This window comes from Flavobacterium sp. KBS0721 (genome assembly GCF_002007065.3).
Lineage (GTDB): Bacteria > Bacteroidota > Bacteroidia > Flavobacteriales > Flavobacteriaceae > Flavobacterium > Flavobacterium piscis.
Window position 1 is genome coordinate 4,671,235 of record NZ_CP042170.1, and the last position, 57,671, is coordinate 4,728,905.

The 57,671-nt window shown below is 36.4% G+C and carries 38 protein-coding genes (1 of these 38 running past the window's edge); 9 read left to right on the plus strand and 29 right to left on the minus strand.

Annotation, left to right across the window (positions count from 1 at the left end; genetic code table 11):
* The first annotated feature begins 15 nt into the window (after positions 1 to 15).
* From B0M43_RS19725 to B0M43_RS19745, 5 genes are all read left to right on the plus strand, one after another.
* Positions 16 to 1,194 (plus strand): glycoside hydrolase family 88 protein, encoded by a 1,179-nt coding sequence (locus B0M43_RS19725; protein ID WP_078007869.1) that lies wholly within the window; start codon positions 16 to 18, stop codon positions 1,192 to 1,194.
* Positions 1,195 to 1,361: 167 nt separating this feature from the next.
* Complete coding sequence (locus B0M43_RS19730) at positions 1,362 to 3,779, plus strand: glycoside hydrolase family 2 TIM barrel-domain containing protein (RefSeq protein WP_078007870.1); 2,418 nt, start codon at positions 1,362 to 1,364, stop codon at positions 3,777 to 3,779.
* Positions 3,780 to 4,181: 402 nt separating this feature from the next.
* On the plus strand, positions 4,182 to 5,039 hold the full coding sequence (locus tag B0M43_RS19735; protein WP_078007871.1) for a heparin lyase I family protein: 858 nt from the start codon (positions 4,182 to 4,184) through the stop codon (positions 5,037 to 5,039).
* A 35-nt stretch (positions 5,040 to 5,074) separates the two neighbouring features.
* A complete protein-coding gene (locus tag B0M43_RS19740; RefSeq protein WP_078008027.1) occupies positions 5,075 to 6,883 on the plus strand; it encodes a glycoside hydrolase family 2 protein in 1,809 nt (602 codons plus the stop codon).
* A gap of 106 nt (positions 6,884 to 6,989) precedes the next feature.
* Positions 6,990 to 7,553, plus strand: coding sequence for a DUF2911 domain-containing protein (locus tag B0M43_RS19745; RefSeq protein WP_078007872.1), 564 nt, complete (start codon positions 6,990 to 6,992; stop codon positions 7,551 to 7,553).
* A 500-nt stretch (positions 7,554 to 8,053) separates the two neighbouring features.
* On the opposite strand, the gene B0M43_RS19750 is transcribed toward B0M43_RS19745, so the two are convergent.
* The 3 genes from B0M43_RS19750 to B0M43_RS19760 are packed head-to-tail and all read right to left on the minus strand — an operon-like array spanning position 8,054 to position 11,879.
* The gene (locus tag B0M43_RS19750; RefSeq protein WP_078007873.1) at positions 8,054 to 10,252 is read right to left on the minus strand and encodes a xanthine dehydrogenase family protein molybdopterin-binding subunit; all 2,199 of its coding nucleotides are present in this window, start codon (positions 10,250 to 10,252) and stop codon (positions 8,054 to 8,056) included.
* A gap of 8 nt (positions 10,253 to 10,260) precedes the next feature.
* Entirely contained in the window at positions 10,261 to 11,241 is a 981-nt protein-coding gene (locus B0M43_RS19755; RefSeq protein WP_078007874.1) for a xanthine dehydrogenase family protein subunit M, read from the minus strand.
* Entirely contained in the window at positions 11,238 to 11,879 is a 642-nt protein-coding gene (locus B0M43_RS19760) for a (2Fe-2S)-binding protein (RefSeq protein WP_078007875.1), read from the minus strand. Before B0M43_RS19760 ends, B0M43_RS19755 begins: the two co-directional genes overlap by 4 nt.
* 174 nt (positions 11,880 to 12,053) lie before the next feature.
* Here B0M43_RS19760 and B0M43_RS19765 point away from each other — a divergent pair, with 174 nt between their 5' ends.
* Positions 12,054 to 13,184 (plus strand): cysteine desulfurase family protein, encoded by a 1,131-nt coding sequence (locus tag B0M43_RS19765; RefSeq protein WP_078007876.1) that lies wholly within the window; start codon positions 12,054 to 12,056, stop codon positions 13,182 to 13,184.
* A 350-nt stretch (positions 13,185 to 13,534) separates the two neighbouring features.
* Here the strand turns inward: B0M43_RS19765 and B0M43_RS19770 are convergent, their stop codons facing one another.
* From B0M43_RS19770 to B0M43_RS19790, 5 genes are all read right to left on the minus strand, one after another.
* Complete coding sequence (locus B0M43_RS19770) at positions 13,535 to 13,810, minus strand: type II toxin-antitoxin system RelE/ParE family toxin (protein WP_078007877.1); 276 nt, start codon at positions 13,808 to 13,810, stop codon at positions 13,535 to 13,537.
* Positions 13,803 to 14,048 (minus strand): CopG family transcriptional regulator, encoded by a 246-nt coding sequence (locus B0M43_RS19775; RefSeq protein WP_078007878.1) that lies wholly within the window; start codon positions 14,046 to 14,048, stop codon positions 13,803 to 13,805. Before B0M43_RS19775 ends, B0M43_RS19770 begins: the two co-directional genes overlap by 8 nt.
* 126 nt (positions 14,049 to 14,174) lie before the next feature.
* Positions 14,175 to 14,765: an NTP transferase domain-containing protein gene (locus tag B0M43_RS19780; protein ID WP_078007879.1), complete on the minus strand. Its 591-nt coding sequence runs from the start codon at positions 14,763 to 14,765 to the stop codon at positions 14,175 to 14,177.
* A gap of 1 nt (position 14,766) precedes the next feature.
* Positions 14,767 to 15,894, minus strand: coding sequence for an XdhC family protein (locus tag B0M43_RS19785; protein WP_078007880.1), 1,128 nt, complete (start codon positions 15,892 to 15,894; stop codon positions 14,767 to 14,769).
* A gap of 101 nt (positions 15,895 to 15,995) precedes the next feature.
* The gene (locus tag B0M43_RS19790) at positions 15,996 to 16,769 is read right to left on the minus strand and encodes a response regulator transcription factor (RefSeq protein WP_078007881.1); all 774 of its coding nucleotides are present in this window, start codon (positions 16,767 to 16,769) and stop codon (positions 15,996 to 15,998) included.
* Between the two features lie 102 nt (positions 16,770 to 16,871).
* Between B0M43_RS19790 and B0M43_RS19795 the strand changes: the two genes are divergently transcribed.
* Positions 16,872 to 17,627: a DUF1349 domain-containing protein gene (locus tag B0M43_RS19795; RefSeq protein ID WP_078008028.1), complete on the plus strand. Its 756-nt coding sequence runs from the start codon at positions 16,872 to 16,874 to the stop codon at positions 17,625 to 17,627.
* A gap of 163 nt (positions 17,628 to 17,790) precedes the next feature.
* On the plus strand, positions 17,791 to 18,123 hold the full coding sequence (locus tag B0M43_RS19800) for a YegP family protein (protein WP_078007882.1): 333 nt from the start codon (positions 17,791 to 17,793) through the stop codon (positions 18,121 to 18,123).
* Positions 18,124 to 18,737: 614 nt separating this feature from the next.
* Here the strand turns inward: B0M43_RS19800 and B0M43_RS19810 are convergent.
* The 15 genes from B0M43_RS19810 to B0M43_RS24810 form a co-directional block, all read right to left on the minus strand.
* Positions 18,738 to 19,124, minus strand: a complete 387-nt coding sequence (locus tag B0M43_RS19810) for a helix-turn-helix transcriptional regulator (RefSeq protein ID WP_065448967.1) — start codon at positions 19,122 to 19,124, stop codon at positions 18,738 to 18,740.
* Positions 19,125 to 19,348: 224 nt separating this feature from the next.
* Positions 19,349 to 19,762 (minus strand): hypothetical protein, encoded by a 414-nt coding sequence (locus tag B0M43_RS19815; RefSeq protein ID WP_065448968.1) that lies wholly within the window; start codon positions 19,760 to 19,762, stop codon positions 19,349 to 19,351.
* A 344-nt stretch (positions 19,763 to 20,106) separates the two neighbouring features.
* A complete protein-coding gene (locus tag B0M43_RS19820; protein WP_078007884.1) occupies positions 20,107 to 22,041 on the minus strand; it encodes a family 43 glycosylhydrolase in 1,935 nt (644 codons plus the stop codon).
* A gap of 59 nt (positions 22,042 to 22,100) precedes the next feature.
* A complete protein-coding gene (locus tag B0M43_RS19825; RefSeq protein WP_078007885.1) occupies positions 22,101 to 24,647 on the minus strand; it encodes an alpha-L-arabinofuranosidase C-terminal domain-containing protein in 2,547 nt (848 codons plus the stop codon).
* Positions 24,647 to 26,017 carry a glycoside hydrolase family 27 protein gene (locus B0M43_RS19830; RefSeq protein WP_078007886.1) on the minus strand — a complete coding sequence of 457 codons (1,371 nt, stop codon included), beginning with the start codon at positions 26,015 to 26,017 and terminating at the stop codon, positions 24,647 to 24,649. Before B0M43_RS19830 ends, B0M43_RS19825 begins: the two co-directional genes overlap by 1 nt.
* A 219-nt stretch (positions 26,018 to 26,236) precedes the next feature.
* Entirely contained in the window at positions 26,237 to 28,657 is a 2,421-nt protein-coding gene (locus B0M43_RS19835; protein ID WP_078007887.1) for a glycoside hydrolase family 2, read from the minus strand.
* A gap of 184 nt (positions 28,658 to 28,841) precedes the next feature.
* A complete protein-coding gene (locus tag B0M43_RS19840; protein WP_078007888.1) occupies positions 28,842 to 30,428 on the minus strand; it encodes a glycoside hydrolase in 1,587 nt (528 codons plus the stop codon).
* A 352-nt stretch (positions 30,429 to 30,780) separates the two neighbouring features.
* Positions 30,781 to 32,418 (minus strand): glycoside hydrolase, encoded by a 1,638-nt coding sequence (locus tag B0M43_RS19845; protein ID WP_078007889.1) that lies wholly within the window; start codon positions 32,416 to 32,418, stop codon positions 30,781 to 30,783.
* 1 nt (position 32,419) lies between these two features.
* Complete coding sequence (locus B0M43_RS19850; RefSeq protein WP_078007890.1) at positions 32,420 to 34,021, minus strand: RagB/SusD family nutrient uptake outer membrane protein; 1,602 nt, start codon at positions 34,019 to 34,021, stop codon at positions 32,420 to 32,422.
* 11 nt (positions 34,022 to 34,032) lie between these two features.
* Positions 34,033 to 37,065: a TonB-dependent receptor gene (locus tag B0M43_RS19855; RefSeq protein WP_078007891.1), complete on the minus strand. Its 3,033-nt coding sequence runs from the start codon at positions 37,063 to 37,065 to the stop codon at positions 34,033 to 34,035.
* A gap of 45 nt (positions 37,066 to 37,110) precedes the next feature.
* The gene (locus tag B0M43_RS19860; RefSeq protein ID WP_065448976.1) at positions 37,111 to 38,508 is read right to left on the minus strand and encodes a hypothetical protein; all 1,398 of its coding nucleotides are present in this window, start codon (positions 38,506 to 38,508) and stop codon (positions 37,111 to 37,113) included.
* A gap of 821 nt (positions 38,509 to 39,329) precedes the next feature.
* Positions 39,330 to 43,370, minus strand: a complete 4,041-nt coding sequence (locus B0M43_RS19865; RefSeq protein ID WP_078008029.1) for a hybrid sensor histidine kinase/response regulator transcription factor — start codon at positions 43,368 to 43,370, stop codon at positions 39,330 to 39,332.
* A 395-nt stretch (positions 43,371 to 43,765) separates the two neighbouring features.
* Positions 43,766 to 46,321, minus strand: a complete 2,556-nt coding sequence (locus B0M43_RS19870) for an adenosylcobalamin-dependent ribonucleoside-diphosphate reductase (RefSeq protein WP_078007893.1) — start codon at positions 46,319 to 46,321, stop codon at positions 43,766 to 43,768.
* Positions 46,322 to 46,723: 402 nt separating this feature from the next.
* Complete coding sequence (locus tag B0M43_RS19875) at positions 46,724 to 47,911, minus strand: MFS transporter (protein ID WP_078007894.1); 1,188 nt, start codon at positions 47,909 to 47,911, stop codon at positions 46,724 to 46,726.
* Positions 47,898 to 48,020 carry a hypothetical protein gene (locus tag B0M43_RS24810; protein WP_256370408.1) on the minus strand — a complete coding sequence of 41 codons (123 nt, stop codon included), beginning with the start codon at positions 48,018 to 48,020 and terminating at the stop codon, positions 47,898 to 47,900. The genes B0M43_RS19875 and B0M43_RS24810 overlap by 14 nt, the downstream gene beginning before the upstream one ends.
* A 92-nt stretch (positions 48,021 to 48,112) precedes the next feature.
* Between B0M43_RS24810 and B0M43_RS19880 the strand changes: the two genes are divergently transcribed.
* Entirely contained in the window at positions 48,113 to 48,511 is a 399-nt protein-coding gene (locus B0M43_RS19880; protein ID WP_065448979.1) for a helix-turn-helix domain-containing protein, read from the plus strand.
* Positions 48,512 to 48,604: 93 nt separating this feature from the next.
* Here the strand turns inward: B0M43_RS19880 and B0M43_RS19885 are convergent, their stop codons facing one another.
* The 6 genes in view from B0M43_RS19885 to B0M43_RS19910 are tightly spaced (at most 23 nt apart) and all read right to left on the minus strand, a layout consistent with a single transcriptional unit that may run on beyond the window.
* The gene (locus B0M43_RS19885) at positions 48,605 to 49,507 is read right to left on the minus strand and encodes a carbohydrate kinase family protein (protein WP_078007895.1); all 903 of its coding nucleotides are present in this window, start codon (positions 49,505 to 49,507) and stop codon (positions 48,605 to 48,607) included.
* Positions 49,508 to 49,530: 23 nt separating this feature from the next.
* Positions 49,531 to 51,084 (minus strand): glycoside hydrolase family 32 protein, encoded by a 1,554-nt coding sequence (locus tag B0M43_RS19890; protein ID WP_078007896.1) that lies wholly within the window; start codon positions 51,082 to 51,084, stop codon positions 49,531 to 49,533.
* Positions 51,085 to 51,104: 20 nt separating this feature from the next.
* Positions 51,105 to 52,502: a DUF4960 domain-containing protein gene (locus tag B0M43_RS19895; RefSeq protein ID WP_078007897.1), complete on the minus strand. Its 1,398-nt coding sequence runs from the start codon at positions 52,500 to 52,502 to the stop codon at positions 51,105 to 51,107.
* 19 nt (positions 52,503 to 52,521) lie between these two features.
* Complete coding sequence (locus B0M43_RS19900) at positions 52,522 to 54,213, minus strand: RagB/SusD family nutrient uptake outer membrane protein (protein WP_078007898.1); 1,692 nt, start codon at positions 54,211 to 54,213, stop codon at positions 52,522 to 52,524.
* A gap of 20 nt (positions 54,214 to 54,233) precedes the next feature.
* Positions 54,234 to 57,338, minus strand: coding sequence for a TonB-dependent receptor (locus B0M43_RS19905; RefSeq protein ID WP_078007899.1), 3,105 nt, complete (start codon positions 57,336 to 57,338; stop codon positions 54,234 to 54,236).
* Positions 57,339 to 57,361: 23 nt separating this feature from the next.
* Positions 57,362 to 57,671, minus strand: the 3' end of a protein-coding gene (locus B0M43_RS19910; protein WP_078007900.1) for a glycoside hydrolase family 32 protein. The gene runs 1,298 nt beyond the window's last position; only the last 310 of its 1,608 coding nucleotides appear in the window; its start codon lies beyond the right edge, outside the window; the stop codon is at positions 57,362 to 57,364.

Consider the following 57,671-nt stretch of genomic DNA (forward strand, 5'->3'; position numbering starts at 1 on the left):
TAAACAATAATAAGTATGAGTAAAGTTAGTAATTTTGCTTTAATCCTGGGGTTTGCATTGCTGGTAACAGCGTGCAAATCAGGGATTAATTCTACAACAAAAAACACTTCTGCAGCAGCAGATAATCTTCTGGAAACCCGATACAAAATGTTACTCGCTTATCCGGTTGATTCGATGTCGATGCCAAGAAGTATGAACATCAAAACCAATGCGATTAAAAAAGTTCCCTCAAGAGACTGGACAAGCGGATTCTTTGCCGGAAATCTTTGGCAATTGTACCGATTGACAGGCAACTCTGAATATAAAAAACAAGCCGAAAAATGGACGCCTTTCAGCAAAAAAGAAAACGTAAACAGAAATTCTCATGACGTAGGTTTCAAAGTATATTGTGCTTACGGAGAAGCTTTAAAAGTAGAAAACAAACAAGAATACAAAGACGTCATTATCAAAGGAGCAGAAACTTTATGTACTCGTTTTGACGCAAAAGTTGGTGCCATCCGTTCTTGGGATTTCAATAAGGAAATTTGGGATTATCCTGTAATTATCGATAACATGATGAATCTCGAATTGCTTTTTGAAGCCACAAAACTATCCGGTAATAAAAAGTATCAGGATATTGCGATTCAGCATGCCAATACAACACTCAAAAATCAATTTAGAGAAGATAACAGCTGCTACCATGTTATTGATTACAATCCAACCACAGGAGCTGTTAGAAAGAAAACTACGCTTCAGGGATATAATGACGATTCGGTTTGGGCACGCGGGCAAGGCTGGGCAGTTTACGGATTTACCATGTCGTACCGATATACCAAAGATCCTGCATACCTAAAACAAGCCGAAGCAACAGCACAATTTTTTATGAACGATAAAAATCTACCCGACGACGGAATTCCGTATTGGGATTTCAGAGATCCTGCTATTCCAAATTCAGCGCGTGATGTTTCTGCTGCAACTGTTATGGCTTCTGCTTTGTATGAGTTATACGACTATACTAAAAATAAAAGTTATTTGGCTTTCGCCGATAAAATAATCGCGAGTTTACATTCGGATAAATACATTTTAGATCCAAAGATAAACGCGCCTTTTATATTCGACCACAGCACCGGAAACTGGCCAAAACACGACGAAATCGACGAACCAATAATCTATGCCGACTATTATTTTCTGGAAGCATTGTTGAGGAAAAAGTAAGAAGGATGAAGGTTCAAAGGTACAGAGTTACAAAGGGACAAAGGTTGTGAACTTTGAATCTCTGATACTTTGAGTCTTTGAAATCTCAAACCTCACAACCTTTATAGCTTTGTCCCTTTGTCCCTTTGCACCTCTGTCCCTATTTTAAAAAAAAAGCTTTACAATCTATGAATACCTCACCGTACCAAAATAATACATTTTATACTTTTGCACTTTTTGTTTTTTTTCAAATTTGTCTGAGCAGCAGTTTTGCTCAGACAAAAATGAATATCAATGACAATTGGCAATATCTGGAAAATCACACTCCAAGTCTTGGCGAAGCACAAAAAGCCACTAATTGGATTTCATTAAACTTACCTCATACCTGGAATGCCGAAGACGCAACCGATCTTAATCCGGGTTACAGACGTGATGCAAGCTGGTATCAAAAAAAGCTGAACATCGCCTCTATCGATAAAGATCAGCTTTATTATTTATATTTTGAAGGATCGAATGTAACGACAAAAGTATATGTAAACGGTAAAGAAGCCGGCGGACATATTGGCGGATATATTGGTTTTACTATTGATATTACCAATTTTATTAAAGAAGGAAACAACGACATTTTTGTTCGTGTGGATAACAGTTATGATATTGAAGTGATCCCGTCTCAAAAAAGTGATTTCTATATTTATGGCGGAATAACCCGCGATGTCTGGTTATTGTCTAAATACAAGAATCATATCGAGAATTTAAAAATTACAACTCCTGAGGTTTCGGCTAAAAAAGCTTCTTTAAACATTGTGGCTTCAACTTTAAATCCTGAAAACGTAAAAGATTTATCATTAACAGTAATTCTTAAAAATCCAAAAGGGAAAAAGATTGCCAGTAAAACGATTCCGGTTTCGGATAAAACGACCACTATTCAATTCGAAAATCTAAAAAATCCTGAATTATGGGATACCGAAAAGCCGAATCTCTATAAAGTCACTGCTTTTTTATCAGAGAAAAATCAAATCAGAGACAGCATAAATGAAAAAGTGGGTTTCAGGTGGTTTGAATTTAAAGATCACGGTCCGTTTTACCTTAACGGAAAACGATTACTCATTCGCGGTACACATCGTCATGAGGAACAAGCCGGAGTTGGTGCTGCGATGAGCAACGAACAACATCATGCAGATATGGAATCGATTAAAAAAATGGGCGCTAATTTTGTTCGTCTGGCGCATTATCCGCAGGATCCTGAAATTTACAAAGCCTGCGATGAACTGGGTTTATTGGTTTGGGATGAATTGCCTTGGTGTCGCGGCGGAATTGGCGGTGAACTTTGGCAAACGAATACCAAAAATATGCTGGCCGAAATCATCAATCAAAACTACAATCACCCAAGTATTATTATTTGGTCTTTGGGTAATGAAATGAACTGGTTGCCTGATTTTCCTGACGGAGATAATACCGAAAAAACTAATGTATTCCTGACGGAACTAAACGACATCGCACATAAAATGGATCCAACGCGAAAAACCGCGATTAGAAAATATTATGAAGGTTCGCAAATTGTTGATGTCTTCTCCCCTTCTATTTGGTCGGGCTGGTATTCCGGAAGTTACAAAAGTTACCAAAAAGCAATTGACGTTTATAAAAAAGAATACAAACATTTTATTCACGCTGAATATGGTGGAGACAGTCATGTCGGCCGTCACAGCGAAAACCCGATTACAGGCGAAAACATCATAAAAGCCGAAGGTTGGGAAGAAGCTATTGTACAGACCAAAGTGGCCAATATTGCACAAATTGGCGATTGGAGCGAGAATTATATCGTTGATTTATTCGACTGGCACTTGCATATATCCGAGAATGATCCAACGTTTGTGGGTAATATTCAGTGGGCATTTAAGGATTTTGCAACGCCATTGCGCCCGGAAGATGATATTCCGTATATGAATCAAAAAGGACTTGTGGATCGTAACGGAAATCCAAAAGATGCGTATTATGTTTTTAAAAGTTACTGGAGCAATGAACCTTTTACCTACATCGAATCGCATACCTGGACAGAACGTCAAGGTCCTGAAAATACGCCAAGAACTTTGAGTGTTTTTAGTAATTGCGAAAAGGTTACTTTATTTCATCAGGGGAAATCATTGGGACAAAAACAAAGAAACCTTTCGCTTTATCCCGCAAATGGCTTAACTTGGGATGTGAATTTCCTTAAAGGTGAAAATATTTTAATCGCTGTTGGAGAAACAAAAGACGGAAAAAAAGTTTCGGACACGATCAAAGTAAATTATCGCTTTAATAAAAATGATACGGCAACTTCTTTACAATTATCATCAGAGAAATTAAAAAACGGCAATTATTTGGTAACGGCATTTGCAATTGACAACAACAATTTACGTTGTTTAGATTATGAGGAAAGTGTTTATTTTCAATGTTTAAAAGGGGGAAAAACGATGAAAAGCCAAGGAACTCCAACTGGAAGTGAATCGATAAAAATGGCTAATGGAAAGGCTTCGATAGAAGTGGTTCCTGATGGAGCCGGGATTCCGATTGAAATGACGGCTTTGAATCAGAGTTTTAAAGGAGAATATTTGAAGATTGCGAATTGATTAGCTTAACGGTTTAACCGCAAAGTTCGCAAGGGTTTACGCAGGGAACGCAAAGTTTTTTGTTTTATCCTGGGGACGGGATTAATCGCGCAAAGACGCAGAGACGCAAAGTTTACACACAATCTTGTCATCCTGAGGAACGAAGGATCACACGCGTAACTCTACAAAGATTGGCGATTTTGTTTGCGTCCCGAAGCTTCGGGATATTGTGATTTGCTTCGCCGGTTCGCTATCGCTCGGGTCCTCCGTCGAAATGACAAAAATGAGAACAAATCTACGCTCATCAGCTTAAATCTGCTCCCGATAGCTATCGGGACTGCGCGAAACAAAATCCTTTTAATCCTGACAATCTGTGGCAAAAAAACTTTTCGGAATCGCCTGAAATAATAAAGATCAACAATTATGAAAAATACAATCTTCTACGGAATTGCTTTAGCAATGACCACTTTTATAACCAATGCACAAGTAACCCTAAATGCCGATGGCCCTGATGGACTCGGCACTTATGAATTAATTACAAAAGCATTGGCGCGTGGAACTAAAAACGGCGCCGTAGAAGCTCCAGATGCTATTCATCCCAGTTTTGGGCGTCATATTACGGAAGTTTATGATGATGATCTGAAGAAGTATGTTTTTGAATTTAATCTACATGTTACAAACACACCTCCGGACAATGAACCTGTAAAAGGTAAAACGGACAGGCAGCGTGTCGAAATAAAATCATTTGAACCTTCTCCTGATAATTTAAAAGGAACAACTGGCGAAACTATTCAGTACAAATGGCGTTTTAAGATACCTGCAGGATTTCAACCTACTAAGGATTTTACGCATATTCATCAGATTAAAGCGGTTGATGGCGATGCAGGAAATCCTTTGTTTACTTTAACTTTAAGAAAAATGACAAACGGTTCTAATCAACTGGAAATCATTTATGTTAAAGATAAAGCTTCAAAAATGATAAAATACCAAACAGTAAATATGTCTTTATTTGAAGGAACCTGGGTTGAAGCAACAGAAACCATTAAAGTGGGCTTAAAAGGAACTTATGCCATAACTATAAAAAAAGTAAGTGACGGAAAGACTTTGATGAATTACAGCAATTCAAACATTCAAACGATTCGCGCTGACAATTCTTTCATTAGACCTAAATGGGGAATGTATCGCAGTTTGAAAGATATTGCTAATATGAAAGATGAAACGATGAGATTTTCAGATTTTAGTATAAAAGAATTAACTGTTTTATCTGGAAAAGATAAGTAGTCATCGAATATAAAATGATCAAAATAAATATAAGAATGAAAAAACTAATTACCTTATTACTATTAGCAACTGCTTTTATCGGGCAGGCACAAAATTTAATCTCGAATGTTCCAAACAGAACCACAACTTCTTTAAACGGTGTTTGGAATTATATCATCGATCCATATCAAACAGGATTTTACAGCTTTCATCTGGATCAATACGATAAACAGGCAAAACCATCTAATGGTGCTTTTTTTAATAATTATCATGCTTCAAACAAACAGGAACTGGTAGAATATGATTTTGATAAATCGGCAAAAATTACTATTCCGGGAGATTGGAATTCTCAGGTTCCGGAACTTAAATATTATGAAGGAAACGTTTGGTTTAAGAAATCATTCGATTATGAATTAAAGGATAAAAAACGCCTTTTTGTTTATTTTGGAGCGATTAATTATAAAGCGGATGTTTATTTGAACGGGAAAAAACTAGGAACTCACGAAGGTGGTTTTACACCTTTTAATTATGAAGTAACTTCGATTGTAAAACCTAAAGACAATTATTTGGTAGTGAAAGTTGATAATACACGTCATAAAGAAGATGTGCCGACTGTGAATACCGATTGGTGGAATTATGGCGGAATCACGCGCGATGTTACTTTAATCGAAGAGAATGAATCGTTTATTGAAGATTATAATATTCAGCTTAAAAAAGGAAATACGGCTTTGATTTCGGGTTTTTTAAAAATCAACAATTTCAATCCGGCGCAAAATGTTGTTACGATTTCGATTCCGGAATTGAAAATCAATTATAAAGCAAAAGTGGCTGCTGACGGAATTGTAAATTTTGAAATTCCTGCTAAGAAAATCTCCTATTGGTCGCCTGAAAATCCAAAATTATATGATGTCGTAATTGATTTTAACGGACAAAAATTAAAAGACAATATTGGTTTTAGAACCATCGAAACTCAGGAAGACAAAATTTTACTAAACGGAAAACAGATCTTTTTACGCGGAATTTCTATTCACGAAGAAAATGCAAAAGGCGGACGTGCGAATTCTGAAGAAGATGCTTTGCGTTTATTAAAATGGGCTCAGGAATTGGGTTGTAATTATGTTCGTCTGGCACATTATCCGCACAATGAAAACATTATAAGACTGGCCGATAAACTAGGTTTGATGGTTTGGGAAGAAATTCCGGTTTACTGGACTGTTGAATTCACTAACGAAAAAACATATAAAAATGCTCAAGATCAATTGACAGCGGCTATTACAAGAGATAAAAACAGAGCCAGTATAATTATTTGGTCGATGGCGAATGAAACCCCAATTTCTGATGCAAGAAATACATTTTTAAAAAATTTAGTAGCACATACAAAATCACTGGACAATACAAGATTAATCAGCGCGGCATTATTGACTCATAATGTAAAAGGAGTTGGAATGATCGATGATGAAATTGGTAAATCACTTGATATTATTGCTTTCAATCAATATTTGGGTTGGTATGGCGGAAATTTAGAAAACGCTGAAAAGACATTTTGGGACACACCTTACAACAAACCAGTAATTGTTTCTGAATTTGGAGGAGATGCCAAAGCGGGCTTTCACGGAGAAAAAAATGAAAGATGGACAGAGGAATATCAGGAATACTTATACAGCCAGAACCTGAAAATGATCGAAAAAATACCTCATCTTAGCGGTTTAAGTCCGTGGATTCTCGTAGATTTTAGATCGCCAAAAAGATTGCTTCCAGGAATTCAGGACGGTTACAATCGTAAAGGTTTAATTTCGAATGATGGCGAAAAGAAGAAAGCTTTTTATATTATGCAGGATTGGTACGCTAAAAAGAAAAAAGAATAATAAAATTAAGAACTATTATCAATTCATTAACAAAAAACAAACTGTAATGATATGATTTTTATTCATTATTAACTTACTTTGTAGTTATTCTAAAAATTGTATTCCTATGAAAAAATTAAGTTTATTGGCAGTTACTTTATTTGCTGTCTTTACAGTTCAAGCTCAGGAAGTAGTAAAGTTTGCTCCGCTTGATGCTAGTCCGGTTGATATTTCTTATTTCCCGAACAAAGCAGTTAAATTCAAAAAAACTGACACTCCAAATCCTGTTGTCAAAGTTACTTACGCAAGACCTTCTGTAAAAGGGCGTACCATTTTTGGTGATATTGTAAAGTTTGGTGAAGTTTGGAGAGTAGGTGCGAATGAAAACACAGAAATCAAATTCTACAAAGCAGTAACAATTGATGGTAAAAAAATTGCGGCTGGTACTTATAGCTTATTTGCTATTCCTGAAAAAGATAAATGGACAATCATCCTTAATAAAGAACTTGATTTATGGGGAGGTTATGCTTATGACGAAAGTAAAGATGTTGTAAGAGTTTCAGTTCCTGTAAAACCGGTTTCTACAGTAATCGAAGCATTATCAATCGCTTTTACAACTCAGGGTTCTATAGCCAATTTGGTTATTGGCTGGGATAAAACAACTGTTGAATTACCTATTACGATTAAATAATTAAATTATTTTTTGATATGAAAAGGGATACATTTTTAATGTCTCCCTTTTTTTGTAGATAATTTTCAATACTATATAAACATTGCCCGTGGTTTCAACCACGGGAACGTGGGATTGGATACGGATTGTTTTTTGATTGTGTTCCCGTGGTTGAAACCACGGGCTATGTTTGAAATAGATACAAAAAAAGCTCCTGAGGAGCGATATATTTATAGAACCAAAATGTACAATTTGAAAACGAAGCTCCAGCGGATTGACATATATTTCACCTCTACGGGGCTCTGTTGCATATCATAAAATATTATCTAAAAATATTTCGTCCCGCTGGGACTTGGTCGAAAATCTTGAAATCTCAAATAACATAGCCTGTGGTTTCAACCACAGGAACATGGGATTGGATAAGGATTATTTTCTTTTGATTGCGTCCCCGTGGTTGAAACCATGGGCTATGTTTGAAATAGATACAAAAAAACGAGACATTGAATGTCTCGTTTTTTATTTTAAACCTTTACGGTTTCTAATATTTTATCCAGCGTAATGGGTAAATCTCTCACACGTATTCCTGTTGCATTAAAAACTGCATTGGCAATTGCAGGTGCCATTCCTACCAAGGCCGTTTCACCAAGTCCTTTTGTTCCCATTGGATTACTGATAGGATCTTTTTTATTGACAAAAAATACTTCCTGTTTTTCAATATCAGCGTTTACGGGAACATGATAATCGGCAAAATTATTATTTATAGGGCGACCAAATCTGTGATCGATTTCTAAAGATTCCATCAATCCCATTCCGATTCCTCCCACTGCTCCGCCATACATTTGTCCTGCCGAAGTTTTCTGATTGATTACAGTCCCGATATCAGCGCAGGAAACCACATGTGCTAATCTGATTTTTCCAAGATTTGGATTAATCAACACTTTTACAAAATGTACAGAGAAAGAATAAATCGAATATTTCTTTGCCTCCTCTGCAGCTTTTGATTCATTTTCTACTACTAATTCTTCTAATTTATTTGCGTTTAATACTGCACCTAAAGAAACACTTTTTGAACTGTCTTTTTTTGAAGTTACTGAACCATTCACAAAAGCCAAATCTGCAATTGGTATATTTTTCAAGGCATCTGATTTACTCGCCAGTTCAATAGCTTTTGTTATTAATAACTGGCAGGAATCGTTTACTGCTGATCCTACAGATGAAGTGGTTGCTGAACCTCCTTGGGTTGGTCCTTTGGCAAGACCGCTTTTTCCCATTTCGATAATTACATTTTCGCTTGGTATTCCGGTTACATCTGCGCCAATTGCGGTCATCATAGTGGCTGTTCCCGGTCCCATATCGTTTACACTACATTGCAGAACCAAAGTACCATTGGTTAGAAATTTTGCTTTTACAGAAGTTGGACTTCTATAGCAGCCAAAAGTTCCTGTTCCCATTCCATAACCTACGAGCCATTCGCCTTCACGAACAGATCCGGGTTTGTTTTTACGGTTTTTCCAGCCAATGCGTTCCATACCGCCTTCGTAGCATTCTAAAAGATATTTACTGCTCCAGGGTTTATTTTGTTCGAGATCTTTCTCGGCATAATTCAGTTTACGAAATTCAATTGGGTCCATATTTAGTTTATGAGCCAATTCATCCATAGCGCTTTCTAAAGCAAAAGATCCTGTTGCTTCTCCCGGCCCACGCATCCAGATTGGCGTACAAGTGTCAAGAGGAACAATACGATATCGGGTCGAAACATTGGCACAATCATAAATAAATCGGGACATGTTTACGGTACCTTCCATAAAATCTTCATAACTCGAAGTCATCGCTATGGCTTCATGCGTTAATCCTGTTAGCTTGCCTTCTTTGGTGGCACCAAGACCCATTTTCTGAATCGTATAAGGTCGAAATCCTACATTGGTAAACATTTGTTCTCTATGCAATACCAGTTTTACAGGACGATTTATTTTTTTTGCGCCAATAAGGGCTGCAATTTCATAAGGCCATGTATGCAATCCCATCCCAAAAGCACCTCCAAGATATTCTGAATTTACAGCAACATCTGCGGCAGGAATCCCGAATACTTCACCAACACTTTTACGTGTTCCTTCTACTCCCTGGCTTTTAGTATAAAGTGTAGGTTTGTTTCCATCCCATTTGGCAATAATATTCGCCAGTTCCATTGGATTATGGACTTCTGTTGGTATGATGTATTCTTCTTCAAGAATTACTGCTGCATTTTTATATCCATCTTCAACTCCGCGGTGATAATCTTTTGCGCGTTCCGGAGTTTTTCCTTTATCTTTTACTTTTTCAAGTTCTGTCGAATGGTCTTCTTTTAAATAATCGGCTTTAATAAGACTGGCAGCATATTGCATACGCTCAAAAGTATCTGCAATGACCAAAGCTATGGGCTGATCATAATAACGAACCGAATCATCTTTAAAAATCTGAAGTGGCTGACCTAAGTTGTCCCGTTTTTTAGGGTGTTCGTATCCGGCAGGTTTATCTACATTAAGATGTGTGATTACTGCTAAAACTCCCGGCGCCCATTCGGCTTTTTTAGTATCGATAGTTTTAATTCTTCCCTTGGCAATTGTACTTCCTACCAGGCATGCATAAGCAACGCCCGGAGTTTTATACTCGGCTGAATATGTTGCTGAACCTGTTACTTTAGCAAATCCGTCAACTCTATTTATATTACTTGTCTTGCTCATAATTCAAATTATTTAGATGCTGCTATCGTTAATGCTTCAGTAATGGCATTTGATCCGAGTGTTAATTTAAAATCATTATCACCGTAACTTCTTGCACCATGCATGGCTAAATCAGCTGCTTTCCGGAATGTGGTTTCAGAAACTGTTTTTCCTTTCAAAAATTCTTCTGCTTCTGTCAGTCTCCATGGTTTATGCGCCACGCCGCCCATTGCAAGCCTTGCATCTTTAATCGTATTATTTTGAATATCTAAACCTACGGCAACAGATATTAATGCAAAAGCATAACTGGTTCTGTCGCGAACTTTTAGATAGTGACTGTACTTCGCAAAATTATTATTAGGAATCTCGATTGAAGTAATGATTTCTTTATTTTCAAGTGTATTGTCTTTTTCGGGCATATTGCCTGGAAGCCTATGAAAATCAGTAAACTTAATTTCTCTTTTTCCTTTAGGGCCTTCAACAAAAACGGTAGCGTCTAAAGCTGCAAGTGCCACACACATATCACTGGGATGCACTGCAATACAACTATCCGAAGCACCAAAAATGGCATGCATTCTATTAGATCCGCCAATGGCGCCGCAGCCACTTTTGGGAGTTCGTTTATTGCAGGGCATGTCAGTATTATAAAAATAAGAACAACGGGTACGCTGTAACATATTTCCTCCTACGCTAGCCATATGCCTAATTTGCTGCGATGCACCGGCAGCTAGTGCCAATGCCAGTAAAGGATATTTTTCCTGTATTGTTTTATCTTCGGCAACCTGACTGTTTTTGGCCATTGCGCCAATTGAAACTTTTCCTGTCAGGAATTCTATCTTTTTTAAATCTACTCCGTTAATATCTATAAGTTTATCAGGAGCGACAACATTTTTCTTCATCAAATCGACCAGATTGGTTCCTCCGGCAATAAACATTGCTGAGTTTTCTTTGGCAATAGTAGTTACTGCTGATTTTGATGATAATGCTCTTATGATCTGAAAGTTTTTCATACTAGCTTCCCTCCTTCCTTAACTTCTGTAATAGCATCAACAATATTATGATAAGCTCCGCATCTGCAGATATTTCCGCTCATATATTCCCTAATTTCTTCTCTGCTATTGGCATGACCTTCTTTGATACAGGCTATACCTGACATAATTTGTCCGGGGGTACAATAGCCACATTGAAAACCATCGTTTTTAATGAAAGCTTCCTGCATGGGATGTAGTTTTTTCCCTTTTGAAAGTCCTTCGATGGTGGTTACCTGAACGTTTTGCTGCATGGATGCCAATGACAGACAAGATAGTATTCTGGTACCATTTACATGAACTGTACAAGCGCCGCATTGCCCATGATCGCAGCCTTTTTTGGTTCCGGTAAGCAACAATTGTTCTCTTAATAAATCAAGCAGCGTGGTTCTGGGCTCTATATTTAGATTGTGTTTCACGCCGTTTACTTCAAGCGATAACGGAACGGTCTCTAAATATTCTGCAATTTTTTCATCCCATTTATTATCAGAAGCCATCACCAATGAAGGCGGGGTCAAAGCAAGTGCAGTGAATAAACCGGATTTTTTTATAAAATCACGACGTGAAGAATTGGCTTCTTCTTCTACTGCTTTGTTTCTAATTGTTCGTTTGGCAGCCATGCATACTGTTTTAAATTAATAAAAATCTTATGTTACTCCTAACAAATTTAGGAATCCTATGCGACAAAAAATTACAAAATTCACATAAACACCATTTTAAATGCAATTTAGAATCATTAAAAAAATTAGATTTAAATAACAAAATTGTATTTTTACTTTATTAAGAATTTAAAAATGTCCCTACAGCAAACCATTTACCTCGATAACAACGCTACTACCCAACTTGATCAACGTGTACTGGATGTTATGCTTCCCTATTTTACCACTGCTTATGCAAATGCGAGCAGCAGTCATTTAGCAGGTTTAACCATACATGAAGCTGTCGAAAATGCTGTCTGGCAAACTGCGAACCTGATTGGGGCAAATCCGGAAGAAATAATTTTTACCTCAGGCGCAACAGAATCAATCAACTTAGCTATAAAAGGGTTCTCAAATCAAAATAAAAAACATATTGTTACGGTTAGTACAGAACATAAAGCTGTTTTGGATACTTGCCAATTTATGGAAAGTATTGGTTTTGAGGTTTCTTATCTGCCCGTGGATTCTGATGGTATTTTAGATCTTCAGCTTTTAAACGACTCTATTACTGATCAAACCTTAATGGTTATTGTAATGATGGTCAATAATGAAATTGGTGTAATTCAGGACATTGATACAATAGCTGCAATCGTTCATGCAAAAAAGGCTCTTTTTATGTGTGATGCCACTCAGGCTGTTGGTAAAATGGCTGTTGATGTACAAAAATCAGGCATTGATCTTCTGGCTCTTTCGGCACATAAATTTTACGGCCCAAAAGGTGTAGGTGCTTTGTATCTTTCCGCGAAAGCGAAAATAAAATTAACTCCACAAATACACGGCGGCGGACAACAACGCAAATTACGCAGCGGGACGTTAAATGTTCCCGGAATTATTGGTCTGGGAAAAGCCTGCGAAATTGCGAAAGCTGAAATGAAAAAAGATCAGGAAAGAATACAAAAACTTAGAGATCATCTTGAAAAATCTTTACTACAAATTGAAGGATCGTTTGTAAACGGAAACACTACAAACCGAATATATAATACGTCGAATATTTGCTTTCCCGGAGTGAATTCTGAAAGTCTTATTCTGGCTTTGCAAAATATTTCAGTTTCTAACGGTTCTTCCTGTTCTGCTGTTACATCCGAACCTTCGCACGTATTAAAGGCTTTGGGGTTATCTGATGAAAATGCTTTGAGTTCGATTCGTTTTAGTTTAGGGAAATTTACAACTCAAGAAGAAATTTTTTTGACGATTGAGAGGGTTTGTGCTTTGGTAAGAGAGCTTTAGTTTTTTGTTTTTTGCCACGAAGGCGCTAGGGCACAAAGTTTTTTTTATTTGCTTAATGATTTCTGAGAAAGTCGCTTTTTTATGTTTAATAATTTCTCGCAAAGACGCGAAGTCGCAAAGTTTTTTATTTCTTTAGCTTATGATTTCTTGCTAAGTAGCAACGTTTCTTTTTTTTAAGCTTCGGAGAAGCGATATATTTATAGCTAATAATGTGACTATGAAAAAAAGCTCCAGCGGAGCGACATGTTTTTTTTGGCCACAAAGGCTCGAAGACACTAATTTTTTTTTAATACTTAATAATTTCTCGCCAAGTCGAGAAGATTTGAAGAGCTTATATCAAAGGATTTCTATTAAAAATCTTGCCTTCCAATAATGGTAATAATCTCTATTCTTTTATCTATGATTTGATAGTAGATCGTATCAACTCCACAAACACAATAACGATATCCTTTTTTGATATAGTCGGCTGATGGAAATAAAAAAGGATTTTCCTCTATTCTATCAAAACAATCATAGAACATATTAAAATATTTATCCGCCTGATTAACACCAAACTTACCAACTCCATAATAATAAATTCTTCGTAAATCTTCTTTGGCTTCGTTACTTAAAAAATAACTATACATTAGGCAGACCTTCTTTGAATTCTGCTAACATTTCTTCTCTTGTTTGTTTTTTTGTAAGACCGCTTTTTTCTCCCTTATCTATTTTAGCTCTCACAAATTCATAGTATTCCTCTTGTGTACGAGCTTGCTTAATCAAATAGTTAATAGCTTCACTTTTACTACTAAATTCTTCCGCTTTAACCTGATTCTTAAGCCACTCTTCGTTTGGTGCAGTTAATGATATACTTTGTCGTGTCATAACAATAATTTTAAGTTGGTGTAAATTTACACCAATATTTCGAAACGAAATATTATTTTAGAGATTTTCCTGTTTTTTACCTCTAAACCTTTGTCGCTTTGTTCCTCTGAACCTTTGAACCTCTTTTTAAGAAATAAGCTTATTATAATCCTCAATAGTATCGATATCTATATTGCCTTTTTCGAAAGGAACTGCAGCGGTGTCTTCAAAAAATTTATTGATTATTTTTTTTGCACCTTCCTGACCTTTTAGCTGTAGCAATTCGGTGAAATATTTTTGATGAAAAAGTACCGGTGTTCCTGCCGTTTCTGAGTAGGCAGATGCTATAATTCCTTTTGCTGTTTTTTGCTGTTCGCTTATTAAATTCTCAAAAACAATAGTTGTAATATAGGGCTGATCACAAACAGTGAAAATGCTTTTTGTGATGTCAGGATATAAACGTAGTAATTCTTTTAAACCTGTTGCAATAGAAGATGACATTCCTAACTCCCAATCAGGATTAAAGATTGTTTTTATTTTGGGATTGGTGATTTCCTTTTCTATCAATTCGTGATTAGATCCTGTAACGACTATAATGGCGCTGTTTGCTACCTGAGAAGCTTCGGCAATTGTGTTTTTTAAAAGAGTAGCGTTTTTATACCAAAGCAATTGTTTGGGCTGTCCTAATCTTGAAGAACTTCCGGCTGCTAAAATAACAATTCCTGTTAGCTCTTTCATATTAAACCAGAGATGTACGGGTTGAACTATGTATTTTTTCTGTTTTATACTTTAATGAAACACCTTGTTTGCCGCTCATTACCGCTTTAATTTCAGCCACAATCGATAAGGCAATTTCTTCTGCTGTTTCTGCGCCCAAATCAAGTCCTATTGGGCCGTAAATGGTAGTAAGCTTTTCTTCTGTCAATTGTATGCCTTCACTATTCAAATCATCAAGCATACGATTGAGTTTTGTTTTAGGACCTAAAATTCCAATATAGTTGCAATTGGTTTGTACCAAAAGCTTTAAAACAGCCAAATCGTATTTATAATTGTGTGTGATCAGGACAAAATACGTTTGTGCATCGATACTTATATTTTCTAATAGCTGTTCCGGTTTTACAACAAATACATTTTTGGCTTCCGGAAATCTCTTTTTTGTAGCATGTGTAGCGCGGCCTTCGCCAATGGTAATTTCCCAACCTAATAAGGAAGTCATTTTTACCAATGGCTGAACGTCATTTCCTGCTCCAACAATCACCAGAGAAACGGGAGGATTTATATAGTCTGCCAAAACCTCATTCTCTTGTTCGTCATGAAGCTGTCTTACCACAGTTGCTTTGATCTTCAATGCTTGCTTTACATCTTCCAGTATATTAAGTGCAGTATTATTAGCGTAAATTGGCGTTTCATTTTCCCTATAAAACAATAGGGTTCCTTGTTGGGCCGCTTGTCTTTTTAATGAAAAAACCGTTGCCACGACAGCATCTTTTCGTTCGAATTCTAATTGCTGTAAAAGCTGTATCGGATTATTCTCTACCGCATCATCAATATATTCAAAAAGAATATGAACAATTCCGTTACATCCTAATTGCAAACCTACTTCGCTATCATCTTCATTACTTGTATTATAAGTAATTAATTTATTTTGCTGCTGATGGATTGACAGCAGCGCTTTTCGCAATGCATCACCTTCTAAACAGCCACCGCTAATGGCGCCAGTAAGCAAACCATCCTCGGTAACAAGCATGCGGGCTCCAGGCTGACGGTACGAAGAACCTTCAACCTTTACCACGGTGGCAAGTGCTGTCTTTTTTCCAGTCGCTTTTGCCTGAGAATGTGCTTTTAGAATCTCGCTTATTTCCTTCATACTAATAAATCGTGCTTAACAAAAATAGATAATTATTTTCTTGCCGAAGATTTAAACGGCTTAAAGTATTAACTCAAAAAAAATATTTTTAATCCCGATATTTAAATCGAAATGATTCCCATAACCATTGCCGTTTTTACTGCTTCAGTAGTATTGGATACTTTCATTTTTTCGATAATGTTTTGTCTGTGTCGGCGTACGGTATAAACCGAAATATTGAGTTGTGTTGCAATTTGTGCACTATTACTTCCTTTTGCAACCAGTGTAAGGATTTCGAGCTCTCTTTTTGAAAGTAATGTTTGTTCGTAATGCTTGTATTTTTCGATAGCAATAACTTCACCCGTTTCAATATTCACAATTTTTCCATCGATTCCTAAACGGGGCTGAATATCTGCCGATGGTGCGTAAAGACATAATGCCAGCCAAATGCTTCCATTACTAAAGCTTTTTAGGTAAATCGTTCTGTGATTGATGTAGGCACAGTTTTCAAGGGTATTCTGAGTTCGTATGCGGCTTGATGTACTGTATTTGTAGCTGTCCTGATACGGTAAAGTTTTTAGATATTGAAAATAATTGAGTTCCAGAATATGACGCTCTATTAAATCGTCTGGATGAATTTTGGTAAAGATACATTCCTCAAAAGCAGAATCGATCATGGAGTTTTCAGCAGGTAAACCAAATACTTTACCAAAATTACCGGCGTAAATATAACTGCAATCGGCTTGAAAATCTGATAAAACGGCCACACACTGATCGAGGCTTACATAACCTGCTACCAATTTTTTGAATGTTTCTATATCATTGCATTCTTCTATCGAAAATGTTTGTTCTAATAAAGCAGCTGATAATTGATTCTCGACGGATACATTTGACATAAACAGGATTAAAATGGTTAATTTTACGTATTGTGGCTTTTGGAAAGCAATGGTATTTTTGATCCACTAAAATATAATTTTTATATTAAAAAAAATCACTTTATGAAATCAAAAATGTATGTTTTCTGTCTTTTATCCGGTTTAACTTTATTATCGGCCTGCGGAAATAATAATCAAAAAGAAGTATCTGAAACGGCTTCAAAAAACAACAAGAAAATAGATTCAGCCTTTGTAAACGGCAGCCCTTGCGATATTAAACTTGCTAATATTCATTTTACAAAATCTGTTAATGGCGCTGATACTTTGGCGAAAGCCGATGCGAATGGCAAAGTAATTTTCCGCGCAGGCGAAAAGAAAGATTATTTTTCTGATCCAAATGGTGAATTATCCAACAATACTGCTCCTATCCTGCTTTCGAAAGTTGATAATACAAAACCTTTTACTTTAGTTGCAAAAGTAACACCTGAGTTTACAGAGAAGGGATTATACAATGCGGGTGTTTTATATATTTATGTGCATGATAATTTCTATCAAAAGTTTTGTTTTGAGCAAGACGAACGCGGCAATCATCGCATGGTGTCGGTTCGTACCATTGGAACTTCTGACGATAACAATCATGATATTGTAAAAACTCCAACAGTTTACATGAAAATATCATCAGATACCAAAACAGTGGCCAACTACTATTCTTTGGATAAAAAAAACTGGCAAATGGTTCGTTTGTACAAAAACAATTATCCTAAAACAATCTGGATGGGAATTAGTACACAATGTCCTGTAGATAGAGGAACACAAAGTGTTTTTGAGGAAATTAGCTTAGATCAAAAAAGCGTTACCGATTTTAGAATGGGGAACTGACAACAAGCAAAGAGTATACTGAAATCACTAAATGGTGTAACTTTATTATATTGATAATTTTCTGATAATCAATTATTATTTTTTGTATTTGTATGATTTATAGGACGAAGTTTTGTATTTTTATCTGTAGCAAAATAATAATATTTAACTTAAATAAAACTACATGGGAAAATTTGTAATTACTAAAAGAACCAATGGTGAATTCCAATTTAATTTAAAAGCGGGTAACGGCCAGACTATTTTGAGTAGTGAAGGTTATTCTTCAAAAGCGGCTTGCTTAAACGGAATTGAATCTGTGAAAACAAATTCTAAGGATGATTCTAAATTTGATAAGCAGGAATCCAAGAGCGGGAAACCGTATTTTAATCTAAAAGCCAGCAACGGTCAAATCATTGGATCAAGTGAAATGTATGAAAGTACTTCTGCAAGAGATAGCGGAATTGTATCGGTAAAAACAAATGCAGCTGACGCAACTACAGATGATCAAACGGTATAAAATAATTTTATAATTATAAAAAAACGGAGTTATGCGACTCCGTTTTTTTATTGTCTGAATTTTTTAAGTTTTGATATAGTTACAATCCACTCCAAAACCTGTGGAAATAAAAAATATTTTTTTTACTGATGAAAATCGCTATTCTTATTAAACAAATAAATCCTGACCTTGTTAAGATTCCTTTTTGAAAATGCCCCAAGAGAATCCGGTGACCGATTGATTCTTTTTGCAGCGTAACCACTTTTTCTTAAAAGTATTTTACAACTTTTATTAGTTTTTACTTGTATGCTAAAATATCCTGCGCTATCGGTTTTGGTTGTATTTTCGTTAATATCTATCTGCACATTTTTAATTGGCCGTTCAGTATCATAATCATACACATAACCGGACAAGGTAGTAGTGGTGCAGCTACAAAATAACAGTATGGATACAATTAAGCTTATCTTTGATTTCATTTCTAAAAAAATATTCGAACCAATTTATATCGCTTTTTCACCATACACAATACTCACTTTTAGTGATTTTTTAATACAAAAATAAAAAGGGTGCCTGAAAAATTTCAAACACCCTTTGGTAAAATAAACTGATAAAGTACTATTTTAATAATGAGCACTTTAAATTTGTCCAAATTTGTCTTTATAACGACATAACTCTTCTTCTGTTTTGCTTAATAATTTTTCTAAGAGCCTTATTTTATCTTCATACAGTACTTTGAGAGTAGCACTATTATCAGAGTTAATTTGAATACTTCCGTTATTGTTTCCTCTGACTTTATTGACATTATTAAAATATCTCTGACTGTCAAAGCTAATAACATCTTCTACACTAACCTCGAGAATTCGGGCAATTTCGACCAATTTTACATAGGAAAGAATTGTTTTTCCTTTTTCAATTTTACTATAACCTGCCTGTGTAACTCCTAATTGATCCGCCATATATTCCTGGGTATAATTTTTTAATTCTCTAATGCTTTTAATTTTATTTTTTATCGAACTGGTCATAATTTTATTTGGGGTATTTTGTATAGCTAAAACTGACCGGCATTAAACTTTTAGTAGTATAGCTATACTAATTGAAGGTTTAATAACATACTACCACAATAGTAGGTTAACGTGATAATGTGCTTTCATTTTTTTTTAGTCGTAATTATAAAACCATATAAAATAGCCGCTGCCATCAAAACTAAATCGTAAGGGGAAATTCCTGATACTAACATTGCTTTATTTTATAGGTTGTTGTTTGTTGTTTGCAGTAATCGGTTAAAATTTAGATTTAAGAAATGATCGATCTGTTTTCCTATTGCAGAACGATCTAAACCATTAATTTTTACCTTGATTTCTTTTTTATAAATATCTCTCACAATGACATAGTATTCAAATTCAATGTCGTTATGAAATCTCAAAATAATAAGAATTGTATATACCAATAAGGTAGGCCCTATATAGTACAACTCAGATAAATTAGAAAAAACCATGCAATAATATGCCAACGCGGTTACTGCAATAAAAGTGCAATTTTCAAGAAGATAAGACTTCTTTTTTTTGAGTAAACCAAGCTCTACAATCTCATTATAGCTGTATTGCCATCGATTAGATCCATACTGAAATTGAACTTGGTCATGAGTGAGGGTAAAGAACATAATAATTGGGGGATTATTTTAAAAAAAAATGTACTTATTGTAGTAAAGAATTAATGGAAACAGCTAAAAAAACAATTTCATAATTATTTTAAAACAATATTCTTCTACGCAATATTACGCATTCTCTCGTTTTTTTTTCCTACAAACCCTCTTATAGAATATAACTAAAAGTTGTAATTAAATCTAAAATGTAAATTTTTACTTCTATTTACGTCCTCTCCCTTTATTATTTATTTTATTAAAACATTTTCTTATTGTACCTGTTTTTGAGAATCATATAAAAAAAATAAGGACTATTTCTATCCAAAGAAATAGCCCTTACTGACCAAAATTAATATATAAAATTATTTAATTGCTTTTATGCCCAAATGTGTTGGAGTTACCTGTTTAATAGTCCCATCCTGATTAAACTCCAGTTTATCGATGCAAACTTCACGGTGAAAACCGCCTGCATCTCCCATTTTTATTCCTGTTGGATATGAAAAACGATGATAAACAATGTACCATTCGTCCTTATTTGGAATTTGCAGCACAGAATTATGTCCCGTTGCATAAATTCCTTCAGCAGGATTTCCTTGTATAACAATATTGTTTTCCGGAATTTCTATTGGTCCTAAAGGCGATTTTGAAACTCCATATCTTACTTTGTAATTTGGGCTTCTTGTATCGTCTTCGCTCCACAAGAAATAGTATTGCCCGTTTCTGTAAATCACATAGGTTCCTTCACGATAAGTATTGTCTACTTTGATGACTTTTGTAGTCCCTTTTTTAAGCGAGATCATATCGGCATTCAATTCGGCTACAGCCATATATCCATTCCCCCAATACAAATAACTTTTACCGGTTTTAGGATCTGTAAAAACATCCGGATCGATCTCCTGACCGCCTTTTATACCTTCCGGTCTTGTGTTTACCAAAGCTTTTCCGCTGTCTGTAAATGGTCCCGTAGGATTATCTGATGAAGCTACTCCTACTTTTTGAGCTGCTGTAAAATAATAGAAATACTTGTATTTTCCTTTGATCTTTTTCTCGACAATACAAGGCGCCCAGGCATTTCTGTTGGCCCAGCTTACATCTTTTCTAAGATCTACAATAATTCCTTCGTCTTTCCAGTCGGTTAAATTATCTGATGAAAAGGTTTTAAAATAGTTACCTGACCAACCATCAAATCCGTCACTGGTTGGATAGATATAATATTTCTTGGTTTTATTTGAATATAAAATTTCAGGATCAGCATAATACCCTTCAAGAGCCGGATTATTATTTATTTTTGGAAATTTCTCCGGCATTCCCCATTTGGCCACAAGTCTTTTCAACTCAGAACGTGTGATAGGTAAAATGGTTCCGTGACGAGGATTAAAATCCATTGAAATATCATTGTCAATTACAGTAAAATTCTCCAGATCTTTGGTTTTGGTAAACTGATATTTTCCTTTCGTATACACATCGTACATCAGGATATAATCGTCAGAATTGTTGAGTTTGAAAACGCTCGAACCTTCAACTCCATCATTGGTTTGCTGCAGATAATTGTCGTTTTCTGTCCATTTTCCTGAAGTCAAATCTGTAGTTGTTGCCACTTTTATTCCGGCTTTTCCTCCTTCGGTTTTATAGAAAAGATGATAAACTCCATCTTTTTCGATAATATCTCCGTCAATAGAAGCTCGCTCTGATTTTGGTACAAACAATAATTTTGGAGCGCTTTCAAGAGCGGTGAAATCTTTATTCGCATAAGCGTAATAAATTTTATCCGGACCTCCTGCATGCTGTAGACTGAAATAAATTAAATACTTTCCTGCTTTTGCATCGTAAATGGTTTGCGGTGCCCAAACACGTTTTAGGTTTTCATTTCCAGGAAAAGTAGTTTGAATATTTACTACGCTGCTTTCCCATTTTACCAGATCGGTACTTTTTAGCAAAATCATGGCGCGATTGCTGTCCCAGCCTTTTGATGAAGTCATATCGGTCAAAACCATATAAAATGTTTTGCCATCGTCGCCACGCAAAATGTGCGGATCACGAACACCTCCGGTTGAACTAATCGCTTTACTGTCGATGACCGGTTTATTATTATTTAAGTGATAATAATGATAACCATCGGCACTTATGGCGTATCGTACTGCTTCTTCCTCTACAGAATTTCCTGTAAAGTACACAAATAAATAAGCTGTTAAATCTTTCTCTGCAATAACGGGCGGAGTTCCTTTTGGGTTATTCTGAGCTTGTAAGAAATTAAAAATCATTAAAAATAATACAAGACTAAAATGTGTTTTTTTCATTATCTATTCTGTTTATGGTTTTCAACTTTCAAAAAATATAACTTTAAATAGTTGAAAAATTATTTAGTTTTAATACGAATCACAGTAAATGAATAAGCAGGCAATTCTTTTGAAAAGGCTGCCTTAACCGTTATCGTTTGAGATATTGGTCTGGCAGTTGTGCTCTCAGGACTTCCTGAAAATGTAGTATAACTTGCATTTTCAGTCGTCGTTAAATTCGATACATCTATTGATGGAATTACGGCAACCGGAAGCATATTGACCAACTTTACAATCAAATCTCCTGAAGCATTATCCTGAACCACTGAAACACCAATTCGCTTATGAACTTCATTATTTGCATCTGATAATTTTATTTTAGGCTGTAAATAAATATCACCAGGATTTTGTCCGTACAATTTCTGTACAAAATAATTTACTGTTGGTTTTACTTCATTTCCTGTAAAATAAATCAAATCAGGATTCCATTGCGTGTGTTTTTCACGAGCTAATAAAGGCGCATAAGAAGCCATTGTAACTACATCGCCATTTCGTTCAATAGCAGTAAGGTATAGAGCCTCGGCTAAAGCATTGTAAAATTTATTGCCACGAGATGCATATTCTCCCAAATACACTTTTGATTTAGAACGGTCGTAGCTGTCATAAAAATTCTGATTATTAATAAACCAGCCCGGACTTTGATAATAATGTTCGTCTACAATTGGCAGTTTCAAATCATCGGCAATTGCCCATCCTTCGTTATAATCTGTGCCTTCAAAAAAGGGTCCAACAGTACCAATAATGATAATTTCCAGATATTTTTTCTGCACGGCTTTTACAATCATTCTATAACGTTCTTCAAAAACATCACTAATTAAATCTTCATTGCCAATACCAACATATTTTAAATTAAAAGGTTTAGGATGCCCTGCTTCGGCACGTTTTTTACCCCAAACACTTGTCACGGGTCCGTTGGCATATTCAATTAAATCCAGAACATCCTGTACATATTCATCCATGTCCTCCATCGGAATACCAAATTGTTGTCCGGCACCACCATCAGATGAATTTTGGCACGGAACTCCTGCCGCCAAAACCGGAACAGGAAGCGCACCTAAATCTTCACAAAACTGAAAATATTCAAAATATCCTAATCCAAGTGATTGATGATATCCCCAAATATTACGCATTGGAGTTCGGCTTTCTAAAGGTCCAATAGTATTTTTCCAACGGTAAATATTTCCTATTCCATCGCCGTGAGCCACACAACCACCAGGAAAGCGAACAAACTTTGGATGCATATCCGCAATTGTTTCAGCCAAATCAGCACGAAGTCCGTTTTTATGATTTTTGAACGTTTTTTGAGGAAAAAGAGATACCATATCAACGGCAACTTCTCCATCAGAACTAATTTCTAAATGAGCATCGCTTACTGTTTTGGATACTTTTAGCACTGCGCTAATTTTTTTCCATGAAGTATTGGGTTTTAGTGCGGCTTCCGCCAAAGTTTCTCCGTTAGCCCCAATTAATTTTACCGTAAATTTTGCTCCTTTTGCAAAAACAATGAAATCGTATTTTTCATTCGCTTTAAGCGGAATTCCGTCAAAACCTGAATTGCTGATTTTACTATTTGTAAGCACAGCATAATGTGAATTATTAGGATGAATTGGATTTTCCTTTTCTACCTTAAAATTTCCACTCCAGGCCATTGTTTCATTCCAGTTTTTATCGCTGCCCTTTTTATCGTGTAACAAATATTCAAAATCACGATTCTGGATCAATTCAGCATATAAACCACCATCTGCAGCGTAATTAATATCTTCAAAAAACATTCCCGTAAGCATATTGCTTATTTTTTTAGCATCTTTTCCATCAATGCTAATTTGAGCCTTTACAGGTTTCAGTCCAACAAACAGCAAACTATCACTTTTGGGCGAAGTATTATCTTGTTTGTCCCTAAGCCTTGATGATTCCATGTTTTTTATCAGCGAATCAACTAAAGTCCAATCGACTTCAGTAATAGTTCCTTTTTGGGTTTCTCCCTGTAATGTGATTTCACTAAACTGAGGAACTTTATTGTCATCAATTATTGCTTTAGAATATGTTTTAAAATCTTTGGTAAAACTAGCGTAATTTGCGTTGTCTGCTTTCCAATGAATGGTATATTCTCCTGCTTTTTTGCTGACTTTTATGTTTTGAATAATTGGTTTTCCTGATTCATTTTTCGTTACATTTTTCATTGCCTGAATGTAACTTTGTCTTGTCCAGTTAATCAAATCTTTACTTGAAGCAGCTGCAAAAACATCGTCGTGCACTCCCCAAAAACAATGAAAAATTCCTTTATCATCCTGAATCAAAAAAGCTTCCGACATTGATTTACCCTCAGGTCCCCAACTCCCATAATCTGATTTTAAAAAAGAATGTTCAGGACCTACACCAAACCAGTTTTTCTGATCTGTACTCCAGGCAAAATGAAGCCCGTTTTTTCCATTATTTTTTAATGTGGAGTATGCGAAAAGATATACCTTGTCTGGTTTGTCTTCTTTTGATTTTATACCAAATGCAAATGAAATAAAAACTGTAAAAAGTACAATCAGAATTCGATGACGCAGTAAAAGCTTTTTCATTATTTTTTAGCTTTTAATTGAAAAAGTACTGAGCTATGAGGTTTTAATGCTGCTGAAACGGCTGCTGCTGAAACTGTCGATTTCTCCCCTGTCCATAAATTAACAGCCTGAACTGAACCTGAAATTCCAAGATCTGATAAATTTACCGAAATCGTTTCTGTCGCATTGTCCGAGATATTGAATAAAGCCAGATAAACACTTCCGTCTTTAGGATTTTTTGAAGTCACCGCTATTTTTCCGTCTTTCTGGAAAAGCTGTTTTACATCGGTACTTTCATTGTGCATTTTCACCACTTCTTTATTGGTTAATAATGATAAAGTAAAAGCGTCGTTACTTGGTAAATCTCCACCAAAAAACAAAGGCGATTTAAAAATATTAAAGAAAGTAATCAAAGTATATTGCTCGTCTTTTGTCAAACGGGACATTCTGTCTTCGCCACGTTCTCCTCTTAAAGAAATACGTCCAAGCGGAATCATATCGCAGTCCGGCCATGTTCCCGGCGCAATGTAAGGATACCATTTTTGAGCAACATTCATCAAGTGTGTAATGTGTGGCCAGGTATCCCAAACGTCATCTACCATTCTCCACATATTGGCGTGAGTGGTTACGTGTGGCGCGGCAGTGATAGGCGTTTCTCCCGGTGAAGTACTCAATACAATTTTACGTCCGCATTTGTCGATTGCGTTTCTGATCAGGTTAATTTCTCCTTCGTGATACGGTCTTGATAAATCATCGATTTTAATAAAATCAACGCCCCATTGTGCGTACAATTCAAATAACGAATCGTAATATTCCTGTGCTCCCGGCTTGTCTTCAACAACAGTATAATTGTCTCTTAACCATTCGCATTGCAATGCTGTAGAATAAATCTTATCAGCTGTGATTCCGTTTGTACCTTTGATAGGCAATTTGTCTTCAACGGCTTTTTTAGGAATTCCGCGCATAATATGAATCCCGAATTTCAATCCTTTTTTATGGATATAATCTGCCAAAGGTTTAAATCCTTGTCCGTCTTTTGCAGATGGAAAACGATTTAAAGCCGGCAAATATCTTCCGTACTGATCGATTACATAACGCGGATCTGTTTGATTGTATCCGCCTGCTTTGTCATTTTCTACAAACCATCTGATATCGACTACGACATATTCCCAACCAAATTTTTTCAGGTTTTTTACCATATAATCGGCGTTGGCTTTTACTTCGTGTTCTTCGACTGTAGAACCGTAGCAATCCCAACTGTTCCAACCCATTGGAGGCGTTTGTGCCCATTGTTTGAATTCCTCTTTTTTGAATGTTGTGGTTTGAGCATTCGATGAAACCGATGCTAAAACAACGCCTATTGCCAAAGCAATTGTATTTTTTATTTTCATTTTAAGCTTGTAAAAATTAATAAATGTAAAACATACACTTCAAATATAATATAATTTATTCCTTAAACACAAGAACCTGCTTGTATAAACAGACAGGTTCATTTTTTATCACAAATTAAAATCAATTGTAATAAATTTTAGTTGTGTTGATTTATTTAGCTAACGGACATTTTGTTAGACCTAACAGCTTTTAAAAACCTATTCGGTCTTGCCGATTTATTACTTCACATTAATTGTAACTTCAACTGGTTTTAACCATTGACTTATAAAGGTAACTTTTATAGGCTGAGCTTCTCCGGTTGCCTGAATGTATGCTGCAATGTGACCGTGGAAAACTCTTTGTACATTATCTGTATAATCTGTCATGTCGCTGTTGTTTCCAGCTTCCAATCCTAATAAAACTCCAGGTCCGCTAATGGTGCACGTAACTTCATTATCTGAAAGCATAACCGGCAAACCGTTTTGATCCTTAACCTGAACCATGATTTTAGCAACTCCTTTGTCTTTTGTAATCGTAATGTTTTTATCTGCAATAGTTAATTCTACAGGTTGCTGCGTAGTCGAAATAGCGTATCTGCTCACTTCTTTGTCGTCTTTGCTTAAACCAATTGCTTCTAATTTTCCTGAAGCAAATGGAATATCCCAATAGATAATTCCGGTTTTTTCGTCGTAAGCTTTTGCTTCGCCCACTACTTTTCCGTTCAGTTCTAATCTTGCTTTTGCTGCATTGGTATATACCACTACGCGAATTTTTTCACCTTGAGTGTAATTCCAAATAGCCCACGCATCTTTAGATACATCTTTTACATCTTTTAAAGGATAAGTTCCGATATATGTCATTGGTTTATCTGACCAAAGTGACTGACGGAAATATCCTCTAGGTTTGATTACTCCTGCAAAATCAACCAATCCTGAGTAAAAACCTCTTGATGGCCATCTTCCTGATTCTCCTAAATAATCAATTCCTGTCCATAAGAACTGTCCGAAAATGTGTTTGTTGTTTTTTACTGCCAGCCAAGGTTCCATGTCGTGAACGTTTTCACTTCCAAAAATAACTCTGTTTGGATATTTTTCATGATCCGATTGGTATTTGCTCTCTGTATAATTGTATCCTGTAATGTCTAAAGCACCTGGGTATTCTGTTTCGTTAGACATCGCAACTCCGGCTAAACCAGCAGTTGTTGGGCGTGATTTGTCGTATTTTTTAACCGCAGCTACCAAACGTTTTGCAATTGCTCCAAGACGCATCGCATCTGGCGCATCTTTTTTGTAACCACCATAATTGGCTTGTCCAAATCCGTCTTTTCCTTTATCCAGAACCGGGTGAGAATACGGATCATTTGGATAATCTACTTCGTTACCAATACTCCATGCAAAAACCGAAAGGTGGTTTCTGTCACGACGTACAAAATCTTCCAAATCTTTTTCTGCGTAATCTGCAAAAATATCAAACGTACCTTCGAATCCCGGAGTTCCGTAATTCCATCCTTCTAACCATTTACGTTTTGGAAATTCCCATTCGTCGTAAGCTTCGTTTAAAACCAATATTCCTAACTCATCGCAAAGTTCATAGAAAACAGGCGCTTGCGGGTTGTGACTTGTACGAATCGCGTTTACACCAATTTCTTTTAATGTTTTCAATCTTGTTTCCCAAACTTCTCTTGGTACTGCAGAACCTAAAACTCCGGCGTCGTGGTGCAGACAAACACCTTTCATTTTCATCCATTTTCCGTTTAATGCAAAACCATTGTTAGGATCGAATTTGAAATCTCTGAAACCTGTTTTGGTTACCGTTTCATCAATTTGTTTTCCGTCTTTAAAAACAGTTGTTTTAAGCTGATATAAATTTGGATTCTCTAAATCCCATAATTGTGGATTTTTCACATTTATTTTGGTCGAGATTTTTCCACTTTTATTAGCGGCAACCTCTACTTTAGAAGAAGATTTACCTACTGATTTTCCGTCTTTTGAAATCAGTTCATTTACTACGGTAAGACTTGATTTTCCGGCTGAACCATTTTCAACCTCAACCTCAACATTTAATGTTCCTGTTCCTTTTTTTACTTCCGGATATGCATAAACTCCCCATTGCGCAATATGAACCGGATTAGAATATACCAACCAAACATCACGGTAAATTCCTGAACCGGTGTACCATCTTGAATCGGCACTTTGACTGTGATCTACACGAACTGAAATCGTGTTTTCTCCACCATATTTTACGTACGGAGTCGCATCATAAGCAAAAGAAATATATCCGTTTGGACGTTTTCCTAAAGAGTGCCCGTTGATGAAAACCTCGCTTCTGTTGTAAACGCCTTCAAAATACAAGTAGACTTTTTCGCCTGTTTTACTTTGAGGAATCGTAACCAATTTACGATACCAGCCAATTCCGCCTGGCAAGAAACCGGTACAACTTGCCAATGTTGGGCTCAATTGTCCTTTTACGCTCCAGTCATGAGGGACGTTTACTGACTGCCATTTGCTATCGTCGTAAGCTTGTTTTTGTGCATCCGGAGTATCCTGAAGATTGAATTTCCAGTTGTCATTGATTTTCTTTGAATCTCCAAACGAGATCTGGCTGAATGCAGACAAACACGAAAAGAGAAATACGGGTAGTAAGATCTTTTTTGTAAACATTTTTTTAAGGTTCTAAGGTGCTGAGAATCTAGGGTTCTAAGCTTTTGTTATTTTTTAGTTATTATTTTTATTTTTTGTTTCAAGTTTCAGGTTTTTAGTCGCAGTCTCAGTCCCAGTCTCAGTTTTCAGTTTTCAGTAACTGTGACTGTAAACTGTGACTGTAAACTGAGACTGTGACTGAATACTAAAACTGTAACTCCCCTACAAACGTCACTATCGATTTTGCGGGAATTTCGAGATTATCGATTTTTTGAGTTGCTGCTCTTTTTAAATTCGAAGTATCTGAGGTTATGTAAGGTGTAAAATCATTGTTTTTCACCGTTCCTTTCGATAAATTGAATTTGTATTTCTGGGCTGATTTTCCAACGTTTACAGCAACTACAATTAGCTTTTTGTTTTCGACATCTTTGTAAGCGGTAAGCATTACATCGTTCGCTGCTTCCAGATCATTTTGGTTGGGAACATCGATTCTAAGCATTCCCGGACGTACAAACAAAGAGTAATTTCCTAAAGCCCAAAGTAGTTTTGAATCGTGAAATTCTCCGTCATTCTTTACGTAATCCGGTGCTGTTCCTCCGTTGCTTTTTCCGTCATCCAGATAAATCAGACCGTCTTTATAATCAACACGTGTTAGCGATGTCCACCATTGCCATGAAGCGGCATTGGCAACAGCAATATCATTATGAATTAAACGCCCTACGAATAAAGCAGTTTGCATTCCTAAATCTCTTCCTCCGCCTGAACCGCCCGGAATTTCAGCTTCTCCCGGATTTTCTAAAATACAATATTCCGACTGCCAGTATTTTAATCCCGGATTTTGTTTGATGTTAGCTGCAATTAATTTTCTGCTTAAAACCTGTCTTTCAATGGGCCAGGTAGTAAAATAACTATGTCCTAAAATGACGTTTTTTACATTTGGGAATTTTGAAACGTTGGTTTTTGTTTTTCCAAAGAAATAATCAATTTGCTTGTCGCGGTTTTCTGAATTTACATTTTCGTATAAATAATCGATTTGTGCGGCTTCGGCAATGACGATTTCTGTATTCAATTTATTCGCTTTCAGTTTTTCTGAAAGTGATTTGGTCAAATCGTAAATTTCCTGATTCGTTGCCGGAGTTCCTTCCTGACTGTTAGTGTCACCGTGTTTTGGCATCCACTCCCATTGCGGTTCGTTGATTGGGCTTACATAATCGAATTTGATTCCTTCTTTCTTTTCCAATCCCTGAATACTTTGAACTAGAAAATCGGCAAATTTTGGGATTGCACCATCTTTTAGATTCAGTTTATTCTTTTCGGATGCAAAAGATAATCCGTTTTTGGTCATGTAAACCGGCGGACTATTGGTAAAAATCAGGAATTTTTCGACACCACGTTTTTTCGCCGCCTGCAGGAACCATCTTTGTCCTTCTTGTTTATTAAAATCGTAAGTTCCGTCTGCCTGCAAAAAAGATTCACTTCTTCTCCACTCGTCCGAAACTTTACTTTTTTCGCCTTGCTCCGTACTTCCCGCACCCAGATTAAATCTCCAGATCGAAAGCCCGATTCCTTTTGGATTTCCCTGTGCATCGATTTCTTTGCTAAAAAGCAAATCGGCAATGGCATTCTTTTTTTGTTCCGGCCAATTTTTACCCACAAACTGGCATCTCCAGGCATCAGAGCCTCCAAAACCGTCCATGGTTTGTACTACATGATCAGTGCTAATGGTTACGGTTCGCTGTGCATACGACAGCGAACTTATAACCAATAAAAGCGAGATGTATACTTTTCTCATTATTTTTATTATTCTTTCTGATTTATATAATCATTCCACAATCCGTGAATAGCTTGTCAAAGATTATCGTCTTTGATTGTAGAGTTACTTGCGTGTCCTTCGACTTCGATCAGGATGACATAGTTTGCGGTTATAACCTTTGTCAAAGTTTTAAACTTTGACAAAGGTCTGCACGGTAAATCGCAATCTTCTCACTTCAACGGATTAAAATCCGTTGCTACAATATGAATCATTCCTCCGGAATTTTCTTTAGAAGTTCCAGAGGAACAAAATATATTTTAGAGATGGATTTTAATCCATCCTTGAGAAAAAAAAACCTCAGTACCTTAGCAACTTAGTCCCTTAGAACCTCTTACTTATATGTCCCTACATAAGTCACAATTGACTTGGCAGGAATTTCAAATCCAGAAGCTTCAACAGCAGTTCCTTTTTTCAAGCTTAATGTTTCAGAAGTGGTATAAGGTGTTAATTTATTATCTGTTAATGCACCGCCTGAAAGGTTTAGTTTATAGGCTTTCGCCGATTTGCCAACGTTTACTGCTACAACTACTAATTTTTTTGTTGCGGCATCTTTGTATGCAGTAACCATTACACCATTCACGGAAGTGGCATTATCAACACTAGGAATCTGCACTCTCACCATTCCTGGTTTTACGAAGAATGAGAAGTTTCCTAATGCCCAAAGTGTTTTAGCGTCTCTGACAAAACCGTCATTTTTGCAATAATCTGCATTTCCTGCTCCGTTGCTTGAACCATCATCTACGTGAATTAAACCATCTTTGTAATCTCCGCGGCTAATGGCTGTCCACCATTGCCATGACGAAACACCTCCAACGGCAATATCAGTACTGATGATACGGGCTGTCCAAAGTGCGGTTTGAATTCCTAAATCTCTTCCCGGACCTGCTCCTCCTGGTAATTCAGCTGTTCCAGGGCTTTCTAAAACACAATATTCTGATGACCAAAGACTTAATCCCGGTACTGATTGTGTTCTTGTCACTGCCAATTGTCTTGAATACACTAATTCTGTCAAAGGCCAGGCTTGCCAGTAACTGTGTCCTGAAATGGTCTTTTTTACATTTGGTAATCCTGCAATATTTTTTGCCGAATTTACTCCGAAGAAATAATCAATTTGGTTCGATCTGTTTTCTTTACCAGAAACCGTTTTGTATAGATGTTCGTAAGCTGCCGTTTCACCTACAACAATCTGAGAAGTCAATCCTTTTGATTGTAATTTTGGAGAAAGTACATTTACAAAACTATAAATATTGGTATTCGTAGCCGGCGAACCTTCTTGTCCTGAACCATCCCACTCGTATTGTGGTTCATTAAACGGAGACACGTAATCGATTGTTAAACCGTGCTCTGATTTTAATTTATCTAAAGAGTTTATCCAGAAATCAGCCAATTCTGACCATTTTCCATCTTTTAAATTATAAAATTCTTTTATTGATGCATGCGCTTTTCCGTTTTGTGTTAAATATACCGGAGCACTATTGGTGAAAGCCAGTAATTTTTCTAAACCACGTTCTTTTGCTGCTTTCATGAACCAAACCTGTCCGGCTTGTTTGTTCATGTTATAGGTAACTCCATCTGTAGTAAAACATTCGGTACGTCTCCATTCGTCTGTAATATCACTTGCATCTCCCTGCTCAGTACTTCCTGAACCAAGGTTGAAACGCCATAACGATAAACCAATTCCTTTTGGATTTCCGTCTGCATCTACTTCTTTACTGAAAAGTAAATCGGCTATTTTGTTTTTTTTATCCGAAGGCCAATTTCTTCCTATAAAATTACATTGCCAGGCATCAGAAGCTCCAAAGCTTTCCATCGTTTGAAGATTTGCATCAAGATTGATACTTAACTCCGCTGTAGTATTTTCAGCATCTGAATTTCCGTTGTTTTCTGAATCGCAGCTTACCAAAAAAGAGTTTGCGAAAAGTAAGCCTGCACACAGCAGACTTACTTTATTATTGTTGATTAATCTCATTTTAGTAATTAGGATTTTGAGTGATTACACCTCCGCTTAAATCAATTTCTAGTTGAGGTATTGGCCATAATAAGTGTTTTGCAGGATTAAAATTGATTCCTTTATCCTGAGGTTCTCTCAAATTGGTCGTTTCGTAAGGATCTGTAGAATTCAGGTTGTACTGAACAAAAGTTCCGTTTGGCCCCATCAATGATTCAATTACCGGTCTTCCTGTATTTGGATCTTTTTCACGACGGATATCAAACATACGTAATCCTTCGAAAGCCAATTCTAAACGACGCTCTTTGTAGATTTGTCTTAAAAGTGTTGGTCCTGATAATCCTGTTTTTGGATCTAATTTTACACGGGCTCTAATGACGTTGATATCTCCTAAAGCGTCTCCGCCGGTATGATAATTAGCTTCTGCACGTGTTAAATACATTTCGGCCAAACGAATCAAAGGAATATTCAATGGTAAGTGACCGTCTTTTTTGTCTAATGCACGACGAGTTGCTATCGGGATATAATACTTACGAATGATACGCCCTGATTTATTATCGTTTAAGCTGAATTTGTGTGTTGGATTTAAAACCTCATCTCCATAAGCTGCTTCTCCCCATTTTGTAATAGTACTTCTGCGACGAATTACATCATTTTCAGAAAGGTAAGCATTCTCTAAATCACTGGTTGGCATACACCATCCCCAACCGTCAAGAACATCTCCCGCATCATTACTCGGGAAGTTTTTCTTGTCTTCACCTCTGGCTCCTGCCAAAGTTGGTAAAGCAGCTCCAAGAGCTTTATCCTGTACAGACGAAGTTTGTGCTTCAAGAATAGACTCTACTCCGTTATGATTGTTTACATTCCAGATGTTTAAGAAATCAGCTTCTAAAGCAAAAGGTCCTTCGGTAATTACTTTGTTTGAATATAATTTGGCCTCAGCCCATTTTTCCTGAAACAACGATACACGCGCCAATAAAGCATAAGCTGCCCATTTGTTGATTCTTCCGTTTCTGGCTACCGGAGTATTATCCAGTTTTGCAGCAGATTCTTTAAGATCGGCTTCGATTTGAGCATAAACATCTGCAACGGGACTACGTTGTAAATTCAGATCAGAAGTTCCTAATACTTTTGTATATAAAGGAACTGCTCCAAAAAGATTCACCAATTCGTAATAGCAATACGCTCTTACAAATAAGGATTCTCCCATATATTGATTTTTCTGCGCATCAGGAATTGGTGATGCAGCCATTTTCTCTAAACCAATGTTGGCTGATTGAATGGTGTAATAATGAGCAGTATAAATACTGTTCATGTCTCCCATATTATCTGGCGTTATCAGGTATTGTGAAGCTGGCCTGTGTGCGCCACTATCCTGACCTGTATTTCCCATCCAGGCATCATCAGTTGCCATTTCGTTGGTTACTCTTGGTGCAACTAATGTCCACCAATCCTTAGCCAATAATAATCTTTGTGTTAATTCATTTGCATAATTCTCACATTCCTGTGCGGTTTGAAAATAGTTCTCTAAGGTTTGTTTCCCTCTTTCGTCTTTTTCAATAAAATCGCTGCATGAAACTGCAACCAGAGAAAAAGCTAGTATTGATAATATCGTTTTTTTCATGTCGTTTTTTATTAAAATGCTACATTAAGACCCATCAAAATAGTCGGCTGAACAGGATAGTTCCATCCTCCAAAACCTGATCCTTTTACTCTGTCGCCTTTGTCAGGATCTCCTCCTGCAACTTCAGGATCAACACCATCGTATTTGGTCCATGTCCATAAATTTTGTCCTGATAATGAGATTCTCAATTTATCTAAACCAAACTTGTTGTAGAATGAATATCCAACCTGAAGGTTTTTCATACGTACAAACGAACCATCTTCAACATATAAAGAAGAGAATTTGGTAAAGTTTTCGTTGTTATCATCTTTAGACAAACGAGGAACACGGTTTGAAGTTCCTTCACCATGCCATGCCATTTGGTCTAATCCGCTTACTTTGTTGGTTAAACTTGCACCATTGTATAAATCCGAAATGTTTTCGTTTACGATTTCATTTCCAATACTTGAATAAAAATTGGCTACTAAATCAAATTGTTTGTAAGCAAAATTCAAATTCAGACCTACATTATAATCTGCCCAAGGCGAACCAATTTTTGTACGGTCTTTTTCGTCTATTTTTCCGTCACCGTTTACATCTTTAAAACGAACATCTCCTACCTGAGCGTATGGTTGTAATTTTGTTCCGTGCTCGTCTGTATGCGAATTCAATTGTGTTTGGTTTTGGAATAATCCGTCAGCCACATATCCGTAGAAAAATCCAGGTTCTTCACCTTTTATCGTTAAGGTTCTGTTTCCTGCTCCGTAAAGTTTTTCTCCTTCAGATGATAATGAAAGCATTTCTATGTTTACTGTTGTAAAAGTGACATCAACTCCATAAGAGAAATCACCTTTTTTATCTTTATAAGAAAGCAATAAATCAATACCGCTTGATTGCATAGAACCTACATTTGACCAGATTCTTGAATTATCAGGGAAACCACTGTACGTTGGAAATTGTTTCAGGAACAACATATCCTTGGTTTTCTTTTGATAATATTCTAAAGATCCTGATAGTTTGTTTTTCCATAATCCGAAATCAAGTCCAAAACTCATATCTTCTACAGTTTCCCATTTAATGTCTTTATTCGCCATAGATGATGGGAAAGAAGTATCGCCCACTACATCGCCAATAGGATAAAATCCTTGTCCAATGTTGGATTGATAAACTGCTGTTGGCAATCCCTGATTTCCTACTTTACCCCAACCGGCTCTAAATCTTAAATCGCTTAAAACATCTTTTGTAGACTCCATAAATCCTTCATTAAGAATTCTCCATGAAACAGATGCCGACGGGAAATTAGCCCATTTATTATTAGTCATGAATTTAGAAGAACCATCACGTCTGAATGTTCCTGTAAAATAATATTTACTGTCATAATTGTATGAGAAACGAGAAATATAAGACATCAAAGAACTTGACCAGCTGTTACCACCGCTATTACGGTTTTTGGTTGCGGCATTTAATTCTCTCATGGCATCAGTATTGTTAGGAACTCCTTCTCCGTATCCCCAAAGATCTTTACCATTGTATTCTTCCATAGTATTACCTACCATTAAAGAGAAATTATGCTTTTCTGCAAATGCTCGTGAATAAGTAATAGTATTTTGCCATGTCCAGTCAACATTTGTTGTATTCCATCTTTCGATCGTATTGATCTCTGCTTTTTCGTGTGCAGCATCAATTACGAAATCCGGTGTAAATTTGCTTCTAACTTTATCTCCTACTTCTACAGAAGCCTGAGTACGAATTACTAAACCTTTTATTGGCGTATATTGCAAGTAACCGTTTGTATTTAAGTTGTACTGATCTGTAAAATCATCATAACGTTTTACAGATGCAACAGGATTCCAAACGTATGAAGGAGAACGTGCAAAAATGCTGTATTCGTTTTCTAAACCTGTCAATTGATCTGCTGGTTTATAGACTGGCGTAATAGGATCGATTTTATCAAAATCAGCCCAGTTTCCAGGAGCTCCATAAGTTTCGTAACGAGGATTTAAAGTAATTCCGGCAGAAAATTTATCTGAGAATTTAAAATCGTTATTGATTCTCATCGTGATTCTTTCCCATCCTCCCACTTCATAAATAGATTCTGAGTTATAATAGTTTAAACTAATGGCATAAGTATGTTTATCAGAACCTCCGCTAACTCCCAAAGAAGCGTTTGTTACGGGCGCTCCGGACTTAATTCCAGCTTTCCACCAATCAGTTGTTTTTCCTTGGTATTGAGACGGATTTGGCAAATAATCTGCATAACCTGAGTTGTTGTAGGCTTTGTTCATAATTGTAGCATAACCAACAGCATCTGACATATTATAAGGATTGTTCATCATCTGAATCCCTGAACTCATATCAAAATTGAATCTTGTCTGACCACTTTTACCTTTTTTGGTAGTGATCAAGATAACTCCGTTCGAAGCTCGGGAACCATAAATGGCACTCGCAGAAGCATCTTTTAAAACCTCCATCGATTCGATCTCATTGTTGCTTAAAAAGTTGATGCTTGTTCCCATCGGGATTCCATCTACCACATAAAGCGGATCTGTATTAAGGTTTACCGTAGAAATTCCACGAATTAAAACCCTTGGCTGAGCGCCCGGACCACCCTGACCTGTAACCTGAACTCCGGCAACTTTACCCTGCAAAGATTCTGCAACGTTACCCACAGTCATGGTTTGAAGCTCTTTTCCTTTTATAGAAGAAATCGAACTCGTTACATCGCTCTTTTTTACAGCAGCGTAACCCACCACAACAATCTCGTCAAGAACCTGACTTGATTCTTCAAGAATCACATTTAAAACGGTTTGCTCTCCTACCGAAATAGTTTTATTGGCAAAGCCAATGAACGAAAACTCGATCTGGGCATTTTTATTGGGAACAGAAATCGTAAAATTTCCATCAAAATCTGTAGCAGCTGAACTTGCAGTTCCTTTTACGATTAAGTTTACTCCCGGAATGGGCACATTGCCTTTATCCTTAACGGTTCCTTTTACTGTTATTTGACCAAATGTCGCAGCACTGCACAACATGGTGATAAACAACCATATAAATTTATATTTCATATTAAGATATTTTTTAATTAAATGTTATAGCCAGATGATAAGCTACTATTTTTTAGTAACAAAAAGTCTTTCCAATTCAGTATCCAGCACTACTTTGTAAACTCCCGGAGCAGCCGGATATTTAGCATTTCCGTTTTCTCCCGGCGACATTGTAGCCACCCCGTTTTTGATTAACCTCCATGATGGATTCCACCATTGACCTGTAAAAGTTGCTTCCATAGTTCCTGTCAGCGTATACTCTCCTACTAATTGGTAAGGGTTATTTGGGTTGTTGGCTAAGTGTAATCCTGTTTGAACCCAAGCCGTCCAGGTATCCCAGTCAGCACCTTGAATTCCGGAACCGCAAACACTTACGAAAGGTCTTCTTTTTGCTTCTTCATCATGCCATAATCCGTTGGCTACATCAGCCCAAACTTTACTTGATGGCGTATATTTAGTTGCAGTATATTTTAGAGTATTTGGATTTACTTTGATTACATAATATCCTTTTGTAGGCAAGATAATTGGTGTTGATGCAACGTCATCTGCCAATTCACCTGAAGCATTTAAACCAAAACAATGTGGCGCAAAATCAGATTCCTGACCTAAGAAATAAATTTCTTTATTGTCTTTATCAGCATAATATTTGAATTCGAAATCTTGTCCTTCTTTATTGTGGAAATACATCGGTACCCCAACAGCATCAGTGGTAAGACTCGTTCCTTTTGGCTGATCGCATAAGTAAATGGCAGGATACTCATTTGTAGCTACAACATTTACACTTAGCGTTCCTGTATTAGGAATCGCAAATTTATCTTTTGCCGTAATCGTTAAAACATAATTATCAGCCGTTACCGGTAATGTGTACGTTTTATTGAAAGTATACGATTGTGGTGCTCCTGTTAACTGAACTTTTTCATCAATACCCAATGCAGCACACTGAATCTGAATATAATCAATTCCAGAATCGTCATTAACTACAAAATTCACCGGCATTTGATTGCTTGTCGATAATAAAATAACGGCTCCTTCTTTTGGAGTAATCATGGTGATTGATGGTGCAGCAAATTCTCCGTCAAGACGTAAATTGATATCCTCATCAATTGCATTTCCTGAAACATCGGTAATCGTTAATTTTATTTTGAAAGCTTCAGAGGTTCCTCTATTGGCAGGAACTTCAAAAAAATAACTCAAATCGTATGATTTAAGTAAGGGATCAGTTGCGAAAGCAATGACTTTATCCAGTGATAATTCAGGGATTTGAATTCTCACGCTTTTTAATCCTAAATCGTCAGCCAAAGCGGCTTTAATTTCAAATTTCCTGCTTGGTGCTCCGTAAATTTCCTTTGTCGAAACTGCGACAGTAGGATTGTCAGAACTTGGAAAATCAGATTCGTTATTTTGACATCCTGTAAATAGAACAGCAAAAACAGCAAGAAAAAATAAAAATACATTTTTTTTCATTTGATTTTTAAGGTTAGGTTAGTTAAGTATTGTAAAGTGAAAGTTTAAAATTGTGTAGGCTAATTTTTAAGATTTGCGTTGCTAACTATTTTTATGAGGCAATAAATAGTACAACAAAAAATGGTTATGTGGTTATTTTCATATTTATTGGGTTTGGTTAATTGTTTATAATTAGATAATGTGATAATTTGACCGTAAGAACATGAGATAATTAAAAACTGTGCTGATTTTTTAATTGGCAAATTGAACAACTTCAATAATATTATCTAATTATCTCATTCTCTAATTAACCTTTATTTTACCCCGCAGCTTTTTACTGCGGGTTTGATAAGTAACATGTAAAACCAACTCTTACTATCTTATTTTAAAGAAGGCTCAATTCCTTTAAACAGATCAAAAACTTATCGTAAAATAAACACTTATATTACACACAGTAATTCAACTAACAGATTACTATAAGTGCAAAGAAATGTATAAAACACACTTTTAAGGAGGGGTAAAATGGAAAAAAAAGGAGGTCAAAATTGCAATTAACTATTATTTTGGATTAAAAATTAAGGACTATGAAAAAATAACAGCCTATTTTTGAATTATATGTAATTACCAAATAAAATCATGTTTTACAGCTAAAACGTTTGCGTTTTTAATGCTTACTATTTTGTCATTTCAAAAGAAGGGAAAAATCACACTGGGAACTCGACAAAGTAAACCCACTATTCGTCTTTGCGAGGGAACGAAGCAATCTCTTTCGCTGAATCCAATTAGTGATTTTGGTAAGTGTGGTTCTTCGTTCCTCGCAATGACAAGTTTGAGCTTAAAAATCATTTAATAACATTAAGATCTGAGTTGAAAGAACTCTTGTACTTTTTGATATATTCCGAAGGTGTCATTCCGAAGAGCTTTACAAATTGCTGTCTGAAATATTTAGGATCTTCAAAACCGACTTCTGCACTTGCCTGAGTAATATTAATATCCTCGGTAAGCATTAGCATGGCCGCTCTTCGAATTCTAACCGAACGAATAAAGGCATTTAAAGTCTGGCCGGAAATGATTTTAATTTTCGTGTACAAGGTTCTATGACTCATTCCCATTTCGAGGGCGAAGTTTTTTATCGTAAAATCTCTTTTATGAATATTGGCTTCAACGATATCAATACACTTTTTCAGGATTTCCTGATATTCCTGCGGTACTTTCTGGGTGTTTTCCTTTAGTGTGATACTATCTAAGAAATAGGTACGCAAATTACTGCGGTTTCTTAGTAACGATTCGACACGCGCCACCAGAATATCATCATCAAAAGGTTTGGTGATATAATCATCTGCACCGTCGTTGATTCCCTGCAGATGAGTTTCGGGATTTTTTGATGCTGTTAGTAAAATAACCGGAATATGAGATAAAGCGTCATTCTCCTTTATTTTTCGGCACAATTCCAAACCATCCATTTCTTCCATCGTGATATCGCTAATCACCAGGTCAGGCATGTGTTTTTTGGTTAGTTTTAAACCTTCTTCTCCATTTTCGGCACTGTAAACAATATAGGATTCTGAAAATAGTTTGATCAGATAAGCTCGTATTTCGACATTATCATCAATAATCAAAACCGTACGTTTATCGGTCAGCATGATTTTCTGGAAATCAGTTTCTGAAACGGCAGGATTCGAAACCTGATGTTCCTCACCGTCATCGATAATAAGCTCATCAAATAACTGGCTCCTTTTTGGGATTTCATTCGTAATTTCTACATTATCAAAATGACTGTCTCCTTTAAGGAATGTGAGTTTAAAAGTACTTCCTTTTCCAATTTCACTGGTACAGCTTACGGTTCCTTTGTGTTTGTCGACAAAATATTTAACGATATAAAGTCCAATTCCAAAACCGGTTCCAATGGATACTTTCGATTTTATTTGTTTGAATTTTTCAAAGATCACTTCAATATCTTTGGGTTCGATTCCGTCACCACTATCCGAAATTTCTAAGTAAACCTGCTGATCGTTTTCTGTAAGTTTAAGGTTGATTTCTCCGCCAATTGGTGTGTATTTAAAAGCATTTGACATTAAATTAAACAGCGAAATTTCAATTTTTTCGTAATCACCGATAATCACAATTTCATGATCCGGAATACCAAAATTGTATCGAATACTTTTATCTTTTGCCTGATTGACAAAACATTGATACACTTCATTACAAAGATTATTTACATTAATGGGAGATAATCTGAGTGAATCCGCATCGTTCTCTGCTTTTCTAAAAAGCAACAACTGATCGACCAGACTCAAAAGTCTCCTGGCGTTTCTGTGCGCAATGGCCAAATCACTTCCCGACGAACCATTTTGTACACTTTCTTTCTGCACTGCTTTTTTCAACGGATTTATGATCAGCGAAAGCGGCGTTCTAAATTCGTGCGAAATATAGGTAAACATTGAGGATTGCTTTTCGGCAATTTCCTTTTCTTTCTTGCTTTCCAGTTCAGCAATTTTAACTTTATACTTGAGTTTTTCTTTGTTTTTATTGTATTCCAAATAAGCAAAAATAGCCCCTATACCGGCCAGTATATACAATGCATACGCCCACCATGCTCTGTACCACGGGGGTAAAACTTCTATGGTTATTAAACTTACTTCTTTGTTCCAGCCGCCTTTAAAATTGGTAGTTTTTACTTTAAAAATATATTTTCCTTCGGTCAATCGGGCATAATTGGCTTTTCGGGCTTGACCCACATAATTCCATTGTTCGTCCCAGCCTTCTAAATAATAGGCGTAATTTATTTTGTCAGCATTATTATAATCCAACGCGACAAATTCGAGTGACAATGTCGTTTGATCGTACGGAAGACTTACTTGTTTGATTTTGCCATTCTCCCATTCTAAGTCGTTTTTGCTTTCTTCAATAGGCAAATTGTTGACATAAAAATCAGATAGCAATAAATTGTTTTTTTGATTGAATCCTTTTATGGCTTCGGGAAAAAAGGCATTAAAACCGTTTATTCCTCCAAACAAAAATTCTCCTGTAGATAATTTAAGCCCCGCATTAAAACTAAACTGATTACTCTGCAAACCATCATTTACAGAAAAATTACGGAATGTTTTTCTCTTTTTATCATACCTGCAAATACCATTATACGTACTCATCCAAAGGTTTCCTTCTTTATCTTCAAGCAATCTTAAAACGGTGTTTGAAGGCAAACCATCATCTGTGGTTAATCTTTTAAAAGTATTTGTTTTTCGGTCAAACAGCAATAAACCACCTTCCTGAGTGCCCAACCAAAGGTTTTTATCCTTGTCTTCGTGAATACATCTTACAGGGTGTCCTATCGTAACTTTATTGATTTTATGTGTGTTTTTTTCGATAGAAAATAATGACGTATAATTTCCTGCCCAAAGTTTTCCGTCGATGGTTTCTGTCATGCATTGCAAATTAGTAACCGAGGGATCAAAAAGTGTGAAGCTGTTTTTTACTCTGTCAAGAAAATACAAGGCACCTTCGTTTGTGGCACTTGCCCAGATATTGGCTTTTGAATCTTTGTAAACAAACCAAATATTCTTCTCGATTTGTTTGGTGTAAGGATTGTAACACGTATATGGTGTAACCGAATTTGTTTTTGGATTGATTTTACTTACGCCGCCTGCCCAGCTCGATAGCCAGATTTCGTTGTTGTTGTCACGTACAATTCCGGTAATAAATTTGTTCGGAAGTTTGTTGCTGTAACTGGTATAGGAATTGTTTTTTCTATCCCAATATTTTAAACCTGCACCGTCTGTACCCACCCAAACATTGTTTTTTTCATCTTCACAAAAAGACAAAATAAAATTCTCTACAAGATCTTTTGAGTTGTATTTTATGCTTTTAAAGTATTTGGGTGTATTGCTGAGCATACTTATTCCTCCACGCAAAGAACCAAACCATTTGTTGCCTGATTTATCTTCGTATAAACTCCAAACCGAATTACTTTTGGCAACTTGATTTTCTTTTATCGCATTTGCAGGAATTGCTTTTTTGCTTGTACCAATGACTTTATAAATTCCTGAACCATCTGTGGTAATCCAGATTTCATTTTTTTTATCTAAAAGAAAATCGGTAACGCTGGATTTGCTCGAAAAGTAGTTCTCTGACAACGAACCTGATTTGGTATTAAAGAGAAACAAACCTTCATCAGTTCCTAATAATAAATTGCCGTCTGTAGCCAATTTCATCGCTTTGACTTCCATAGAAAGCGGAAAAGCGACTTTTAAACTTTTTGTTTTATAATTGTAGCTGGCAATACCAACATTTTTAATATATACCCAGGAATGATTGTTTTTTTTGTCATCCTGAATTGCAATCGCATCATAATTATTAACCGTAATTCTGTTTCCCAAAACATTTAGCGGAATGTGTTTACCAACAAAAGAACCGTTTTCGAAAGCAATTAATCCCAGGTTTTGAGAGGCTATTAAAACCAAATCATCAGAAACAGAACGCATCTGGTGAATGATGTCTTTTAATATTTCAGACTTTTTGCCTGATACCGCATATTCTACAGAATGAAATGTGGCTGTGGTTTTGTTGTAAATACAAACGCCGTTTGAGCCACCGACCCAAATATTTTTTCTGGAATCTCCCTCGATATTATAAATCGTATTGAATAAAAGTGATTTTTTATCGTTGATTCGATTACGGAAAACTTTAAAATTGTATCCGTCATAACGATTGAGTCCGTCGTAAGTTCCAAACCACATATAGCCATCACTATCCTGAAAGATAGTGGTGACGGAATTGTTAGACAATCCATCAGAAATATCAAGAAATTTTACAGGATTGTCCTGTGCATAACCCAATGAAGGAAAACCAAATAGCAGTATAAAAAGTGAAACTAAATACTTCAAAATAAAAGGTGTTTTTTTGATTTTGTGTAAATAGTACAATTATAAGCTAAATTTATAAATATATCATAAAAATAGAGTTATAAAAATCACTTATACCTCAGTGTTTATAGGATTTTACCTTGATCTGAATTTTTAATAAAACTATCCCTACGCGAAAAAAAGTTTTTGCCACGAAGGCACTAAGACACTAAGATTTTTAATTGGTTAGCGCTTAAGAAAAGAATGCCAGGAAGTCGCTAAGACACAAAGCTTTCAATCAATTATAGATAATAAAAAAACTTTGCGCCTTAGCGACTTTGTGGCAAAACTTTATAAAAAAACTTTGCGACTTAGCGCCTTCGTGGCAAAAACTTTATAAAAAACTTAGCGTCTTAGCGCCTTCGTGGCAAAGAAAATTAGCCGCATTTAGACGAACCGCAATCACTACAAGTAAGACAGCCTTCCTGATAAATAAGATTATCTGAGTTGCAATTGCTGCATTTTTGTCCACGGACTTCTGTGCCATCTACTATGTAACGTTTCAGGGCACGCGATACACCATTTTTCCAGGTATTTATAGATTCGCTATCCAGTTGTAAACTGCTAATTAAATCTACTACTTTATCAATCGGCATTCCGTGTCTTAGCGTACTTGAGATCAGTTTGGCGTAATTCCAGTATTCGGGATTAAATTTATGCGAAAGTCCCTCGATCGTGGTTTTGTAACCTCTGGTATTTTTATATTGAAAATCGTAGCGGGTATTTCCGTCTTCATTTTTATTTTTAATAATCAATCCTTCAGAAACCCAACGCGGAATCAAGATACCATCTTCGTCATCTACCAAACCGGTAAAGATTTCATAAGGTTTGCCATCCAATAATCCGATAAAGGCAATCCATTTGTCTTTACTGTTTTGAAAACGTACTACATCGGCCTCTAATATTTGCGGACGTTTGGTTGTAAAGGTATTTGCTTGTATTTCTTTGACTTCCTCTTTCTTTTCTGTATTCGAAATTAAAACTCCTGAACGTGAGCCGTCACGATAAACGGTAACGCCTTTACATCCTGCTTCCCAGGCTTCCATATACAGCTTATTCACCATTTCCTCAGGTGTTTCGTTAGGAACATTAATGGTTACTGAAATAGAGTGATCGACCCATTTCTGGATTTTTCCCTGCATTTTTACTTTGTTCAGCCAATCGATATCATTACTGGTTGCTTTGTAATACGGTGATTTTTCTACCAGCACATCAATTTCTTCCTGACTGTAGTTTTTAGAAGTATCATATCCGTTGATCATCATCCATTCTTTGAATCGGTGGTGAAACACCACATATTCTTCCCAACTGTCTCCTAACTCATCTACAAAATCAACTCTGGCATCTTTATCGTTTGGGTTTACTTTTCTTCTTCTTTTATAAACGGGAAGAAAAACTGGCTCAATACCCGATGTAGTCTGCGTCATTAAGCTTGTAGTTCCGGTTGGTGCGATTGTCAATAATGCAATATTACGACGTCCGTGTTTTTGCATTTGGGTATACAGCTCTGCATCGGCTTTTTTTAATCGAAGCAAAAACGGATTATGTTTTTCTCTTTTAGCATCATAAATAGCAAACATTCCGCGTTCTTTAGCCAGATTTACTGATCCGCGGTAAGCTTCAACGGCAAGTGTCTGGTGAATTTTTTCGGCAAACAAAATACCTTCGTCGCTTCCGTAACGTAAACCTAATGCTGCCAGCATATCACCTTCGGCAGTAATTCCAATTCCGGTACGACGACCCTCATTGGCTTTATGTTTGATGTTTAACCAAAGATTTTTCTCTACCATTTTTACCTCTTCGCTTTCCGGATCCTGATTGATTTTTTCTAAAATAACATCAATTTTTTCCAGTTCAAGATCAATGATATCATCCATTATCCTTTGAGCAGCTGCTACGTGTTTTTTGAAAAGTTCAAAATCAAAAGAAGCTTTTTTGGTAAACGGATTTTTTACATAGGAGAACAAATTTATTGCCAATAAACGACAGGAATCATAAGCACAAAGCGGGATTTCGCCACACGGATTTGTTGATAAAGTTTTGTATCCCAAATCAGCATAACAATCCGGCAAGGATTCGTTGATAATAGTATCCCAGAATAAAATCCCAGGTTCTGCTGATTTCCAGGCATTGTGTATGATTTTATCCCAAAGTTCTTTTGCTTTAATTACTTTAGAATATAAAGGTGTATCGCTAAAAATAGGATATTTCTGTTCGTACAGCGCATCGGCTTTTACGGCTTTCATAAATAGATCATCAATTCTCACCGAAACATTGGCACCGGTTACTTTTCCCTGTTCCATTTTAGCATCAATAAAATCAGCGGCATCGGGATGATTTACAGAAACCGAAAGCATCAAAGCACCGCGACGGCCATCCTGCGCTACTTCTCGAGTTGAATTGGAGTAACGCTCCATAAAAGGAACTAATCCTGTAGAGGTCAATGCTGAATTTTTTACTGGAGAACCTTTAGGACGAACATGTGACAAATCATGCCCCACTCCTCCTCTGCGTTTCATTAACTGAACTTGCTCCTGATCTGTTTTCATGATTCCGCCATACGAATCCGAATTGTCACTGCCAATTACAAAACAATTGGACAAGGATGCTACCTGAAACGGATTTCCTATTCCGGTCATCGGACTTCCCTGAGGCACAAGATATTTGAAATCTTTTATGAGATCAAAAATTTCTTGCTCGCTCAGCGGATTTGCATATTTACTCTCAATTCTTGCTATTTCAGACGCGATACGACGGTGCATATCATCGGGAGATTTTTCAAAAATATTACCTTGAGAATCTTTAAGAGCATACTTGCTTACCCAAACAGTTGCAGCAAGACTATCTCCTTTAAAGTAGTCTAAAGAAGCCTGAATTGCTTCGTCCTGAGTGTAAATAATTGTTTGATTTTTTGTAGCTAATAATTCATCCATGATTATGATATTTTGAAGTTTTTTACGAATGGTAAATTTAGAACCAAATAAACTCTAAAAAAAATCAGATTAAAAAAGTTTACAAAAAATAACACTTAATCAATTGAAGATAAATACATTAAAAATTTATAAACATCAGAAAGTTAACAAATAAATACATTTACGACTCACAATTAACACAAAATATGACAAAAATCATTGAATGATAATAATCGCACTAATACGTTAAATAAAAACACAAAGCGATAATTTTTGTTACCTATTTTGAATGATTGATTTTTAATTAAGGGTTTTAACAAGTCATAAACTCATTTTAAAAATAAACGAACTTTATTAACAAAAAACACCCTCAAATAGTAGTTAACTTTTTGAGGGCAATTTCAAATTTAAGTGAAAGGATTTTTATTTATTACTTAACATAATAGGTATTAATATTTTATTCTTCTTCTTTTCTAAAATGCTTCTGCAAACTACCATCAACAAGGATAATATTCCAAACCCCATTCCTGCCCACGGAACATTGCTAATGGTACTTTGAGAAATAATCCAGCCGCCAACAGCTGTACCTAGAAATACTCCCAGATTTCCAAAGGAAGTCGCTAAACTATTCGCAAATTCAAGCGATTTTGGAGCTGCCGAAATCATGTAAGCCGATGCATTTAAGAAACATGGCGCATAAAAAAATCCCCAAATCGCCACTACAATTACAGTTATCCAGAGGCTATCTCCTGAATAAATAAGTATCACTGGAATAATCACAGTTCCGCAAAGAAAAAAGGCAACTGTTTTTGTTATGCTTCTGGTCAGCATTTTTCCCGATAACCAATTAGAAAAAACACCTACAACGCCAAACAAAAGCAAAAGATAGCTAATGGTTTCCATATCTACTTTTCTGGTTTTTATTAAATAATCAGCAAAATAACTGTAAGTTGAAAACCACGATGCAATCATAAAAAAATTCATTGCAGTACTTAAAACAAAGGATTTATCTTTTAGAATTTTAACCTGACTTCCGTATGATTTTTTCTCTGGTATATCTCCGTCTGGCATGATCCTGAAAATTGTAACTAATGCTAATGCACTTACTATGGCCTGTACAAAAAATGAAATCTGCCATGTAAAAACACTTGCCAAATAGGTCGCAAAAGGCACCGTTGTAACCATCGCCAATGCGATTCCGCCAAGAACGATTCCCATCAATTGATTCTCCTGACTTTTCTCTCCGGATGATACTGCTGCTGCAATTGCTGTGGCGATATAAACGGGCTGTAAAAAGGCAGGCAGCATACGAACGATCATCAAAAGCCAAAAAGGTGGAGAAAATGCAGAAATAATTGTCGAAAATAAAAAGACAAAAATGGTAGCAAGCATGATCTTTTTTCTATCAAAACCAGAAAATAGCAAAGTCATAAAGGGTCCCGTAAGTGCAATAACCAATGCAAAAGCACTTAATAAATAAGCCGCTTTATCGATTGTTATTCCGTAATAAAGGGCAATTTGTGGCAAGATTCCGATTATTCCAAATTCTGTCGTTATGATTCCAATCATTCCCAGACAGCCAACATATGCTATTTTTTTATTTAATTTCATTGCTTTCAGAGTTTAGAGATGAATAAATGGCATTTTTGATGGCTTGTCCCTGAATGGGAATTCCTGTAAGTGTTACTGCCATAATAAGCGTAAAAGTGTATTTTAACATGTTGTAATGATTTAGAGTTGCAAAACTACATACAGTACACTAATTTTACAGAGTAAACATCCCAATGTAGGGTACTAACAAAAAAGTAAGTAATGTCTAAAAGAAAGGAAAGTTCTACCAATACAGAAAACAGAAACTATATCACAACCTGCAATCTGACCTATGCTGTTTGTCTTGTAGGCGGTCGATGGAAACTGTTGATACTGTGCAAACTTGAAAAAGGAAAACTTAGATTTGGTGAATTAAGAAACCAAATATGTAATATTACCGAACGCATGCTTACTTTACAATTGCGCGAATTAGAACGTGACGGAATGGTAAAACGTACCGTTTATGCTGAAGTTCCGCCCAGAGTCGAATATGAACTTACCGAAATTAGCCTGAAATTAGTGCCAATCTGGGGCTCAATAAGCAATTGGGGAGCAGAGCATAAAGATACTATGGCGCAAAAAAACGCCACCCAATCAGGAAACTTAACAGAGCAGGAATAAAGCTATATTTGAAATTTATAAAACAAAAAACCACTCCTTTTCGGGAGTGGCTTTTACTTTATTGTTCTTCAAAAACAATTAAAGACTAAATAATTATGAAACTTTAGTCATTAAATTTTCAATTTTAGAATGCGAAATTACGGGATTTGCTCCTGGCGCTTCAGCAACCAAAGCTCCAACCGCACAAGCAAAATCTATAGCTGCCTGAGGTTCTTTTCCGGTAAGCAGCGAAGTAATTAGTGCTGCCAAAAATGAATCGCCTGCTCCTACCGTATCTGCAACTTCAACAGGATAGCCGCTATTATCATAAAGTTTGCCTTCCCACATTAGCAATGCGCCGTGTTTCCCTTTTGTTACGCACATTGCCGTAACATTGGTTTTTTCTGCCACAAAGTGCATATTCTCTTCTAAACCAGTAAAAGGTGAATGCATTGCTTCGGCAATTTCTAATAATTCTTCGTCATTAAACTTTATAAAATTCGCAGAATGCATTAGTTGCTCCAAAATTTCATGCGAGTAATGTGGCTTTCTTAAATTCACATCAAAAACCTTATATACGTTTGTCTGTAACAATTCTTCGAGAGATTTTCTTGAAACTTCGTCTCTGCAAACCAAACTGCCGTAAATTAGCACATCAGCTTCGGCAACTATTTTTTTTGCAAAATCGTTGAGTACAATTTTATCCCAGGCCGATGGATAGGCAATTTCATACGTTGCCGAACCACGCTCGTTTAAGGTAACATTTACCAATCCGGTTGGAAAACTTTCCGACTGCATGATTGCATCCGTTTCAAGTCCCAGATTTTTGACCTGATTGATAATTGCCTCTCCGTCATTATCTTTTCCTACGCAGCTAATCATGGCTACATCACAACCTAATGTTTTCATGCGTAAAGCGACATTAAGAGGTGCTCCGCCAATCTTTTTTTCGTTATCAAAAACATCCCAAAGTACTTCTCCGTAGGCTACAGCTTTAAGGTTTTTTCCGTTATTCATTCTAAAACTATTTTATATTAATGTTATTCCGGTTGCGTAATCTGAAGGTTAGAAATACTACTATTTTGTCCTTCAGCAATTAACCCCCATTTATTTTTGTCTCTTCCGTAAATTCTATTCGTTAAAGCCACTTTTCCGTTGATGTAAAATACTACTACACTTCCTTCTGCAATTATCTCAACATCGTATTTGGTATTCGTTTGTAACTTAAATGGTATTGCGGTTACTTCCTGCGAGGCTGAATTGTATCCTATTATTTTCCCTTTGGCGATATCCAATACAATTTTATAATAACCTCCTGTTTCATTGGTATGAAAAACAAATCCCGAACTACCATTTGAACCGGATAAAGTAAGGTCTGCTTTTATTTTTGCTTTTTTACCTATAGTTTTAAACGTTACTAAAGCTTTATTTGTTGCCCCAGATAATGTATAAGTTCCGGATGTTGCTGTTACATCTCCTGAAGTTGCATCGACTTCGGGCGCTACTTTTTTAGAAAATACATCTTTTACCTTTTGTGGCGACTGCGTTGATAAGGTTCCATCAGCATTTTGCGTTAGCTCATGAATGACCATATTTCCCGCCCAATCTTTATTGCCTAAATCATTTTCAGGCGTTTTTCTGGCATTCCATCCAAAAACATATCTTTTGTTTCCGTCAGAAGCTGTTTTTCCGGCATAAAAATATTCGCCATCGATTCTGTCAATTTCCGGCGTTGTCCAGGGTCCGTTTATCGAAGTCGACATTTTGTAATGTGTTCCTTTATTAGCACTCCAGTTTTCAGAAAAAATCAAATACCAGTAACTTCCCATTTTAAAAATATCGGCACATTCCATCATCAGATAATTTTCCTGTGGAGTTGTGGTATAAATTGGGTTTTGCACGTCCCATTTTCCTGAAACCGGATCAGTACTTGTAAAATGCAGCAACACTGCTTTTCTTCCTGGTTCTGTTTGTGTGCTTACCAGCATCGAATATTTTTTAAGTTCTTCGTTGTAAAAAACATGCGGATCTCTAAAATCATAATTATAATATCCGGCTGGTGCTGTGATCTTAAATGAAGGAACTTTTGTCCAGTTTTTTAAATCAGAACTTGTCGCACATAAAACACTTTCTCTGGCATTTGACTGCACAAAAGCTGGCGTTTCATTATGACCTGTATAATAAAAGTAATAAATATTACCCACTTTTACAACTGATCCTGTGCCAATGGCAAAATCAGGATCAGTCGTTTTTCCAAATGGGATCATTTGGCCCTCGTAAGTAAAATGGGCTAAATCTGTACTTAAGTATTCATGAATATCATGAAATCCTGTTCCCGCAGGCTTATTTTGCGCATCGTGAAGAAAGTAAATATGGAATTTTCCGTTATCGAAAAATGGCATAATATCTCCTGTATATCCCGCGCTGTAATAAGGATCACCAGCACCCATCCATTGCGATGGCGGAACAGGAAAAATACTTGCTATCTCGGTATTTCCTCCTGAAATCGAACCTCCCGTATAGGTATCATCCTGACTGCATGAAGCAAGTGTAAAAAAGAGGGACGCTATTGTAATTATATTGCTGTATTTCATTTTTTTGAGTTGAAAGTAAATTATTTTTCAGCCAGATAATTGATGCTGTTTTGCGTCAAAAGTTTGATATTAGAAAGAAACTCATTTGACTGACTTGGTACTCCTGAGCTATTGGTTTCATTATACCAATCGTAAGCTCCCATCGAAATTACAATTACATTTTTATCCGTTCCTGTATTTGGAAACTCTGCAATGGTCACTCGTCCATTAAGGGCATCATCCCAGGCTTCACTTGCTAAGTTAGTCCCTCCGGTTTGGTTTCTCCAGCCTTCACCGTTTCCGTAACCTCCCCATTCCGGTAAAAACCACCATGCGGTATGATTTAACCTGAAAGTTCCGCCTTGCAGTAAATTGGCTTTTCCGGCTTCAAAAGTGGATAACCCCTGAAATATTGGATGATTTTCATGGCCTTTAAACGACATTCCCCAAGAACCTGCATCAACGTTTCCGTTTGGAGGAAAATCCCCGAAAACATTATTAGGTCCTTTTCCGGATGGAACAATTCCTAAAGCATCTACATATTGAGAGGCAAAAGAGGTTAAAAGTAAATTTCCTCCGTTTGTTCTGAAATTTTTTAAAGCGGTTGTTACAGCAGGTTTGTAGGCAATTGCCGGTAAATTGGCCGCGGAATCAAAATGCCACCATATTACATCAACATCGCTTAAATCTGAACCGCTTTCAATACTTGCAAATGAAATATATTTCGCTCCGCTAAAAGTGGAAAAGAACCAATTAGCAGCGGTAACTTCATCCATATTTGTAATTTCAGCTCTTGTTGTAGCAGTCCCTAAAAAGGCTACTACCAAACCTGCTACCGGAAGTCCTACATTGGCCGTATAGTTAACGCTTTTACCGTTTGAAGTCACTACAAAAGTTACAGAATTGGTAAAATCGATCGTAGTTCCTGAAACGGGCGAGATCGAAACTCCTTGCGTTAATTCGATTACAGGCTGAAGTGCTGTCAGGTTTGTATCTTCGGGCAATGTCATGGTAATAGTTTTGCTTACATCGTTTATTGCCGCGGCAACTCCATTAATAGTAAAACTTTTAATAGGACTTAAAACCACGGTTGTCACCGTATAATCTTTATACAAATTACCGTTTACTACTCTGAACTTTACAGGATTTGTAAAGTTTATTGGTGCAGTTAGATCCAGATTTGATGTTGCTCCTTCTGCCAAAACAACTTCTGGTTTTGCAGCCGTAATATCAGATCCGTAAGGCATTGTTATATTGATGGCTCCGGTTTTCTGGTCGATGGTTCCTGCAACTCCGTTTATTTTAAAAGAAGTAACATTCGATGGCGAATTGACATCAAAACCTCCGCTCTCAAAACTATTTTCGCAGGCTGTAAATACAAAAACGATAGCCAATACTGCAGCCACTTTGACCCAGTATGTATTGATAAGTTTTCTCATATTGATTTCTTAAAATAGATTAATAACCTAAATTTTGTTTGTACAATCCCTGACTGAAATTAATTTGCTTTAAAGGAATTGGGCAATACTCTTCTTTATGAGCATCAAAAAAGGCATCCTGATAGTAGGTACGTTTTGTTTTTTCTTCGCTGTAAAATGCATTCATTACTTCATCTGTAACACCCCAACGCACTAAATCAAAGAAACGATTTCCTTCCATAGCCAGTTCTAAACGGCGTTCCCAACGCAATGCTTTACGGGCAAAATCCTGTGTCCAGTTGCAATTGCTTCCGTCTACATACGTATTGATTTTAAAGTTTTTTACGTACGGAAGTCTTCCTGTACTTTGCGCTGCACGCTCTCTGATTTGATTGATTAATGGCAAAGCTTCTGATTGTCTTCCTAATTCAATCAGGGCTTCGGCACGCATTAAAATCACATCGGCGTAACGAATTTGTATTCTGTTTTTTGAGTTTCCGTAAAATGGATCGATATTGACCACACAACTACAGCTTGGCGCTACGTTTTCTTTTAATGAAGCAAAATAACCGTACGTTCCCGGAGATCTTACCCAGGCTTCTACGTACAAAAATTCAGGATCGTATTTATACGGCAAGCCCGGCATGGCCACGGTATGATACAATCGCGGATCAACAGTATTGGCATCTATATTTTTATAATCAAAATCCTGATCGTTATAGGTATCAAATTCCGGCAAACCATTCGTTCCTGTTTTAAAAGCATTTACTAAGTTCTGGCTTGGTTTATGAAAATCGCAACATCCTAAACCTTGTGGAGTTGAGAGTACATCTGAAAAATTTAATCTTCCGTATAAAGTTCCATCATTGTCTGAAAACTGAATGGAGAAAATAGATTCGGCTCCGTTTTCAAAAGTTCCAGGCAAAAAGTTATTGGCAAAATCAGGTTCTAAACTAGCTTTTCCAATTACTTTATCTGAAGCTGCAATTACTTCCTGTAAATGCTGTTGGTTGATTCCTGTTACTTTATACGTTTCATCCTGTGTATAAGCCTGATACAAACGTGTTTTTGCTAAATAAGCATAAGCTGCTTTTTGAGTAGCACGTCCCACTTGTGGCTGAGTTTCCGGTAAAGCATCGGCTGCAGCCTGAAAATCTTCGGCGATTTTGTTCCAAAGTTCTTCGTTTGAAAGTACTTTGTTTGAGATGGTTTTATAATTTTCTACCGGAATATCTTCTGTGATGTAAGGAACACTTCTGAACATAATTTTCAGCATAAAATAAAAATGCCCTCTTAAGAAACGCATTTCCGCCATACGTGTTTTTTTCAACGGATACTCAGCTTCTGAAATTTGTTCTAATGCTTTCAAAGCTTTGTTGGTTCTTGAAACTCCAACATAACTGATGTACCAAAAGTTGTCTAATTCGGCAAAATCAGGTCGGATATTATTGGATACTTCAAAAAAGTGAAAATCCTGAATATCATTCGTTCCGCTTCCGCCTTTGTAAGCATCATCAGAGCGAACGTTTCCAAAAGGCCATAAACTGTACGGCGAATCATAATGGTCGTTACCTAATTGCGCATAAGCCGCATTCATAAATCCTTCTACTGTTTGCGGTGTCACAATATCTTCTTCTGAAAGTACGCCACGAGGATCATTTTCCAGAAAATCTGAACAGGAACCCAAGATTCCAAGTACTAAAAAACCGGTTATATATAGTAATTTTTTCATGTTTTTTGATTTAATCTTTATTATAAAGTAAAATTAAGACCAGCCGTAAAAGTGGTTGGCTGCGGATATCCAAATCCTGCGTTTTCAGGATCTACACCAGTAAAACTTTTTGCATCAATGATCAATAAATTTTGTCCGCTGATGTACAATCTAAAGCTGTCGAAATTCATTTTTTTCAATAAATCTTTTGGCAGGCTATAGCCAAATTGCAAAACACGAAGTTTAAGATAATTTCCGTTTTCTACATAATAAGTCGAAAATCTTGATTCTGCATTTCGGTCTACAGTGGTTAAAGCAGGAATCGTAGAGTTTGGATTGTCTAAAGACCATGCGTTTAACAAACGGGTTCCTTTGTTCGAACCTACGTCATCAACACTCCAGAAATCAGTTTGGTATTTGGTGTTGTTAATCACATCTACATTACTTGCTCCTTCCCAGAAAGTAGTAAAATCCCAATTTTTATATCCTAATCCTAAATTAAATCCATAAGTCAAGCCCGGATTTGGATTTCCTATCCATGTACGGTCTTTATCTGTAATTACTCCGTCACCGTTTAAATCTTTGTAACGAATTCTACCAAGGCCTTTCCCTTCCTGATTGGCCGAGTTGTCTACTTCATCCTGACTTTTAAATAAGCCATCAGTAACATAACCGTACATTGAATTAATTGGACGACCTAAAATATTATCGTTTAATCCGTCTCCTCCGTAATTATTTCGTACTTCGTCCGGTAATTTTGTAATCTTATTTTTATTGGCCGAAACATTTGCCGAGATATCATATTTTAATCCAAATGAAGTTTCGTCATGGTATCCTAAAGTAAATTCCCAACCTTCGTTTTGCATCGAAGCACCGTTTACCCAGCGATTTCCTCCTTCGCCAATTACTCCTAAATAAGGAGGCAAAACCAAAATATCATCTGTTTTCTTGATATAATAATCTACAGAACCACTTAATTTTTGGTTGAATAATCCAAAGTCTAAACCGATGTTGGTTTGTGTGGTTGTTTCCCATTTCAAATCATCATTTCCGGATTGAGTTGCAATAAAACCTGACGGAAGTAATCCGTTTCCGTTTCCTGCAATATCATAAGCCGTACCGTAAGAAGTTGCCCATGTCGGACTTCCGCCTGCATAACTGGCCAGGTATAAACTATAAACTGCGGTGTTGCTAATTTCCTGATTTCCGGTTTGTCCCCAACCTGCTCTTAGTTTTAAATCAGAGAAAACAGGTGCATTATTTTTAACAAAATCTTCGTTACTGATTCTCCATCCTGCTGAAATTGCCGGGAAGGTTCCGTACTGGTTATTTTTACCAAAACGAGACGATCCGTCACGACGAATAGTACCGGAAAGTAAGTAACGATTATCAAACTCATAATCTATTTTTCCAAAGAAAGATAGTAACGAATATACGGTCGATGTTCCGCTGGTAAACGATTCTCCGGTTCCTGCATCAGGATACATATAATCAGGAGTTTCGATCAGGAAATCATTTTTACGCAAAGTTGTTGTATCAAAAACATCTTTGTACATCTCTGTTCCTGCCATAAAATTCAGATTGCTTTTTCCTAAATTCAAACTGTAAATAGCAGTATTGGTCCACGTCCATTTATCGCTCAACGACTGATCAATGGTTACCGATGTCTGATCGTTTTGCAAATAACCCGACTGGTAACTTCTTTGCAGTGTACGTTTTTTATACGATCCGTAATCGATACCAAAACTACTCTTGATGTGCAGGTTTTTAATGATTTCTAAGTCGGCATACATATTTCCGAAAAGACGTAAATAATCATAGTTATTGTCTTTGTTGTATTCTAAAAGACGAACAGGATTTTGTCTGTCGTTCATTCCCCCCACTGGTCCTCCCCAGCCTTTTCCGTCTACGGTATGTACCGGAATTATTGGCAATGCGCGAAGTGCCGGATCCAGAACTCCGGGATCTGTAACTTCATTGGTACGGGTCATCGAGAAATTTTCGCCAATAACCAGTTTCCCGTCAAAATATTTATACGAACCGTTCATTCTGGCAGAAATTCTCTGGAAATCAGTCGTTTTTACAACACCTTCATTTCCATAATATCCCAAAGAAAAAACATAACTTCCTTTATCTGAGGCATTTGAAACTGATAAATCATACGAATTTGCTATTCCGGTTTGCGAGATTGCATCGTACCAGTCTGTATTTGAAGCTTTCAGGGTTTGATTGGCATCTAAATATTCAGGAACCAAAACTTTGTTTAATTGTGGTTTGTTATTGTTTACCGACCAATCAAACTGATAGCGTAAATTATTGCTGTTTGGATTTAATCCGTCGTTGATATTGGCCTGCCATAAAGCCTGCCCAAACTGATTGGCATTCAGCACTTCCTGTTTTCTTGAATAATCAGAAATGGAGGTATAAGTGCTAAAATTAATTCTCATTTTACCTTCTTTTCCTTTTTTGGTCGTAATAATGATAACTCCGTTTGAAGCTCTTGAACCGTAAATACTGGCCGAAGAAGCATCTTTTAGAACCTGAATTGTTTCTATATCACTAGAGTTTAGTTCGTGCATTCCGGATTTTGTTGGCATTCCGTCAATTACATAAAGAGGATCTGTGTTGTTTAAAGTTCCTACACCACGAATGACCACTTTTGTATTTCCTCCGGATGGCGAACCGTCAGACGAAACTTTTACTCCGGCAACTCTTCCCTGCAAGGCTTTTATTGGGTTAGGTTCCGGTTGCTTCATGACTTCCTTCATGTTGACAACAGCAACAGCTCCTGTAATATCAGTCTTTTTTTGTTTTGAATATCCAGTTACAACAACTTCATTCAACTGATTATTATCTACTTTTAAAATGATGTTGAACACCTTTTGTCCTTTAACATCAATCGATTGCGGTGCAAATCCTATGAAAGAAATGACCATTTTTGCATTTTCAGCTACATTTTGGAGGGAAAAATTTCCATCAAAATCTGTTACTGTACTGGTATTGGTTCCAGAAATAAGCACAGTGGCTCCCGGAAGTGGCATTCCGTCGTCTGACGAAATTACCGTTCCTTTAATTCCGCTTTCCTGTGCCGTCATCGCCAGCATAGGAAAAAAGAAAAACAGAAAATAAATGAGTTTGGTTTTCATAGATAGTGGTTTTGTTTTTAAGGTTAGTTTATATTTAATTGGTTAATTTCTAAGTTGTTCAGCTCAACTCCATTGTTTGAAGAAACAGTAAGAGAGGTATAAGGCTCGTTGGGGAAAAAGATTTCGGTAATTACTTTTTCGCCATTGTTGTAAAATATTTCAATAGATGTTTTGTCCAGAATAATTTTAAAAAATCCTTCTTTTTGACTTCCGTCTAAAGCTGCCTTGGTAATTGTTGAAGCAAATTTTTCAGAGAAATCAATTTTTCCTGATTTCGAACGATCTAAAAACAAGTAGTGATCTGAATTATTAATTCCGAAAGTCACTGCTTCT

Coding starts and splice junctions, on each gene's coding strand:
- B0M43_RS19795 (WP_078008028.1), top strand. CDS start 16,872: ATGAAATCAAAAATGTATGTTTTCTGTCTTTTATCCGGTTTAACTTTA.
- B0M43_RS19765 (WP_078007876.1), top strand. CDS start 12,054: ATGTCCCTACAGCAAACCATTTACCTCGATAACAACGCTACTACCCAA.
- B0M43_RS19760 (WP_078007875.1), bottom strand. CDS start 11,879: ATGGCTGCCAAACGAACAATTAGAAACAAAGCAGTAGAAGAAGAAGCC.
- B0M43_RS19790 (WP_078007881.1), bottom strand. CDS start 16,769: ATGTCAAATGTATCCGTCGAGAATCAATTATCAGCTGCTTTATTAGAA.
- B0M43_RS19780 (WP_078007879.1), bottom strand. CDS start 14,765: ATGAAAGAGCTAACAGGAATTGTTATTTTAGCAGCCGGAAGTTCTTCA.
- B0M43_RS19835 (WP_078007887.1), bottom strand. CDS start 28,657: ATGTTTACAAAAAAGATCTTACTACCCGTATTTCTCTTTTCGTGTTTG.
- B0M43_RS19735 (WP_078007871.1), top strand. CDS start 4,182: ATGAAAAATACAATCTTCTACGGAATTGCTTTAGCAATGACCACTTTT.
- B0M43_RS19775 (WP_078007878.1), bottom strand. CDS start 14,048: ATGACACGACAAAGTATATCATTAACTGCACCAAACGAAGAGTGGCTT.
- B0M43_RS19725 (WP_078007869.1), top strand. CDS start 16: ATGAGTAAAGTTAGTAATTTTGCTTTAATCCTGGGGTTTGCATTGCTG.
- B0M43_RS19830 (WP_078007886.1), bottom strand. CDS start 26,017: ATGAAAATAAAAAATACAATTGCTTTGGCAATAGGCGTTGTTTTAGCA.
- B0M43_RS19845 (WP_078007889.1), bottom strand. CDS start 32,418: ATGAGATTAATCAACAATAATAAAGTAAGTCTGCTGTGTGCAGGCTTA.
- B0M43_RS19850 (WP_078007890.1), bottom strand. CDS start 34,021: ATGAAAAAAACGATATTATCAATACTAGCTTTTTCTCTGGTTGCAGTT.
- B0M43_RS19815 (WP_065448968.1), bottom strand. CDS start 19,762: ATGTTCTTTACCCTCACTCATGACCAAGTTCAATTTCAGTATGGATCT.
- B0M43_RS19755 (WP_078007874.1), bottom strand. CDS start 11,241: ATGAAAAACTTTCAGATCATAAGAGCATTATCATCAAAATCAGCAGTA.
- B0M43_RS19895 (WP_078007897.1), bottom strand. CDS start 52,502: ATGAGAAAACTTATCAATACATACTGGGTCAAAGTGGCTGCAGTATTG.
- B0M43_RS19730 (WP_078007870.1), top strand. CDS start 1,362: ATGAATACCTCACCGTACCAAAATAATACATTTTATACTTTTGCACTT.
- B0M43_RS19800 (WP_078007882.1), top strand. CDS start 17,791: ATGGGAAAATTTGTAATTACTAAAAGAACCAATGGTGAATTCCAATTT.
- B0M43_RS24810 (WP_256370408.1), bottom strand. CDS start 48,020: ATGTTAAAATACACTTTTACGCTTATTATGGCAGTAACACTTACAGGA.
- B0M43_RS19750 (WP_078007873.1), bottom strand. CDS start 10,252: ATGAGCAAGACAAGTAATATAAATAGAGTTGACGGATTTGCTAAAGTA.
- B0M43_RS19855 (WP_078007891.1), bottom strand. CDS start 37,065: ATGAAATATAAATTTATATGGTTGTTTATCACCATGTTGTGCAGTGCT.
- B0M43_RS19840 (WP_078007888.1), bottom strand. CDS start 30,428: ATGAGAAAAGTATACATCTCGCTTTTATTGGTTATAAGTTCGCTGTCG.
- B0M43_RS19810 (WP_065448967.1), bottom strand. CDS start 19,124: ATGACCAGTTCGATAAAAAATAAAATTAAAAGCATTAGAGAATTAAAA.
- B0M43_RS19825 (WP_078007885.1), bottom strand. CDS start 24,647: ATGAAAAAGCTTTTACTGCGTCATCGAATTCTGATTGTACTTTTTACA.
- B0M43_RS19770 (WP_078007877.1), bottom strand. CDS start 13,810: ATGTATAGTTATTTTTTAAGTAACGAAGCCAAAGAAGATTTACGAAGA.
- B0M43_RS19905 (WP_078007899.1), bottom strand. CDS start 57,338: ATGAAAACCAAACTCATTTATTTTCTGTTTTTCTTTTTTCCTATGCTG.
- B0M43_RS19740 (WP_078008027.1), top strand. CDS start 5,075: ATGAAAAAACTAATTACCTTATTACTATTAGCAACTGCTTTTATCGGG.
- B0M43_RS19870 (WP_078007893.1), bottom strand. CDS start 46,321: ATGGATGAATTATTAGCTACAAAAAATCAAACAATTATTTACACTCAG.
- B0M43_RS19820 (WP_078007884.1), bottom strand. CDS start 22,041: ATGAAAAAAACACATTTTAGTCTTGTATTATTTTTAATGATTTTTAAT.
- B0M43_RS19785 (WP_078007880.1), bottom strand. CDS start 15,894: ATGAAGGAAATAAGCGAGATTCTAAAAGCACATTCTCAGGCAAAAGCG.
- B0M43_RS19885 (WP_078007895.1), bottom strand. CDS start 49,507: ATGAATAACGGAAAAAACCTTAAAGCTGTAGCCTACGGAGAAGTACTT.
- B0M43_RS19880 (WP_065448979.1), top strand. CDS start 48,113: ATGTCTAAAAGAAAGGAAAGTTCTACCAATACAGAAAACAGAAACTAT.
- B0M43_RS19875 (WP_078007894.1), bottom strand. CDS start 47,911: ATGAAATTAAATAAAAAAATAGCATATGTTGGCTGTCTGGGAATGATT.
- B0M43_RS19860 (WP_065448976.1), bottom strand. CDS start 38,508: ATGAAAAAAAATGTATTTTTATTTTTTCTTGCTGTTTTTGCTGTTCTA.
- B0M43_RS19900 (WP_078007898.1), bottom strand. CDS start 54,213: ATGAAAAAATTACTATATATAACCGGTTTTTTAGTACTTGGAATCTTG.
- B0M43_RS19890 (WP_078007896.1), bottom strand. CDS start 51,084: ATGAAATACAGCAATATAATTACAATAGCGTCCCTCTTTTTTACACTT.
- B0M43_RS19745 (WP_078007872.1), top strand. CDS start 6,990: ATGAAAAAATTAAGTTTATTGGCAGTTACTTTATTTGCTGTCTTTACA.